The sequence below is a fragment of the Shewanella sp. cp20 genome (genome assembly GCF_000832025.1).
In the GTDB taxonomy this organism is placed as follows: Bacteria; Pseudomonadota; Gammaproteobacteria; order Enterobacterales; family Shewanellaceae; genus Shewanella.
This window is the reverse complement of sequence record NZ_JPII01000026.1, coordinates 1-57082: the sequence shown is the minus strand read 5'-3', so window position 1 is coordinate 57082 and position 57082 is coordinate 1. Positions and strand designations below refer to the sequence as shown.

General features: G+C 54.4%; 59 protein-coding genes (1 of these 59 cut by a window edge). 26 read left to right on the top strand and 33 right to left on the bottom strand.

Going from position 1 to position 57082, the window contains the following annotated elements; translation table 11 throughout:
- Together DB48_RS09095 and DB48_RS09090 are read right to left on the bottom strand one after the other, a co-directional pair.
- Positions 1–572 carry the 5' portion of a thiopurine S-methyltransferase gene (locus DB48_RS09095; protein WP_041509982.1) on the bottom strand. 85 nt of this gene lie to the left of the window's left edge, so 572 of the gene's 657 nt are visible here — the first part of the coding sequence; the start codon lies at positions 570–572; its stop codon lies off the left edge, out of view.
- A 119-nt stretch (positions 573–691) separates the two neighbouring features.
- Positions 692–1036, bottom strand: a complete 345-nt coding sequence (locus tag DB48_RS09090) for a hypothetical protein (protein WP_041509981.1) — start codon at positions 1034–1036, stop codon at positions 692–694.
- A 211-nt stretch (positions 1037–1247) separates the two neighbouring features.
- Here DB48_RS09090 and DB48_RS09085 point away from each other — a divergent pair, with 211 nt between their 5' ends.
- Positions 1248–3083: a protein kinase domain-containing protein gene (locus DB48_RS09085; protein WP_041509980.1), complete on the top strand. Its 1836-nt coding sequence runs from the start codon at positions 1248–1250 to the stop codon at positions 3081–3083.
- Positions 3084–3116: 33 nt separating this feature from the next.
- Here DB48_RS09085 and DB48_RS09080 read toward each other — a convergent pair whose 3' ends face one another.
- Entirely contained in the window at positions 3117–3725 is a 609-nt protein-coding gene (locus DB48_RS09080) for an FxsA family protein (RefSeq protein WP_041509979.1), read from the bottom strand.
- Between the two features lie 261 nt (positions 3726–3986).
- Here DB48_RS09080 and cutA point away from each other — a divergent pair, with 261 nt between their 5' ends.
- From cutA to DB48_RS09055, 6 genes are all read left to right on the top strand, one after another.
- Complete coding sequence (gene cutA / locus DB48_RS09075; RefSeq protein WP_041509978.1) at positions 3987–4310, top strand: divalent-cation tolerance protein CutA; 324 nt, start codon at positions 3987–3989, stop codon at positions 4308–4310.
- A complete protein-coding gene (locus DB48_RS09070) occupies positions 4307–6115 on the top strand; it encodes a protein-disulfide reductase DsbD (protein ID WP_041509977.1) in 1809 nt (602 codons plus the stop codon). Before cutA ends, DB48_RS09070 begins: the two co-directional genes overlap by 4 nt.
- A 152-nt stretch (positions 6116–6267) precedes the next feature.
- Positions 6268–7896 (top strand): cation:proton antiporter family protein, encoded by a 1629-nt coding sequence (locus tag DB48_RS09065; RefSeq protein ID WP_041509976.1) that lies wholly within the window; start codon positions 6268–6270, stop codon positions 7894–7896.
- 94 nt (positions 7897–7990) lie between these two features.
- Positions 7991–8233, top strand: a complete 243-nt coding sequence (locus tag DB48_RS20085) for a hypothetical protein (RefSeq protein WP_152619126.1) — start codon at positions 7991–7993, stop codon at positions 8231–8233.
- A gap of 316 nt (positions 8234–8549) precedes the next feature.
- Positions 8550–9716, top strand: coding sequence for a galactokinase (gene galK, locus DB48_RS09060; RefSeq protein ID WP_041509975.1), 1167 nt, complete (start codon positions 8550–8552; stop codon positions 9714–9716).
- A gap of 151 nt (positions 9717–9867) precedes the next feature.
- On the top strand, positions 9868–10908 hold the full coding sequence (locus tag DB48_RS09055) for an aldose epimerase family protein (RefSeq protein WP_041509974.1): 1041 nt from the start codon (positions 9868–9870) through the stop codon (positions 10906–10908).
- Between the two features lie 105 nt (positions 10909–11013).
- Here DB48_RS09055 and DB48_RS09050 read toward each other — a convergent pair whose 3' ends face one another.
- Together DB48_RS09050 and DB48_RS09045 are read right to left on the bottom strand one after the other, a co-directional pair.
- Positions 11014–11448: a hypothetical protein gene (locus DB48_RS09050; RefSeq protein WP_041509973.1), complete on the bottom strand. Its 435-nt coding sequence runs from the start codon at positions 11446–11448 to the stop codon at positions 11014–11016.
- Between the two features lie 308 nt (positions 11449–11756).
- Complete coding sequence (locus DB48_RS09045; protein ID WP_041509972.1) at positions 11757–12782, bottom strand: NAD(P)H-quinone oxidoreductase; 1026 nt, start codon at positions 12780–12782, stop codon at positions 11757–11759.
- A 281-nt stretch (positions 12783–13063) separates the two neighbouring features.
- On the opposite strand from DB48_RS09045, the gene DB48_RS09040 reads away from it, so the two are divergent.
- The gene (locus tag DB48_RS09040; protein WP_041509971.1) at positions 13064–13528 is read left to right on the top strand and encodes a chemotaxis protein CheX; all 465 of its coding nucleotides are present in this window, start codon (positions 13064–13066) and stop codon (positions 13526–13528) included.
- A 15-nt stretch (positions 13529–13543) separates the two neighbouring features.
- On the opposite strand, the gene DB48_RS09035 is transcribed toward DB48_RS09040, so the two are convergent.
- The 3 genes from DB48_RS09035 to dnaB form a co-directional block, all read right to left on the bottom strand.
- The gene (locus DB48_RS09035) at positions 13544–14773 is read right to left on the bottom strand and encodes a hypothetical protein (protein ID WP_235375371.1); all 1230 of its coding nucleotides are present in this window, start codon (positions 14771–14773) and stop codon (positions 13544–13546) included.
- 63 nt (positions 14774–14836) lie between these two features.
- A complete protein-coding gene (gene alr, locus DB48_RS09030; protein WP_041509969.1) occupies positions 14837–15913 on the bottom strand; it encodes an alanine racemase in 1077 nt (358 codons plus the stop codon).
- 153 nt (positions 15914–16066) lie between these two features.
- On the bottom strand, positions 16067–17473 hold the full coding sequence (dnaB, locus tag DB48_RS09025) for a replicative DNA helicase (protein WP_041509968.1): 1407 nt from the start codon (positions 17471–17473) through the stop codon (positions 16067–16069).
- A 116-nt stretch (positions 17474–17589) separates the two neighbouring features.
- Here dnaB and DB48_RS09020 point away from each other — a divergent pair, with 116 nt between their 5' ends.
- Positions 17590–19794, top strand: a complete 2205-nt coding sequence (locus tag DB48_RS09020; protein ID WP_041509967.1) for a S46 family peptidase — start codon at positions 17590–17592, stop codon at positions 19792–19794.
- A 277-nt stretch (positions 19795–20071) separates the two neighbouring features.
- Here the strand turns inward: DB48_RS09020 and rplI are convergent, their stop codons facing one another.
- Genes rplI through rpsF form a run of 4 tightly spaced genes read right to left on the bottom strand, consistent with a single transcriptional unit; the run spans position 20072 to position 21519 of the window.
- On the bottom strand, positions 20072–20524 hold the full coding sequence (gene rplI / locus DB48_RS09015; protein WP_041509966.1) for a 50S ribosomal protein L9: 453 nt from the start codon (positions 20522–20524) through the stop codon (positions 20072–20074).
- 27 nt (positions 20525–20551) lie between these two features.
- The gene (gene rpsR, locus DB48_RS09010; protein WP_011867078.1) at positions 20552–20779 is read right to left on the bottom strand and encodes a 30S ribosomal protein S18; all 228 of its coding nucleotides are present in this window, start codon (positions 20777–20779) and stop codon (positions 20552–20554) included.
- 12 nt (positions 20780–20791) lie between these two features.
- A complete protein-coding gene (gene priB, locus DB48_RS09005; protein WP_041509965.1) occupies positions 20792–21097 on the bottom strand; it encodes a primosomal replication protein N in 306 nt (101 codons plus the stop codon).
- A gap of 8 nt (positions 21098–21105) precedes the next feature.
- Positions 21106–21519 (bottom strand): 30S ribosomal protein S6, encoded by a 414-nt coding sequence (gene rpsF, locus DB48_RS09000; protein ID WP_041509964.1) that lies wholly within the window; start codon positions 21517–21519, stop codon positions 21106–21108.
- 222 nt (positions 21520–21741) lie between these two features.
- Here rpsF and DB48_RS08995 point away from each other — a divergent pair, with 222 nt between their 5' ends.
- The gene (locus tag DB48_RS08995; protein WP_041509963.1) at positions 21742–22485 is read left to right on the top strand and encodes a DUF481 domain-containing protein; all 744 of its coding nucleotides are present in this window, start codon (positions 21742–21744) and stop codon (positions 22483–22485) included.
- 152 nt (positions 22486–22637) lie between these two features.
- On the opposite strand, the gene DB48_RS08990 is transcribed toward DB48_RS08995, so the two are convergent.
- The 10 genes from DB48_RS08990 to zapE form a co-directional block, all read right to left on the bottom strand.
- A complete protein-coding gene (locus tag DB48_RS08990; RefSeq protein WP_041509962.1) occupies positions 22638–23063 on the bottom strand; it encodes a hypothetical protein in 426 nt (141 codons plus the stop codon).
- Between the two features lie 555 nt (positions 23064–23618).
- Positions 23619–24110 (bottom strand): hypothetical protein, encoded by a 492-nt coding sequence (locus DB48_RS08985; RefSeq protein ID WP_152619125.1) that lies wholly within the window; start codon positions 24108–24110, stop codon positions 23619–23621.
- Positions 24111–24986: 876 nt separating this feature from the next.
- A complete protein-coding gene (gene rlmB, locus DB48_RS08980) occupies positions 24987–25727 on the bottom strand; it encodes a 23S rRNA (guanosine(2251)-2'-O)-methyltransferase RlmB (RefSeq protein WP_041509960.1) in 741 nt (246 codons plus the stop codon).
- Between the two features lie 14 nt (positions 25728–25741).
- On the bottom strand, positions 25742–28201 hold the full coding sequence (rnr, locus tag DB48_RS08975) for a ribonuclease R (RefSeq protein WP_041509959.1): 2460 nt from the start codon (positions 28199–28201) through the stop codon (positions 25742–25744).
- 57 nt (positions 28202–28258) lie between these two features.
- The gene (locus DB48_RS08970) at positions 28259–28933 is read right to left on the bottom strand and encodes a tetratricopeptide repeat protein (RefSeq protein WP_041509958.1); all 675 of its coding nucleotides are present in this window, start codon (positions 28931–28933) and stop codon (positions 28259–28261) included.
- Positions 28934–29180: 247 nt separating this feature from the next.
- Entirely contained in the window at positions 29181–30476 is a 1296-nt protein-coding gene (locus DB48_RS08965) for an adenylosuccinate synthase (RefSeq protein ID WP_041509957.1), read from the bottom strand.
- 66 nt (positions 30477–30542) lie between these two features.
- Positions 30543–30731, bottom strand: coding sequence for a DUF2065 domain-containing protein (locus tag DB48_RS08960; protein ID WP_011867088.1), 189 nt, complete (start codon positions 30729–30731; stop codon positions 30543–30545).
- A gap of 106 nt (positions 30732–30837) precedes the next feature.
- Positions 30838–31230: a 30S ribosomal protein S9 gene (gene rpsI / locus DB48_RS08955; protein WP_011867089.1), complete on the bottom strand. Its 393-nt coding sequence runs from the start codon at positions 31228–31230 to the stop codon at positions 30838–30840.
- A 15-nt stretch (positions 31231–31245) separates the two neighbouring features.
- On the bottom strand, positions 31246–31677 hold the full coding sequence (gene rplM, locus DB48_RS08950; RefSeq protein ID WP_011867090.1) for a 50S ribosomal protein L13: 432 nt from the start codon (positions 31675–31677) through the stop codon (positions 31246–31248).
- A gap of 272 nt (positions 31678–31949) precedes the next feature.
- Positions 31950–33056, bottom strand: a complete 1107-nt coding sequence (gene zapE / locus DB48_RS08945) for a cell division protein ZapE (protein WP_041509956.1) — start codon at positions 33054–33056, stop codon at positions 31950–31952.
- A gap of 308 nt (positions 33057–33364) precedes the next feature.
- On the opposite strand from zapE, the gene degQ reads away from it, so the two are divergent.
- A complete protein-coding gene (degQ, locus tag DB48_RS08940; protein ID WP_041509955.1) occupies positions 33365–34717 on the top strand; it encodes a Do family serine endopeptidase DegQ in 1353 nt (450 codons plus the stop codon).
- Between the two features lie 138 nt (positions 34718–34855).
- Positions 34856–35935: an outer membrane-stress sensor serine endopeptidase DegS gene (gene degS, locus DB48_RS08935; RefSeq protein WP_041509954.1), complete on the top strand. Its 1080-nt coding sequence runs from the start codon at positions 34856–34858 to the stop codon at positions 35933–35935.
- 222 nt (positions 35936–36157) lie between these two features.
- Here degS and DB48_RS20225 read toward each other — a convergent pair whose 3' ends face one another.
- The 11 genes from DB48_RS20225 to DB48_RS08885 form a co-directional block, all read right to left on the bottom strand.
- Positions 36158–36319: a hypothetical protein gene (locus DB48_RS20225; protein WP_160290146.1), complete on the bottom strand. Its 162-nt coding sequence runs from the start codon at positions 36317–36319 to the stop codon at positions 36158–36160.
- 420 nt (positions 36320–36739) lie between these two features.
- Positions 36740–38407 (bottom strand): Ig-like domain-containing protein, encoded by a 1668-nt coding sequence (locus DB48_RS08930; RefSeq protein ID WP_041509953.1) that lies wholly within the window; start codon positions 38405–38407, stop codon positions 36740–36742.
- A gap of 194 nt (positions 38408–38601) precedes the next feature.
- Complete coding sequence (locus tag DB48_RS08925; RefSeq protein ID WP_041509952.1) at positions 38602–39234, bottom strand: response regulator; 633 nt, start codon at positions 39232–39234, stop codon at positions 38602–38604.
- Positions 39234–40622, bottom strand: coding sequence for a sensor histidine kinase (locus DB48_RS08920; RefSeq protein WP_041509951.1), 1389 nt, complete (start codon positions 40620–40622; stop codon positions 39234–39236). The genes DB48_RS08925 and DB48_RS08920 overlap by 1 nt, the downstream gene beginning before the upstream one ends.
- A gap of 120 nt (positions 40623–40742) precedes the next feature.
- Positions 40743–42002, bottom strand: coding sequence for a UDP-N-acetylglucosamine 1-carboxyvinyltransferase (gene murA, locus DB48_RS08915; protein ID WP_041509950.1), 1260 nt, complete (start codon positions 42000–42002; stop codon positions 40743–40745).
- 9 nt (positions 42003–42011) lie between these two features.
- Entirely contained in the window at positions 42012–42269 is a 258-nt protein-coding gene (locus DB48_RS08910; protein ID WP_041509949.1) for a BolA family protein, read from the bottom strand.
- Positions 42270–42284: 15 nt separating this feature from the next.
- Positions 42285–42578, bottom strand: a complete 294-nt coding sequence (locus tag DB48_RS08905; RefSeq protein WP_041509948.1) for an STAS domain-containing protein — start codon at positions 42576–42578, stop codon at positions 42285–42287.
- A complete protein-coding gene (locus DB48_RS08900) occupies positions 42578–43231 on the bottom strand; it encodes an MlaC/ttg2D family ABC transporter substrate-binding protein (protein WP_041509947.1) in 654 nt (217 codons plus the stop codon). Before DB48_RS08900 ends, DB48_RS08905 begins: the two co-directional genes overlap by 1 nt.
- Positions 43232–43242: 11 nt before the next feature.
- On the bottom strand, positions 43243–43716 hold the full coding sequence (gene mlaD, locus DB48_RS08895; RefSeq protein WP_041509946.1) for an outer membrane lipid asymmetry maintenance protein MlaD: 474 nt from the start codon (positions 43714–43716) through the stop codon (positions 43243–43245).
- 71 nt (positions 43717–43787) lie between these two features.
- Entirely contained in the window at positions 43788–44573 is a 786-nt protein-coding gene (mlaE, locus tag DB48_RS08890; RefSeq protein ID WP_041509945.1) for a lipid asymmetry maintenance ABC transporter permease subunit MlaE, read from the bottom strand.
- Entirely contained in the window at positions 44560–45369 is an 810-nt protein-coding gene (locus tag DB48_RS08885) for an ATP-binding cassette domain-containing protein (protein ID WP_443018632.1), read from the bottom strand. Before DB48_RS08885 ends, mlaE begins: the two co-directional genes overlap by 14 nt.
- A 234-nt stretch (positions 45370–45603) precedes the next feature.
- On the opposite strand from DB48_RS08885, the gene DB48_RS20285 reads away from it, so the two are divergent.
- The 14 genes from DB48_RS20285 (at position 45604) to DB48_RS08815 (ending at position 56966) form a co-directional block, all read left to right on the top strand.
- Positions 45604–46563, top strand: coding sequence for a calcium/sodium antiporter (locus DB48_RS20285; RefSeq protein ID WP_041509944.1), 960 nt, complete (start codon positions 45604–45606; stop codon positions 46561–46563).
- Between the two features lie 33 nt (positions 46564–46596).
- Positions 46597–47574: a KpsF/GutQ family sugar-phosphate isomerase gene (locus tag DB48_RS20280; RefSeq protein WP_041509943.1), complete on the top strand. Its 978-nt coding sequence runs from the start codon at positions 46597–46599 to the stop codon at positions 47572–47574.
- Between the two features lies 1 nt (position 47575).
- Positions 47576–48127 (top strand): 3-deoxy-manno-octulosonate-8-phosphatase KdsC, encoded by a 552-nt coding sequence (kdsC, locus tag DB48_RS08870; RefSeq protein ID WP_041509942.1) that lies wholly within the window; start codon positions 47576–47578, stop codon positions 48125–48127.
- Positions 48124–48681 carry an LPS export ABC transporter periplasmic protein LptC gene (gene lptC, locus DB48_RS08865; protein WP_041509941.1) on the top strand — a complete coding sequence of 186 codons (558 nt, stop codon included), beginning with the start codon at positions 48124–48126 and terminating at the stop codon, positions 48679–48681. The genes kdsC and lptC overlap by 4 nt, the downstream gene beginning before the upstream one ends.
- Entirely contained in the window at positions 48668–49210 is a 543-nt protein-coding gene (lptA, locus tag DB48_RS08860; protein ID WP_041509940.1) for a lipopolysaccharide transport periplasmic protein LptA, read from the top strand. The genes lptC and lptA overlap by 14 nt, the downstream gene beginning before the upstream one ends.
- On the top strand, positions 49207–49938 hold the full coding sequence (lptB, locus tag DB48_RS08855) for an LPS export ABC transporter ATP-binding protein (protein WP_041509939.1): 732 nt from the start codon (positions 49207–49209) through the stop codon (positions 49936–49938). Before lptA ends, lptB begins: the two co-directional genes overlap by 4 nt.
- A 133-nt stretch (positions 49939–50071) precedes the next feature.
- Positions 50072–51559, top strand: a complete 1488-nt coding sequence (locus DB48_RS08850; RefSeq protein ID WP_041509938.1) for an RNA polymerase factor sigma-54 — start codon at positions 50072–50074, stop codon at positions 51557–51559.
- Positions 51560–51589: 30 nt separating this feature from the next.
- A complete protein-coding gene (gene hpf / locus DB48_RS08845; protein ID WP_011867108.1) occupies positions 51590–51877 on the top strand; it encodes a ribosome hibernation promoting factor in 288 nt (95 codons plus the stop codon).
- Positions 51878–51879: 2 nt separating this feature from the next.
- Positions 51880–52323 (top strand): PTS IIA-like nitrogen regulatory protein PtsN, encoded by a 444-nt coding sequence (gene ptsN, locus DB48_RS08840; protein ID WP_041509937.1) that lies wholly within the window; start codon positions 51880–51882, stop codon positions 52321–52323.
- A complete protein-coding gene (gene rapZ / locus DB48_RS08835) occupies positions 52320–53168 on the top strand; it encodes an RNase adapter RapZ (protein ID WP_041509936.1) in 849 nt (282 codons plus the stop codon). The genes ptsN and rapZ overlap by 4 nt, the downstream gene beginning before the upstream one ends.
- Positions 53161–53436: an HPr family phosphocarrier protein gene (locus DB48_RS08830; protein WP_041509935.1), complete on the top strand. Its 276-nt coding sequence runs from the start codon at positions 53161–53163 to the stop codon at positions 53434–53436. Before rapZ ends, DB48_RS08830 begins: the two co-directional genes overlap by 8 nt.
- 100 nt (positions 53437–53536) lie before the next feature.
- Positions 53537–54904, top strand: coding sequence for a magnesium transporter (gene mgtE / locus DB48_RS08825; protein WP_041509934.1), 1368 nt, complete (start codon positions 53537–53539; stop codon positions 54902–54904).
- Positions 54905–55008: 104 nt separating this feature from the next.
- A complete protein-coding gene (locus DB48_RS08820; protein ID WP_041509933.1) occupies positions 55009–55692 on the top strand; it encodes a response regulator transcription factor in 684 nt (227 codons plus the stop codon).
- 11 nt (positions 55693–55703) lie between these two features.
- Positions 55704–56966, top strand: a complete 1263-nt coding sequence (locus DB48_RS08815) for a sensor histidine kinase (RefSeq protein WP_041509932.1) — start codon at positions 55704–55706, stop codon at positions 56964–56966.
- Positions 56967–57082 lie beyond the last annotated feature (116 nt).

Below are 57082 nucleotides of genomic sequence, written 5' to 3'. Positions count from 1 at the left end.
AGGCAACTCAGCTGCTCTATCTCGAAATAGGGGCTCATGTGCGCCTGAATCCAGGCATCGGATACCGCAAACGGCGGGCCGTTAAGGGCCTCCTGGGGATAATCCAGGGTGATGAGCAAGCCTATGCTCTTAGGGGGCAATAACTCGGCCAGACGCTCCACATATTGCTGGCGCATCTCGGGAGGCCAGGCGATCAGCGCCGCCCTGTCATAAAACCCGCTCACCGCCTCGAGAGGCTCTTTCGGCAGCCTAAACAGATCTCCCTGGTAGATGCTCACCTGCTCGGTGCGATAACACTCATGCTCGCCTTGCGTCTGACGCTCGACGGGCAACTCATTGTCACTAAAAAACTGCTCGACCGCACTCTGGTTGAGCTCGCAGCCGATCACCTCTAGCCCCTGCTCGGCCAGGTAACAGATATCTAGCGTCTTACCGCATAGGGGAACAAAGACCTGACTACCGGCAGCCAGCTTGAGCTGTGGCCAATAGTCGATAAGTAGGGCGTTGACCTCATCGAGATGGAAACCTATCTGCTGTGAGGCCCATTTGTCATGCCAAAAACTGGGTTGCATCGGTAGCTCCGCATAAGCAAGTGTTTCATTATGCAGGCTACTCTAATCTGTCGCCGCCTAAGATGCCAGTTTACCTGGTAATTTAGACGGCCGGTTTATCTCTGGATACAGGCGAGAGCCTATTGGATATCCAGAACCTTCTGAACCCGCCTTAACCAGACACAGTTTTCACATTCGCAGTTACGGCGCGATAGGTGATGGGGGGTGAGGCTGGAGTCGATAAAGTCGACGGCGATCAGCAGTTGCTGTTTCAGCTCTGCCACCGACTTACGCTCGACGGCCACCAGCTCGTCGTTATGATTCATCCAGACGCACTCCATGCCTTGATGGCAATGGATACACTGGGGATCTGTACTATTGAAAAAACCCGCGTGAGGACAAAATTTTAGCTCCATCGACTGTACGATGCGCTTCCTCGGGTATTCTAATAACTCTATCAACAGGGCTTTGTTTAGTTCCGTCATTTCGCCCTCCTCACTCTTCAATGTCGCTCAAAAATGAAGCTTAGTTTTATATTAGCTTCAGGTTACCTGTATGTGTATGTAACAGATTTGATGTAGGTCAACATCTCATCCGAAAATATCGGTTAGGTATCGCACTGCTGAAAAATCTAGCTATTGTGCCTTACGGTCGCTTCTTGCTATAAAAACATATCGATATTCAGTGAAGTGCCCCATGCCCGACAACCAAGCCCCCAGCCCAGAACTGCAACACTTTTACATCTCCGAAGAGCAGTCTATCTACCTGCTCAAGGCCGATGACGCCCGCAAACACAGGGCCTGGATAAGACTCTGTAAACAGCAGCTCAGCAAGCTAGGCTACTCAGACATAGAACTGGTGGGCAAGGGGGCCTATGGCTTCGTCTTCGCCGGCATCAATCGTCATGGCAAGGCCCATGTGTTCAAGTTTTCCCGCATCACCCTACCCCAGCAGATCCAAGACAGGCTGGAAGAGGAAGCCTATATGCTGTCACAGGTGATCCACCCCAATGTGCCGCCTGTGATCAAGTTTGAGCATGTGGGTAAGCAGGGGATCCTTGTGATGGCCAGGGCACCGGGGGAAGATCTCGACAAGCTCTGCCTCAGGCATGGCGCCCTGCCGGTACGTATCATAGTCAGCATCGCCCGCCAGCTGGCGCAGATCCTCAACTATCTGCACAATGGCCGCCCGCTGGTACATGGCGACATCAAGCCCTCTAACCTGGTGTACGACATGGAGCGGGATCATCTGTCGCTCATCGACTGGGGCTCGGCGGTATTTGCCCAGCGCGATGGCGAGGGGAATCCGGTCAATGGCAATGTGATGGATCTGCTCTCCAGCGATCAGCAGCACACCAATGCTCGGATGGGGGATGTCTACTTCATCGGCGAGGAGCAGCTCAACGGCGCCCTCTCCAGCCCCAGGTTTGACGAGCAAGGGGTGGCCGCCACCCTCTACGCCTTGGCCTCGGGCCAGGCCAGCCGCTTCGGCAGCAAGGTGATTCCCGCCAGCAGCATAGGCCTGCCCATCGAGCTGGCCCGCACCTTAGATGGTATGCTCAGCGACGATCCAATTACCCGCAACCGAGCCGGAGACTATTTCCTCAGGAGCATGGCCCACAGCCACCGTCTGCACCTGCCGGATCTGCCCGCGGCACCGCTGCAACCCGAGATCCCGGTATGGACACTCAAGCAGGCGAAAGATGTGGAGACGGTCACCTACAGCTCGCGTAAATCCTTCCTGAGAGAACACAACGAGGATGAGCCGATAGAGAAGATGGACGATCTCCAACTGGAGAAGTACTACCGCAACTTCATGGCAGGCATGGGAGATACCGAGAAGGGCTTTATCGCCGCGGTCAGCCGGGTGGGACAATACCCTCTGGTGGGCGGCCTGGCGATCCACTGGCAGGAGACCGGCGTGTTTATCGACTCCAACCTGGCCACCTATAACGAACAGGAGAAGGTGGCATTAACCTTAGCAGTCAACAACATGGTGACCCTGGCACGGGGCATTCGCCGCATCGGGGTGTTTAAGGCCTGCTTCTTCAACGCCCGCGACACACTGCACCTGGAGCGCGACGACACCAGTCAGCCCTTCAGGCCGAGTCCAGACCAGCAGCTGCCCTTCGAGGTGGGCGATGTGCCCTCGCTGGAGGATAAGTCCAGGCTGCACTCCTACTTCGAGGATGGTCGCGATCCGGATGAAAACCTGGAGCTGCCCAAGGAGATCATGACCGAGCTGGGCTGGATCAACCAGATCCACCACACCGGCTGCATCATCTTCGAGGTGCTACCTAACCATATGAAGATCCATAGCTATCTTAGGCTGTTAAATCCCCGCAAGCAGGCCGCCTTCAGGGCCAGCCTCGACAGGATCCTCAGCCATGTGGATAAGATTCAGGGGAAAGGCGTCTCGGGCTTCATGAAACTTCCCTATAAGAATACCCGTCGCTTTCAGCATATCGACAGGAAGGCGGACCACTTCTATCCCAGAAACCCCAAGGAAGTCATGGCCCAACAGGAAGAGTAATGGCTCAGCTGAAAGAGGAATGAGTGAACCGAATTACTTCGGCTCGCGCTTGTCATCATCACTCGCCTTATCATCCTCGGGCTTGTCACCCAGCTGACGCTCTTCGTCCAGCTTGTCGGAAGGATCCGGCTTGCGCTCATAGTCGCCGTCGAAGGTGTTACCCTGCTCATCGAAGGGAGAGCGATCGAAGGGTGAACGGTTAGCATCGAATGGACCCTGACCAAAAGGCCCCTGCCTAGACTGGCCGTGACCAAATTGACCATGAAAGCCCCCCTGCTGACTCACCTTGACCTGCATCCGCTTATAGAGAAAGGCGGCAATGGGGGCACGCGTGAGCGGGGTTAACAACAAGAGGCCGATAAAATCGGTCACGAAACCCGGGATCAACAGCAGCAGACCGGCCATGGCCAGCATCATGCCCTCGACTATCTCCTGGCCTGGCGCCTCGCCACGCGCCAGCTTCTGCTGAACAGACATCAGGGTATGTATCCCCTGACTACGCACCAGTGAGACCCCCACCACGGCGGTGAAGATCACCAGGCCCACAGTGGTCCAGCTGCCTAAGGTTTCGCCAACGCGGATCAGCACATTGAGCTCAATAACGGGAATGAGTACAAAGATAATCAATAGGATGAAAAACACGCTGACCTCACAATTCGATCGAAATTTCTAATGCATTGAAAACTAAATGGGGGCGCACCGGTCTACTTTCAAGTCGGGACGCACTTTTGCTGCATTTCCCCCTAGGAACAAACTTGGAATAAGCTCACTATTTTAGCAATAGCTTAATGCAAGTCGTCGACAAAACACGTAAAGTAGCTATCGCTCACAATACCCTTGTGAGCCAGTATAACCCGGTTACCTTAACGCCCAATTAATGACCATACAGGGTAAAAGCAACAGATGCAGGAAAAATGTCTACTCGTCACCACCAGCTGCCCGGACAATGACACGGCCAGCACCCTGGCCCGCGCCCTAGTGGAGGCCAAACTGGCGGCCTGTATTCAGATCTCTTCCCCTGTCACCTCACTCTACACCTGGGAAGGTGAAGTGTGCCAGGAGACAGAGGTGAGCCTGCAGATAAAATGTCTCGCCCGTCATTACGACAAGCTGGAGCAGACCCTATTGTCGCTGCACCCCTACCAAGTTCCCGAGCTGATCGCCACAGAGATCCACACAGGTTCGGCGGCTTATTTAGCATGGATAAAAGAAACCTCACTATCATGAAGAAAATACTGTTCCTCTTCCTCTCGACCTTGCTGTTGATCGCCCCCGGGGCGCAAAGTGAAAGCCTGTTCAGCAAGAGTAAGTTTGATTTTCTGAAAGACGAACCTCAGCTGATGCCTGTGGATCAGGCCTTCGTCTTCGATGCCCAGCAAGAGGGCAACCTGGTCAAGATTAGCTATGTGATCGCCGACGGCTACTACCTGTATCGCGACAAACTCAAGTTCGCCGCCGACGGCGCCACCTTGGGTGAGATCCAACTGCCCAAGGGCAAGGCCCATAGCGACGAGTATTTCGGCGAGCAGCAGGTCTATTACTCCTATGTCGAGATCCCTGTGGCACTCAAGGAGGCCGGCAAGGATTCCAGCATCGAGGTGACCTTCATGGGCTGCGCCGAGGGTAAACTCTGCTTCCCGCCCACCACGCGCAGCGCGCCCCTCACTCAGGTGAGCGCCAACGCAGGCCTGCTCCCCGAGGTTTTGAAAGAGGCTTCTGCGGCCAGTGAAACCGCCGACCAGCAGGCGCCCATTACCCAGCAGGACTCTCTGAGCCAGATGCTCTCGGGCGACAACCTGCTGTGGACCTTAGTGATCTTCTTCGGCCTGGGTATCGGCCTGGCGCTAACCCCCTGCGTCTTCCCCATGTACCCTATCCTATCAGGCATCATCGTGGGGCAGGGTGAGAAGCTCTCAACCGGTAAGGCGTTTAGTCTCTCCATGGTCTATGTACAGGGGATGGCGATCACCTACTCGCTGTTGGGACTCATCGTCGCCTCGGCGGGCATGAAGTATCAGGCCGCGCTGCAACACCCGGCGGTTTTGGTGGTGCTGGCGATCCTCTTCTTCGTGCTCAGCCTCTCCATGTTCGGCCTGTACGATCTCAAGCTGCCATCGAGCTGGCAGGAGAAGATGAATCGTTTCTCTAACAACCAGAAAGGCGGCAATGTCGCCGGTGTGTTTGTCATGGGGATCATCTCGGGTCTGGTGGCATCTCCCTGCACCACGGCGCCGCTGTCGGGCGCGCTGGTCTATGTGGCACAAACCGGCGATCTGCTGCAAGGCTTCCTGGCACTCTATGTGCTCAGCATGGGCATGGGGCTGCCGCTACTCATCATAGGCTCGTCGGGCGGTAAACTGCTGCCACGTGCCGGCGCCTGGATGGATGTGATCAAGACAGTGTTCGGCTTCCTGCTGATCGCCGTCTCTATCCTGATGATAGGCCGTATCTGGACAGGTCTAGTATCTGATCTCCTCTGGGCCCTTTGGGGTATCAGCCTGACCGCCTACCTGATGCATCAGAACAAGCTCACCGAGTTTAACTGGAAGCAGACGGTGCGCTCTGTGCTGCTGTTACTTACCCTGCTGGCTAGCTTCTCCTATGGCTTCCAGGCCGTCATGACCAGCCTGGGCTATGAGACCCAAACCGGTGCGGTAAGCCACAAGGTGAGCCATAAGACCATCAAGGGCCTGGAAGATCTGCAGGCCGAGGTGGCCGCCGCCAGTGCCCAGGGCAAGCCTGTGATGCTGGATCTCTACGCCGACTGGTGTGTCGCCTGTAAGGAGTTCGAGAAGATCACCTTCGTCGACCCGGCCGTGCAGTCTCGTCTGTCGCAGATGGTATTCCTCCAGGCCGATGTGACCCGAAACGACACCCTAGACATAGAGCTGCTGGAACACTATGACGTACTGGGCTTGCCCACACTCTTGATGTTCGATGCCAATGGCGAGATCCGCGACGACCTGAGAGTCACAGGCTTCATGAAGCCTGCCGAATTTGCCGCCCATCTGGATCACCTGCTAGCTAAATAAGCTCAGGCGGCCTCGCATAAGCTACCTAAAAACCTCCTGCGGGAGGTTTTTTATTATCGGCTAAAAGATGAGTCACTAAACAAAGTTTTCATTTATAGTTAACCCAATTCCTATACAATCAGGGGTATATCTCACGGAACACAAGGAGCAACATGGAACCCGCCATTCTCATCATCACCTTAGCCTGTGGCATGCTTGTCAGTCGTATCGGCCTACCGCCACTCATAGGTTATCTGGTCGCGGGCTTTGTGTTATTCCTCTTCGGCATAGACGAGAGCAGCCTGCCGTTGCTTGAGCAGCTGGCCGAGCTTGGTGTCACCCTGCTGCTGTTCGCCATCGGCCTCAAACTGGATATTCGCAGCCTGTTTAAGGCCGAAGTCTGGGCTGGCTCCAGCCTGCATCTGCTGGGCTCCATCATCTTCCTGGTGCCCCTGCTCAAGCTCCTCGGCCTAATGGGGCTGGAGCAACTGAGCGGCCTCGCCTTCAACCAGCTGACACTGCTAGCCTTCGCGCTGAGCTTCTCCAGCACCATCTTCGCCGTTAAGGTGCTCGAGGATAAGGGCGACATGCAGTCCCTCTATGGCCGCGTCGCCATAGGTATCCTGATCATGCAGGATATCTTCGCCGTCGCCTTCCTCACCATCTCCAAGGGGGATATTCCCTCGGTCTGGGCCCTGGGACTACTGCTGCTGCCCTTCGCCAGGCCACTTATCTACAAGGCCTTCGATAAGGTCGGTCACGGTGAGCTGCTGGTCCTCTTCGGCCTGGTGATGGCCTTGGTCGTCGGTGCCGGCCTGTTCGAATTGGTCGGCCTCAAGCCGGATCTCGGCGCCTTGATCATCGGCATACTGCTGGCGGGACACGCCAAGTCTTCCGAGCTGGCCAAGTCGCTCTTCTACTTCAAAGAACTGTTCCTGGTGGCCTTCTTCCTCACGGTTGGTCTCAACGGCCTACCGAGTTTCGGCGACATCGGTCTGGCGGCCCTCTTGGTGCTTATCGTACCGGTGAAAATAGTGCTCTTCCTCTACCTGCTGACCCACTTCAGGCTGCGTTCACGCACCTCGCTGATGACCTCACTTAACCTGGGCAACTACAGCGAATTTGGCCTGATCGTCGCCGCCGTGGCCACCAGCAAGGGCTGGCTACCGGGACAATGGATGGTGATCCTGGCCGTGGCCCTCAGCCTCAGCTTCCTGTTTGCCGCGCCGCTTAACGCCGCCTCGGCCCGTCTGTATCAGAAATTTCAGAGCCGCCTACAGAAGCTGGAGAAACACCCGCTACATCCCGAAGACAGGCAGATCCCCGTGGGCAATCCTCGCTTCCTCATCCTGGGGATGGGCCGCATCGGTAGCGGCGCCTACGACGAGCTGGCCAATCAGTTCGACGGCGAGATCCTGGGGATAGAACACAAGCAAGAGTTGGTGGACTTTCACCGTCAGCAGGGGCGTAACGTGGTACAGGGCGACGCCTCGGATACCGACTTCTGGGAGAAGCTGGACAGGGCGCCGAATCTTGAGTTGGTGCTGCTGGCCATGCCCCACCACGCGGGAAATCAGTTTGCGGTGGAGCAGCTAAAACGCCTGGATTACCAGGGTAAGCTCAGCGCGATCGTGCAATACAGTGAGGATGCCCAGTCACTCAAGGCATCCGGAGTGCACAGCGTCTTTAACCTCTACGAGGCCGCCGGTGCCGGTTTTGTCGAGCATGTGATTTGCGAGCTGAAGTCCGGTAAACAGCACGAGGCCGATATCGCCGTCGAGCCCCAGGAGGCCACAGGCTAACCCTGTTTCATCTCAAAACCATAGATTGTATACATTATTCTAAATATCTTGTATTGTACTTGCCATCCTGCGATAAGATGGGAAGTACAATACTGTGCCGACAAAAAAACGAAAATCTAATCAATACCATTATTTCGGAAACATACTCAGGGCGGGTGTCTGGCTCTTAGTCGGCATGACCACACAGGTCGGCGCCGCAGGTTACGACATCTGGCTCTACTTCATTCATCTGATGGCCATCACCCTGCTGGCGACGATTCTGGTTACCCTGGCATTGAGCCGCCTGCTGTCTGCCCGGCCCGCCCTCGCGCCAGCCCCCGAGCCAATCCTGGACTAGGCTAAGCCGCTTTTGACCAGACAGGCTTAATCACAAACGAAGCCCAAACGAATCCCAATCGGCCTCAGCCTACCCCATGACGGCTCGGCAGAGGCCAAAGCGATATAGGGACTGCAGCGACAGGCGATTTGTCGATAGTCAGTTGGTCGAAAGGCGGTCGGCAATATTTTCCCGATCCAAGCGGTCAAATCCCAGTTACATCAATGACTGAGACGTGATATAAAAATGACAAGGATGACTCATGGTTGTTGCCACCATGAACAAGACTGCCCACCGGGGCAGAGAACGCTAACATTTTCTGAGAAGTTCAACACCAATGTCGAATACCGCACAGCGCGCCAATAAACTATTTGTGCAGACCTTTGGCACCACGGCCGACGACCTGTATCGGGCGCCGGGCAGGGTTAACCTGATTGGCGAGCATACCGACTATAACGATGGGTTCGTCCTGCCTGCCGCCATCAACTTTCATACTATCATCGCCGTCAAGCAGCGCGATGACGACAAGTTCCGCGCCGTATCCGACGCCTTTCCCGGCAAGATCCACACCTGGCATTTCGGTCATGAGGGAACAACCGATCCCGATGACACCTGGGTTAAGTACCTCAAGGGCTTTACCGCGGCGGTTTGCGCCAGCGGCCTCCCCGCCAAGGGGATGGATCTCGCCGTGGTGAGCAATGTCCCTCTGGGGGCAGGCCTCTCCTCATCGGCAGCCCTGGAGCTCGCCTTCGGGACGGCACTTAACGACGCTAGCCAGCTCAGACTCTCTCCGCTGGCGGTGGCCCAGATGGCCCAGCGAGGTGAAAACCAGTATGTCGGCTGTGCCTGCGGCATCATGGATCAGATGATCAGTGCCATGGGCGAGGAGGAACATGCCCTGCTGATCGATTGTGAAGATCTCGACAGCGAACCCGTGCCAATACCCGAAAGCCTGAGCCTGATCATAGTCAACTCCAACGTGCCCCGCGGCTTGGTAGACAACGAATATAACCTGCGCCGCGAGCAGTGCGAGCAGGTCGCCGAACATTTCGGCGTCGAGAGCCTGCGTCACCTGGACCTGCGCACCCTGGAGAATACCAAAGAGGAGCTGCCGGAAGTCTGTTACCGCAGGGCGCGCCACGTGCTTAGCGAGAATCGCCGCACTCAGAACGCCGCCCATGCCCTGGAGGCAGGCAACATCGCCAGGCTGAGCGAACTCATGGCTCAGTCACATCAGTCGATGCGCGATGACTTTGAGATAACCGTGCCCGAGATAGATAAGCTGGTCGAGATCATCGACGCCGTGGTGGGCGATCGCGGCGGCGTACGCATGACGGGGGGCGGCTTCGGCGGCTGTGTGGTGGCGCTCGTGGATCACGACCTCACCGACGCCGTGGTCGAGGCGGTCGAACGCCAATATCATACCGCCACAGGCCTGGAAGCCAGCGTCTACCTCTGCTCGGCAAGCCAGGGCGCCTCCAGGCTGGATGAAGAGCTCTACTAATAGAGCCTAGCGAGTAGAGCGTGACTCGTCCACGGGCCTGTAAAATGCTGTTTAGAATACGTATTCATGCCTTCGACCGAGAGCAAGGTTATACAATAGGCAACAACCGATTTAATACGATGTAAATTAACCGCTTAAGGAAAAGATTATCATGGTACGTTTTCGCCCGCTCGATGCCTGGGACGATCCCCGTGGTGGCCAGATAGAACGCATCATCATAGACAACGGCATACTGGCCATGGAGGTCCTCAGCCTGGGTGGCATCATCCGCTCCCTCTGGGTACCGGACAACAAGGGCGAGCGAGGTAACGTTGTGCTGGGCTGCGACAGCGCCCAGGACTACCTCACCCAGCAAGCCCACCTTGGCGCCATCGCCGGGCGCTACGCCAATCGCATCGCCGGTGCATGCCTGAACCGGGACGGTCAGCAATTCACCTTAGACAATAATCATCAGGCCAACTGCCTGCACGGTGGCCGCGAGGGCTTCAACCGTAAGCAGTGGCATATTGGCCAACTCAACGATGGCGTACGCCTCAGCCTGTTTAGCCCGGATGGCGACATGGGCTTTCCCGGCAACGCCAATATCCAACTCGATTACCGCCTGGTGGGCAATAACCTCTATGTAGAGATCCTCGCCAGCACAGATGCCCCCTGCCCTATCAGCCTGACCCAGCACAGCTATTTCAATCTCGACGGGGCCAGCGAGGCCAGCAGCCTGGGCCACCTGATTCAGAGCGACTGCCAAGACTACCTGAGCACAGATGAGCAGGGGATCCCGACCCAGGTGAGTCAGGTGGCCGATACGCCGCTGGGCCTTAGACAAGGCAAGTCACTCGACAGCCTCAAGGCGGCACTGGCAAATAGTCCGACGCAAGGCATAGATCACTGCTATCTGATGCCGAGCCATGACGGTAAGGCCCTGAGCCGCTTCGGCGCCATCAGCGCGCCGAATTCGGGACGCCGTCTGACTCTGTACACCAACCAACCTGGGGTACAGGTTTACGGCAGCAACTTCCTCGAAGGCACCATAGGCAAACAGGGGCAGGCACTGGAATCTTATCAGGCGGTCTGTATCGAGCCGCAGCAGCTTCCCGACGCCCCCAATCAGCCAGACTTACCGGGCACGCCATGGCTCATGCCGGGCGAGGTGTATCACCACATGAGTCGCTATCAGTTCGATCTGCTTAAATAATAGGTTTAACGGGGAAGAGAGATAGAGTAGGAAAAGGGTTTAGGTAGGGGTTCCAGATAAACCGGAACCTCATACCTAAAGATGGCGGCTAACTAAACTGGGTTTCTAGTTGCGATCGTCATCGTCAGACCAATCATCATAACCGTCGTCCAGGCTATCGACTTCGAGTTCGACATCGTCGTCATCATCGTCGCTGGCGACTTCTTCGGCTTCCACCTTCACCTTCTTAGGGGCCGGGGCAGGTTTAGCATGAATCGCTTCAACCCAGCCTGCGTGCTGTTGCATGAAGGCGGATCGGGTAGCTAACCAGTTCGCGTCATATTCGGCTTTGGCAGCCTTAAGTTCCTCTTCCGTAAGGTCATGCAAGTTCACCTTAACGATGTCCTCGGCATATTCAATCACGGCATCTCTTACCGTGTTATAGAGATAAACTCGTCCCGCACTGGCTTCGGGAAAATCTTTGTCGTGAATGAGGATAGTATTGCCTCGAGCCGTACGAAGTTCACCATACCAAACAGGTTCTTTAGACGTGTCATACATATATGCTAATACCCTTAAATCAACACATACCAATATAAAATTATAAAGCTGACAACAGTTAGCTTAGTCGCTGCCATCGTCAGAAACGCCTCTGGACAATAGCCCACACATTTTTAATAAATACCGCCAGAAATCAATAGCCAAATAGATCTATTTTATTCAATTGCTATCAAAATGCTCACTCGGTAGTTACTAGTAACGAATTTAGCCGATCAAATCAGTTATTCAAGTTTTTTCTAACCGACTTTATACCAAAGTTAAAAAAGCCCTCTACCCCTTTAGAGCAGTAGCTGGCGCCATACTTAGCCCTATGCTTTAGGCGAGTTACCGGCCACCTTGAGCACCAGCTTTCCCCTGTGCTGACCCGACTCCATCAAGGCGTGAGCCCTGGCCGCATCACCCAGGGCAAACTCGGCAAAAAGATGGGGCAGCAACTGACTCCCCTCAGGGCTCGCAAATCTTGGCCACACCTGCTCACGCAGGCCATCGGCAATCGCCTGCTTGGCCTCAACCGATTGCGGCCTCAATGTTGCCCCCGTCCACCAGATACGCTTAGCCATCAGCAGCGCCACATCCACCTCGGCGCGCCTGCCTCGCTGTAGCGCTATGGTCACCAGTCGCCCCTCTAGCGCCAGTGCCTTGAGGTTGAGATCGATAAGATCGCCAGAGGCCATATCCAGCACCAGATCCACCCCTTGAGGCACCACCGCCTTTATCTGAGCCAATAGATCCTCGTCATAATAGTTAAAGCCGTGATCGGCCCCTAAACCGAGACAGTAATCTATCTTCTCCTGATTGCCGCAGGTGACCAGCACCTTAACAGCGAATTGTTTCGCTAAGGTGACCGCCGCCGAGCCTATTCCCCCCGAGCCACCATGGATCAATACCGTCTCCCCCGCCTTGAGGCCGCCGCGCATAAACATATGGCCCCAAACGGTGAAGAAGGTCTCGGGCAGGGCCGCCGCCTGAGCCATGCTGAGCCCTTGTGGAATAGGCAAACAGTGTACGCCCCAGGTCACCACATATTCGCCATAACCGCCACCGGGCACCAGGGCGCAGACCTTATCTCCCAGCTGCCAGCCTGTCACCTGCTCACCCAAGGCGACCACAGTGCCTGACACCTCCAGCCCCAGGATCTCGCTGGCGCCAGCTGGCGGGGGATAGAGACCACGACGCTGGGCGACGTCCGGGCCATTCACCCCGGCATACGCCACCTTGATCAGCAGCTGATCTGGCGCGATGGCGGGCAAGGGGCTCTGGCCTAGGGTGAGCACCTCTGGCGCGCCCGGGGCGTTAAATTGCACATGGGTATAGCTTGTGGGAAGCGAAGACATATTGGCTCCTGGCTTAGAGGGGGTTGTTGATGCCGAGGCTAGCGCGAAAATGGTTAGCGGGGCAAGCCTTAGCCACAATCCTTGCGCTCAGCGGATGGGTAAAACAAACAATAGCTCACAAATATCTTTACCATTAGGGAGTTAGCCGTAAAAGATTTGTCGCACCCCTTAGGCTTTATGTTATGGTGTTTCTGAGCAAGCAGGCTTTAAGCCCAATTATCACCTAAGCTTAAAGACCTATTTGCTGCGATCTGTTATTACCAGAAGGGGCTGCACCTGCGATGAATGTTGACTTTATCAATCCTTTTCTCGACTCCCTACTCAATGTGCTCAAGACCATGGCCAACATGGAGCTTAAACCCGGCAAACCCAACCTGAAAAAAGATAATCTGGCCAAGGGCGATGTGTCGGGTCTCATCGGCATGGTCGGCCCCCAGACCAAGGGATCTTTATCGATCACCTTCGAAGAGTCGCTGATCTTAGAGATCATGAACAAGATGTTGGGCGAGAAGCCCGAGAGTATAGATGAAGAGGTGACAGACTTGGTGGGCGAACTCACCAACATGGTAACCGGTGGCGCCAAGAATCTCCTCAGTGACAAGGGCTACGAATTCGACATGGCCACCCCTATCGTGGTGTCGGGTAAGAATCACACCATAGCCCACAAGTCAGACGGACAGAAGATCATCATGCCCTTCAGCAGCATCTACGGCACCGCCTATATCGAGATCTGTTTCGAGAGCTAACCGATACCTAACTCATCAGAAAGGCTGGTTCACCATGATCCAGAACTGGCCTTCCTCCTCGCCCACGGCACAGTCCGTGCGCACCACCACACCCTCCACCTCAAAGCGAATCCCCCCGCCCACAGTGGTCTTCATCTGGCTGTGAAGGCTATCTAGACTGAACTCGCCGCTGACCTTGCCCGCCTCGGCAAATGCCGTCCACTGCCACCAGGGAATGTCAAACCAGCGAAATACGGGTAGTGTCTGCAATGGATTCCACTTGGGGGTCAGACGATATTCGGCGGCGTACAACACGGCACTGCGGCCGGTAAATTGATTGCCGCTGTAGCCGCGAAGACGCTTGAAGCCCCCCAGGCTCACCCCGGCAAAGCTCGGCGGGCGCTGATAGGCTTGGCTGGCCTCATCATAGCTATTCCAGGTGGGGGTATCGGCCAGATAAACATCGAATGCCAGCACCCGACTGTCGAACCAATCGCTCTGCCCCTGGGACAGATAGAGGCTCTGCTCAAACTCCCAGGTGGTCCAGCTCTGACGCTGACTGCTACCCCAGTCTCGGGTAAGGGTAAGGCTGGTGCGCCCGCCCTGCTGACTGTTTTCGCGGTTATCGCGATTGTCCCAGGCCAGCTCCAGCTCGAGCCCGCGTGCCGACTGTGGCAGCGACTCGAATCCGATGAGGGTTTGCTGGGTATAGAAAGGAGTCAGCTCGATACTGCTCACCCCTGAGGTGATTGGGTTCCATTCAAGGCTCGCCGATGGCGCCCCTTTGAGACTGGCGACCGCCCCCTTGGCACCCCGCCCCCAGGGCAGCACGTATTTAAGATGCAGCCGGGCAAAGGACTCATCCCCCTGGGTCACCACCCGCGTAGGCTGGCCAGTCATACTCGCAGGCGCCTGCCCGGGCACATAGAAGATCCCTTCGGTATAGCGGGCGCGGTAATACTCGCCGGAAAACAGCCAGCTATCGACGCCTAGGATCTGATAGTCATAGGCCCCAAGATAGCTCACCCAGGAATCGTTGGCCGAGCCTAGTCCCAAGGCAAACAAGGAGGCCTGACGCTGCCCGGCGTGTTTCACCACACCGGCGGCGCCCATAGAGGTGCTCAGGGTCTCGGTGGCGAAGATAAAGGGCACGGCGACAAACTCGGCGCGCGCTCCATCACCGCTATTGATCTGTACCTGAGGCGCCAGATCGTCACTGGCCAGCGCCAGACCAGCCGGTAGGGCGAGCGTTGCGGCAAAAAACAAACGGCTAGCCTGAGAAGCTAGCCGCGTGAGCGATGCTTTAGGGGGGAACAGATCTGGCATCGATTACTCGAGACAGACGGCGACGCGCGGGGTCAGCTTAGTCACCAGCTCATAGGCGATGGTGCCTATATGCTCGGCCACCTCTTCGACCGGCAGCGCCTTGCCCCAGAGCACGGCGGTATCACCCACCTTGTCTGTGGCGTCTATGCCCAGATCCACGGTCAGCATGTCCATGGAGACCCGGCCCACCACAGGCACCAGGCGGCCATTGACCCAGACCGGCGTGCCCTCTGGCGCATTGCGGGGATAGCCATCACCGTAGCCGATAGCCACCACACCCAGCTGAGTGTCTTGCTTGGCCTGCCAATAGCTGCCGTAACCCACGGGATCGCCCGCCTTATGGTCGCGCACGGCGATCAGCTGGGAAACCAGCTCCATGGCAGGCTCCAGGCCATGATTGCGGCCAAGATCGCCAACAACCGGCGACACGCCGTACAGGGCGATCCCCGGACGGATCCAGTCGGCCTGGGTCGCGGGCCAGTAGAGGGTGGCGGCCGAATTAGCCAGGGTGCGATCGCCCGGTAGCTTGGCGGTCATCTGCTCGAAGCGCCTCGCCTGCTCTGCGGTAGCGGGATTCTCCGGCTCGTCGGCGCAGGCAAAATGGGTCATCAGATGGATCGGTTTAGCCACCTGTGGGCAAGCCTGCAGACGCTGATAGATGGCCTCAAACTGATCTAAGGTGAACCCCAGACGGTGCATGCCTGTGTCTACCTTCATCCACACCGTCACCGGCTTGGCAAGGCTTGCCGTCTCGAGCATCTCAACCTGCGACTCATGGTGCACCACGGTATCGATGTCGTGCGCCACCAGGGTGGGCAGATCGCTCTGACGGAAGAAGCCTTCGAGTAATAGCAGCTTGGAAGAGACGCCACCGGCTCTCAGTTCCAGCGCCTCTTCCAGACGCGCCAGGCCGAAACCGTCGGCGGTGGCCAAACAATGGGCCACATTCAGCAGGCCATGGCCATAGCCGTTGGCCTTGACCACGGCCATCACTTTACTCTGGGGCGCCAGCTGGCGTAATCGCTGTAAATTCGACTTCAGCGCATCGCCGCTGATCTCTGCACGGGGAAAGGGTTTCAAACAATAACCTTAATGTTAATGGCGTCGAGACTCGATGAGGGTAACGCAAAATAGCGAGCCATAGGGCTAATTAAACCAAGTTTAATCTCACCCTACGAGCTTATACCAATCGGAATAAAAAACTGCTACCTACTGTGATCGGTATTAGCCGGCTTAATCTTCTTCGAACTGCGGACCGGCGTAGTTATCGAAACGGGAGAACTGGCCCTGGAAGGTCAGACGCACACGCCCGATGGGGCCGTTACGCTGCTTACCTATGATGATCTCCGCGGTACCCTTATCTTCGGAGTCGTCGTTATACACCTCATCACGATAAATAAACATGATCAGATCCGCATCCTGCTCAATAGAGCCAGATTCACGCAAGTCCGAGTTCACCGGGCGCTTGTCGGCGCGTTGCTCCAATGAGCGGTTAAGCTGCGACAGTGCGATAACCGGGATCTCCAGTTCCTTCGCCAGCGCCTTGAGTGAGCGCGAGATCTCGGCGATCTCCAGCGTACGGTTGTCGGCCAAGGCAGGCACCTGCATCAGCTGAAGGTAATCGATCATGATCATCGACAGGCCACCGTATTCGCGGGCGATACGTCTGGCGCGGCTGCGCACCTCGGTCGGTGTCAGGCCCGAGCCATCGTCGATATACATCTTGCCCTGTTCGAGCATGATCCCCATGGTCGAGGAGACGCGAGCCCAATCGTCATCGTCGAGCTGACCCGTACGTATCTTGGTCTGATCCACCCGGCCCAGTGAGGCCAGCATACGCATCATGATCTGCTCCGAGGGCATCTCGAGACTGAAGATAAGCACTGGCTTGTCTTCATGCAGCGCCGCCTGTTCACACAGGTTCATGGCGAAGGTGGTCTTACCCATAGAGGGACGCGCAGCGACGATGATAAGGTCGCCCGACTGGAAACCCGCCGTCATGCGGTCGAGATCGTTGAAGCCACTGGACACCCCGGTCACACCGTTGTGCGGGTTGTTGTACAGCTCCTCGATCTTATCCACCGTCTTCTCGAGGATGGTCTTGATCCCCTCTGGGCCCTCGTTGGCGTTGGCGCGCTGCTCGGCAATCTTAAATACCTTGCTCTCGGCCAGATCCAGCAGCTCACCGGAATTGCGCCCCTCGGGGTTAAAACCGGCGTCGGCGATCTCGTTAGCCACCTTGATCATCTCGCGCACCACGGCGCGCTCACGCACGATGGCGGCATAGGAGAGAATGTTGCCCGCGCTCGGGGTGTTCTTGGCGATCTCGCCCAGATAGGCGAAGCCACCGGCATCTTCTAAGTGATCTTCAAGCTCCAGCTGTTCGGAGACGGTGATCAGATCGATAGGCTGACCCGCGGCCACCAGTGACTCCATGGCGGTAAAGATCATCTTGTGGGAGCGGGAATAGAAGTCATCCTTCACCACGGCCTCGGCCACCTTATCCCAGGCATCTGAATCCAACATCAAGCCACCGAGCACAGACTGCTCGGCCTCAATCGAGTGGGGCGGCATCTTCAATGCGTCGATCTGTATATCTCTAGGCTTTTTCTTAGCCTGAAATCCACCTTGCTGTGACATTAACTCTCCAAATTTCCAACGATTAGGCAAAATATGATATAAAACCCGGGTCAAGCAGAAACAGGCCTCTGACCTGTTCGTCCTACAAACTTACACATAATAATTAAGGAATAAACATGCGCAAAGCATTGGTTGCAGCCTTAATGCTGTCATCTGGCGTTGTCATTGCCGATGAAGGGCAATGGCAACCGTATCAAATGCCATCGATCGCCGACAAGCTGAGCGAACGCGGTATCCAAATTCCAGCAAAACAACTCGCCGATCTGACCCAATATCCGATGAATGCAGTTGTCGGACTGGGGTATTGTACCGCCAGTTTCGTGTCCCCCCAAGGGTTAGTTGTGACGAATCATCACTGCGCCTACCGCGCGATTCAATACAACAGCAAGAAAGAGCACAACTACATCGCCGATGGCTTCCTGGCGCGCAAACAAGCGGACGAACCTTCTGCCGGCCCTAACGAACGTCTCTATATCACCGAAGCCGTCACCAATGTCAGCGACCAGGTCACCAAAGATCTCAGCGACGACCCGCTGAAACGCTACGAAGAGATCCAGGCTAACCGCAAGGCCCTGATAAAAGAATGTGAGGCAGACGACAACTACCGCTGCTCGGTGCGCAGCTTCCACAACGGCCTAGAATACTACCTGATCAAGCAGCTCATCATTCGCGACGTGCGTCTGGTATACGCGCCACCTAAGAGCGTCGGCTCCTTCGGCGGTGACATAGACAACTATGAATACCCACGCCACTCGGGCGACTTCACCTTTCTGCGTGCCTATGTAGGCAAAGACGGTAAGCCGGCCGCCTACTCGCCAGACAACGTTCCCTTCAAGCCTAAGAGCTACCTGAAGATCAACGCCGATGGCGTCAAGGCGGGCGACGGCGTATTCGTAGCCGGTTACCCAGGCTCGACCAGCCGCTACCGCCTCACCAGCGAGCTAAAATTTGCCAGCGACTGGCTCTACCCAACACTGGCTACACGCTACCAGCAGCGTATCGACACCATAGAAGCCATGGGCGCCCAGGACGCCGGGGTTAAGATCAAATATGCCGGTACCCTGGCCTCGATGGCCAACCGCATGAAGAAGTACAACGGCCTGCTCGATGGCTTTAAGGCCACCGACATCGCCGGTATCAAGCAGGCCCGCGAAGACGATTTCCGTCAGTGGCTAACCACAGACAGCCAGTACCAGAGCTATCAGGCCAAGTTTGACCAGCTTGAGACCCTGCTGGTTGAGCAGCGCCAGGCGCTGCAGACCCGCTACTTCTTCGAAAACGCTCAGTCCAGCGATCTGTTGGCCACCGCCAATCGCCTCTATCGTCTGGCCAAGGAGAAGACCAAGCCGGACGCCGAGCGTGAGGAAGGCTATCAAGAGCGCGACATGAAGATGTTTAAGGCGCGCCTCAAGCGTATCGATTCGAGCTTCGCCATCAGCGTCGACAAGACGCTGTGGATGCAAGATCTGAACGCCTACCTGGCCCAGGACAACCGCGTACCTGAGCTCGACGCCATGCTCAAATCAGACGACCCTGAGGTAAGCCTGAGCGACAAGCTCGACGGCCTCTACTCGCTGACCGGCCTGACCAATCAGGCAGAGCGTCTGGCCTGGATGGACGCCGATGTGAAGGCGTTTGAGACCAGCGCCGATCCTTTCATCCGCATCGCCGTTGCCCTGTACGACACCAACCTGGCCCAGGAAAAAGCCCAGAAGACCCTGGCGGGTAAGCTATCTAAGGCGCGTCCTGGTTACATGGAAGCCGTTATCGCCTACTACAAGGCCAACAACTGGCCCGTGTACCCAGATGCCAACGGCACCCTGCGTATCACCTACGGCATGGTAGACGGTTATCAGTCGAAAGACGCCCTCTACAAGCAGCCCTTCACCCGCCTGGAGGGCATAGTCGCCAAGCACACTGGCGTCGAGCCGTTTGATGCGCCCAAGAAGGTACTGGATGCCATCAAGGCCAAGCGCTATGGCAGCCACAAGGTGGAGTCTGTTTATCAAGACCCAGCCTCTTGGTTATGCCGCCTGTTCTCTTGCCTGGACAAGCCTGAAAGCTTTGGCTCAGTGCCGGTGAACTTCCTCTCCAGCGTCGATACCACAGGCGGCAACTCTGGCTCGCCTGTGTTTAACGGCAAGGGCGAACTGGTTGGCCTGAACTTCGACTCTACCTATGAGGCGATCACCAAAGACTGGTTCTTCAACCCAACCATCACCCGCGCCGTGCACGTGGATTTCCGCTACATTCTGTGGATGATGGATGAGGTGGATCACGCCGACAACCTGATCGGCGAGCTGGACTTAGTCAGAAACTAGTCAGAAACTAGTCTTACGGCAGTCCGTTTACACCATAGACAAATACCCGGCATTGCCGGGTATTTTTTACTTGTCGCTAACTCGTCAGAGACATAGCCTAGTAGCGGGCAGCACTCACTATCGGCTCACCTTACTGGCGACACAGATAGAACCCGGCGAATCGTGCTAGGCAAAATAGCATTAAAAATACGCCGTTTCTTCGTCTATTTCGGGCATAAAAAAACACCGCACTAATCAGATTAGCGCGGTGTTTCTTTTAATCGTTTAAAACTGTGTATTAGTCTTCTGCAACAACAGAAAGCTTAACAACAGCCTTAACTTCAGCGTGAAGCTGAACGTCGATTTCGAATTCACCAGTAGTGCGGATAGCACCTAGTGGCAGACGAACTTCGCTCTTAGCCAGTTCAACGCCAGCAGCAGTTACTGCATCAGCGATGTCACGGTTACCGATTGAACCGAACAGCTTGCCTTCGTCGCCCGCTTTAGAAGCGATAACAACAGCTTCAAGAGCAGCTAGCTTCTCAGCGCGCTCAGTAGCAGTTGCTAGTTCAGCAGCTAGCTTAGCTTCTAGTTCAGCACGACGTGCTTCGAATACTTCAGTGTTAGCAGCGTTAGCAACTACCGCTTTACCTTGAGGTAAAAGGAAGTTACGAGCATAACCAGCTTTAACTGACACTTGGTCACCCAGGTTGCCCAGGTTAGCGATTTTATCAAGTAGAATAACGTTCATTATTAATTCCTCTAAATTGATGCGCTATTACTGATGTAGATCAGTGTAAGGCAGTAGAGAAAGATAACGAGCACGCTTGATAGCGCGAGCCAGTTGACGTTGGTATTTAGCGTTTGTACCAGTGATACGGCTAGGAACAATTTTACCACTTTCAGTGATGTAGTTCTTTAGAGTAGCGATATCTTTGTAATCGATCTCAGTAACGCCTTCTGCAGTGAAACGGCAGAACTTGCGACGACGGAAATAACGTGCCATTTTGACAGTCTCCTAAGTTTTCAATTCGACATTTTCAGCGTGTAATACCAGGCGGTTTTGACCATTGCGTCCTCTCTGGAGGGCGATGAAACCTTTGACCTCGATATCCACACCGGTTTTCAGTTTGTCTGTGATGCTGTTAAAGCGTTCGCCACTGAATATCACTTGCATCTGGCAGTATACGTTTCTCAGCATCTCTGCTTCATAAACCTGCGATTTGTGTTCCAGCATGATCACACAATGTGGGATGCCTGCCGGGCTACTAAAGCTTCTGGACCGAGTGATGGTTCCAGATAACACCAAGTGATTGGTGGCCACAAATAAACTTACTCTGCTGCGTTTTCAGCGGCTTCTTCAGATGCTTCAGCTTCGGCAGCTGGAGCTGAACGCTCTTCGCTAGAACGACGCGCTTCGCGCTCGTCTTTCGCTTTAGCCATTGGAGAAGCTTCGGTGATGGCACCCTTGGTACGCATAACCATGCTACGAAGAACAGCGTCGTTGAAACGGAAAGCTGTTTCTAGCTCTTCAACCGATTCTGCAGTCGCTTCTACGTTCATCAGAACATAGTGAGCCTTATGCAGTTCGATGATTGGGTAAGCCAGTTGACGACGGCCCCAGTCTTCTAAACGGTGGATTTGACCGCCAGCTTGGGTAAGGATACCCGTGTAACGTTCGATCATACCTGGCACTTGTTCACTCTGATCAGGGTGAACTAAAAATACGATTTCATAATGACGCATTTTTTGCTCCTTACGGTTATCTAGCCTCGTTGTTGGCTCAGTCAGACCAAATGGAGGCAAGGAACTAAATAAAGTGACTGAATTAAGCCGCGGAATAGTACATGGTCACACCTCAAAACTCAAGCAATATCTTTCCTTAATCACTTTGCCCATCGCCCGGTGAAACGGTATGATAGTCCGCTGTCATTTTTGTGTTCCAGACGCGTGCAAAAAATAAAAATAATGTTAAGAGCAACAAGTTTATTTATCACACTCGGCCTCAGCCACAGCGCCTGGGCCTTGGTGCCTCCGGACTATCAGGAACCCCCTAGCGACTTCTCTGCCGAGATAGAAGCCGGCCTGCAGATCAACACGGGTAACACAGAGTCCAGCAGCTTCAATGGCCGTACCAAACTGGTCTACGACACAGACAACTTTCGTCAGGAAGGGGTATTCAAGGCCTACTTCGCCTCCGACTCGGAAAAGACCACCTCGGAGAAGTACGACGTCCAGCTCCAGTCAAGCTACAAGATCTACTCGGGTTATATCTTCGCCCGCGGCGACTTCACCGAAGACAGATTCGGTAGTTATACCCGCATCTCAATCGTATCGACCGGTTATGGTTTCGACGCCATCAGCGACAGCAGCACTAAGCTGAGTCTCGAAATCGGTCCTGGTTATCGTTACAACCTGCCCCAGGTGAGCGAGTCGGTGCCCGACCCCGAGGCCGATCGCGAGGCGATTCTGCGTACCGCCGCCAAGTTCGAACAGAAGATCCACGAATACACCAGCTTCAACGCCGACCTCACCGCCGAAACCGGCGAGTCCAACAGCACGGTCACCCTGGACATGAGTTACAAGAACACCCTGTTCCAGGACTGGGCGTTTAAGATCGGCATGAACGTCAAGTACACAGAAGTGGTACCCGAGGGGTCGAAGCAGACGGATACCGTCACTACCTTTAATCTGCTCTATACCTTCAAATAAAGATTTGCGAACCTTGATGAGCACAAGGATTCAATGCTGCTCTGGTAGATGAAGCACTGCTTCAATTGCTTATACATCAAGCCGGTGTAGATATTTAAAAGGGTGCTTTGAACAATAGCAGCATGGTTGGGATAACCTCCCGCTGACTAGGCTTATAACCTGCTTTGCTCAATCGCCTTTATTAAATTTTCGGGATCGTTTGTACCCAAACACACTGCTGTACCATCTTTTAATGTTAACTCAACAGCAGTTAGGCCAGAGACGTTATATAACCATCCAGTTGAAATTAATCGAATTCCAAGTCCATAGTACCATTTCGTTCTTATCTTTTTGATCGACTCGATTTCAGATGTTTTTATCGATTTACTCCAAAACTTTGGACCAAAAAACCACTTTACTTCTCCATCTTCAACTTTGATCGTTAATGATGAAAAAAGAATTGAAAGCACACCTACAATTAAATATGCAAATCCAATAGGTTCAGTAGGCTTCGTTATCGAAGCAAAGATCAGCACTAATGTTACAATTGCCATAATTGAAAGCATCGCGATACCAGGCTGAGTGTTTTTATACTGCATTATGATCTCCTTTCTACAGCTAGTGGCTTTTTATCCTGTCTAACGGATAAATCCATGCCGATAATTAATTTACGCTCCAAATACCGATGTAACTTACCGATGAAGAGACATTCCATCACTTTTTAGCCTATATACAGTTAAAGCATTCCTCAAAATTAATCAATATCACCTCCCTATGCCAAATGAAGGCCAAATCGAAGAGACGTTTAGATACGGGTGTAAGCACGCTTTTGGCTCTCGGCGGCATGGCCAAAAATGTTCCCTACATTTTTTGGCATTCCCTACATCCATGTAGGTCAGTACCGCCGTGAAGCATATAGGGATATATCCAAACAACATCCCTGTTTAACAGCCAGTTCGGCATCCATGCCTCTCGTTCGTGAACACAAAGCTGCGCTTCACTCACCGTGCCAAAAGAGTGCTTGCACATCCCCCGCCGGGCAGGCGATAGATATCAAAGAAGGTGCGTTGCTCAAACTTAACTAACAAATGAATGAATCATCAATTGCTACAATGCAAACGTGATTGAATGGCATAGAAAGAATTGGCTCCCACCTATAGCAAACTCTTTAAATCTCTAATTTTATGAGACAAGTCCATGTTCTCTTGCCTAATTTGTTGTTCTGTTTTCCGAATAGACTTCTCGATTTCTCTAACTTCGGCATCCGAAGTACTCGCAGTGCTCAGCTTTCGATGTTCAATGGACCTTTGCTCATACAAAGACTTTAATCTTTCATTGTGAGCCTTGGTCATCTTTTCAACTTGCGACTCAACAAAATCAGTGGATAGGGGAGAACGGTTTTGTGCAGAAATAATCATAGCTTCCATCAGGGGATTAGGCTCATGTTCCAAAAGCTTGGGAATGTGTGGTGCTGTAAAAGCTAGTACTCCTAACGCCAATGAAAAGGCCATATAAAAATAGATAGCCTTAAAATACTCCTTACTCTCTTCTCTTACTTGTTTATTTAACAGGAGTCGATAAGCCATAAAAGCTAACAAAAAGGCTAGACCGCCAAACCCTAAATTTAGTATTTCAACTATGTTCATTCCTTTGCCCACTGTTTCAGCCTAAAAACCTTATCATCCATAGATACCTATATTACAAATCCTACGTAAGTATTTAAATACTGATTAGAATTTAGCTGTGCTAAAGGTCTCTTTTTCATGTCCTTACGCTTTAAAACAAATGAATAAAATCTTGATCTGAATAAATCCAATATTGCTCAATCGAAGAAACGTTTAGATACGGGTGTAAGCACGTTTTGGCTCTCGGCGGTATGGCCCAAAATGTTCCCTACATTTTTTGGCATTCCCAACATCCATGTAGGTCAGTACCGCCGTGAAGCATATAGGGACATATCCAAACAACATCCCTGTTTAACAGCCAGTTCGGCATCCATGCCTCTCGTTCGTGAGCGCCAAGCTTCGCTTCACTCACCATGCCAAAAGAGTGCTTGCACATCCCCGCCGGGCAGGCGATTGATAACAGCGGTGGTTAACGCTGCACGATCCAAGCAAGAACAAATGCACTTTAACCGGACACATAGAAAATTCCGATACCGTTCAATCGAAGAGATGAAAGTACTGGGTGTAGATGCATCTGCGGACGTCGATGGCAGGGATGCCATCGTCGAGCCTCCATGGATGGATTCACGGCGTGTAGCAGATGTATCTGCACATAAGCGAGCCGCAGGCTATTAACAACAGCGATGGTTAACGCTGCACAACCCACCCCAAGCAAATATCCCCCGCCGGGCAGGCGTTAGATAACAATGAAGGTTAACGCTACAATCCCCTCACTAAACGACCACGTCGTCAAACGACAGATACAAAAATGCCGATGAAGCCTAAACCTCATCGGCATTCCTACCACCTATGGAAACCCAATAGGCTAAATCAAAAATTCAAAGATCGAATTTCCGATCACCCCAAGCGTTGGCGAACCGCCTCGAACAAACAGATCCCTGTGGCTACTGAGACGTTGAGGCTAGATACACTGCCCGCCATCGGGATAGAGGCCAGCGAATCACAGCTCTCGCGGGTCAGGCGACGTAAGCCTTTGTCTTCGGCGCCCATGGCGATGGCAATAGGGCCTTTAAGGTCTGCCTTATAGAGGTCGTGCTCGGCTTCACCGGCGGCGCCGACGATCCAAACGCCCTTCTCTTGCAGGCTCTTCATGGTGCGCGCCAAGTTAGTCACCTGGAACAGGGGCACCACTTCGGCGGCGCCACAGGCAACCTTGCTAACGGTAGGCGTGAGGCCGACCGAATTGTCGCGCGGCACGATCACCCCGTGCACCCCGGCGGCGTCGGCGTTACGCAGACAGGCGCCCAGGTTGTGGGGATCGGTGACGCCATCGAGGATCAGCAGAAACGGCGTGTCTGTCTTATCCAGCAGTGCCAGCAGATCATTGTCATTGAGCTGCTTGGCAGGCTTGGCGCGTACCAGCACCCCCTGGTGCTGACTGCTGCCGGCCTTGTCGTCCAACGCCTTGCGTGACGCCTGCTGTACCGAGACGCCATACTCGGCGGCCATGGCCAGCAGCGGCATCAGACGTTGATCGTCGCGCCCCTGCAATACCCACATCTCGATCACCCGCTCAGGGCTGTTCTTTAGCAAGGCCTCGACGGCATGGATGCCGAAGGTGAAATCTTGTTTCTTCATCTGGTTTGAGTCTCTTATTTCTTACTGCTGCGTTTCTTCACGCTCTTACGTTTCTTGGCACCCGGCTTGGCAGATGACTTCTTGGCCCCTGCCTTCGACTTACTCGCGCCTGACTTGCCGGCTGCGGGCTTGCCTGCTCCAGATTTGCCGTCGCTGCGTCGGGCAGAGCGGCGCTTACCGCTGGGCTTATCATCCTCTTTACCCTTGCGGGACATCTTGGCCCCTTCCAGGTTGACCCGCTCGCGGGCGGTCAGCGGCTTCTTGGCGCGGCGCGGACGTGACGTCTTACCATCGTCGCCCACCATCATGAGATCGATCTGGCGATCGTCCAGGTTAACCGCGGCCACCTTGACGGTAACGGCATCGCCTATCTGATACACCTGACCCGAGGCCTCGCCCACCAGGCGCTGACGCATATTATCATAGTGATAATAGTCACCGCCCAGGGTGGAGATATGCACCAGGCCGTCGATGAAGAGGTCGCTCAGGCGGACGAACATGCCGAAGTGGGTCACAGAGGCCACCACAGCCTCGAAGGTGTCACCCACATGGTCACGCATAAACTCACACTTGAGCCAGTCGCTGACGTCGCGGGTCGCCTCGTCGGCGCGCCGCTCTGTGTTGGAACACTCTTCGCCCAGCAGATCCAGCTCTTCGATCTGATAGTGATAGCCACCATCAGGCGTCCACTTGTCACTGGCCTCGCCACGCTCCTTGGCCAGCAGGTAACGGATCACCCTGTGCAGGATCAGGTCCGGATAGCGACGAATCGGCGAGGTAAAGTGGGAATACTCCTCCAGCGCCAGGCCGAAGTGGCCCTCGTTGTCCGGGTTATAGGTTGCCTGACGCATGGAGCGCAGCAACATCACCTGAATCAGCTCGGCATCGGGGCGGTCGATCACCTGCTCCATCAGGGCCTGATAATCGGCAGGCTCCGGCTCCAGGCCACCGCCCATGGCAAGGCCACGCTCCTTGAGGAAGTCTTTGAAGTTGGTCAGCTTCTGCTCCGACGGCGCCTCATGCACCCGGTAGAGCACCTCGCCCTTATGCTTCTTCACAAACTTTGCCGCCGCGACGTTAGCCAGGATCATGCACTCTTCGATGATCTTATGGGCCTGGTTACGGGTACGCGGCTCGATGCGCTCGATCTTACGCTCGGCATTGAAGATAAACTGGGTTTCCGTGGTCTCGAATGCTATGGCACCACGCTGGGCACGGGTCTCATCCAGAGTCAGGTACAGAGACTGCAGGGTCTCTAGATGCGGGAAGAGCGGCTTGAGCTCATCGCTCACCTCGCCACCTTCGAGCATATCCGCCACCTGAGTATAGGTGAGACGGGCATGAGAGTGCATCACCGCCGGATAGAACTTGTATCCCGACAGCTTACCCGCCGCCGAAATGGTCATCTCAGCCACCATACAGAGGCGATCGACCCCCGGGTTGAGGGAGCAGAGGCCGTTAGACAGCTTCTCCGGCAACATGGGGATCACCTGAGACGGGAAGTAGACTGAGTTACCGCGAGCACGGGCTTCTTTATCCAGCGCCGATTCGGTGCGCACATAGTGACTCACGTCGGCGATGGCTACCCACAGGCGCCAGCCGCCACTCTTCTTGGTCTCGGCATACACGGCATCGTCGAAGTCGCGGGCATCTTCACCGTCTATGGTGACCAGCGGCAGCTTACGCAGATCGACTCTGCCCAACTTGTCCTCTTCGGTCACTTCGTCGGGGATCTTGCGCAGCTTCTTCTCGATCAGGCTCGACCAGGTATGGGGCAGATCATAGTTACGCAGGGCGATCTCTATCTCCATGCCCGGCGCCATCTCTTTGCCCAGCACTTCGGTGACCTTACCTGCCGCCTTCATGTAGCGGCCGGGACGGCGGGTCAGCTCGACCACCACCACGTCACCCTGACGGGCACCGTTGCGATCGCCATCGGGGATCAGGATCTCCTGGGTGATGCGCTTGTCATCGGCGATCACGAAGGCCATGCCTGAATCTAAGTGAAAACGCCCCACTAGTGGCGCGGTGCGCTCATGGGTGAGACGGACGATGCGTGCCTCGCGGCGTCCCTTACGGTCGACACCGGCCTTCTGGGCCAGCACCTTGTCGCCGTGGAAATACATCAACATGTCACGGTTATTGATGAAGAGGTCGTCGCCGCCTTCATCGAGTTTAAGGAAGCCGAAGCCATCCTTATGCCCCAGAACAGTACCGCTAAGCAGATCCATGCGCTCTGGCAGGCCATAGGCCTGGCCACGGGTAAAGACCAGCTCGCCGTCACGCTCCATGGCCCGTAGGCGACGGCGCAGGGCTTCGAGCTGCTCTTCGTCGGTTATCTTGAGCGCCTGAGCGATCTTCTCGCGATTGAGGGGTGATTGCTGTGAGCGTAAGTAATCTAAAATATACTCACGACTAGGAATGGGGTTGTCGTACTTCTCTTGTTCACGCTTTAAATGCGGATCTTTGATCATTCATTATCCATAAATTTTGCCCAGGCTCTCCTTTTCTTGTTAAGGGGCTTAGGGCGATTACCGGGATCTCAGGTGCGCCTGCTTAGCCCTCTCAACTGCACTTGCGGGCATCTTCGCTTCCAGCACCATCAATAATTTTAGGGCTTCCTGTTTGGTCGCCTCATCACTAAATACATCGTTATACAGCCAGTGGTAACCCATCTCATAATCTCTGGGGCTACCATAGCCTTCGCCAAACAATCTGACCAGCATCATACGCGCTGGCAGATCGCCACCGGCGGCAGCGGGCAGTGTGTATTGCACCGCACGCTCCTTATCTTGGATCACGAACTTTCCGTCATGGTAATACTCGGCGATCCTGACCATGGCCTCGGCGCTCCCCTGCTCTGCGGCGTCGCGTAGCATAGAGATCCCCCGTGGCGGGTTGGCCTTGACGCAGATGCCATAGTTAAGCATCTCCGCCCATAAATATTGGTACAGCGGCTGCTTCAATACCTCGGCACGCGCCTCGATATCTTGCACCAGCTGACAGTCGTCTCCCGTGACGCGGGTCAGGTAAGACTTGTCGCGGATCATCTCGATAAGCTGCTCTTGGCTGTAGATATTGACCGCCTTCAACCCTTCCGACCTGTTTTCGGTGGGCTTATTATCAACCGCCTTAGCGGTTTGGGGCTCGGCATGGGCCAGGGTTGATAGCCAGGCCAGCAACATAACACATACTAATCTTGCCATAAGAAAGCTCTCTTGGTTGATCTCACGCCTTATCTCTCAAACAGACTCAGGCAGTATACCTTATCTTATCGGCCGCTGCGGCATTAGCTTAAAAAGTGATCGCATGCTTATCGCTAATAGATCTCAATTTACCCACAGATATTCGAGCCTGGTGCGCTCAAAGTATCTGCGACAAAGTCATTTGCGGTAAAAGCATTTGCAATAAAATCGCTTGCAATAAAAAGGCCGCTTAACGCGGCCCTTATGATTAACTGAACGGATTCACTAGAATCATGGTCTCGTTTCTGTCGGGACCCGTTGAGATAATATCGACTGGCGTTTCCAGTAGCTCTTCTACACGCTTGATGTAGTTGATCGCTGCCTGTGGCAGTTGATCGATAGAGGTCGCACCAAAGGTGTTCTCGCTCCAACCAGGCATAGTCTCGAGCACAGGAGTAACCTGCTCGTAGCCTTCGGCTGCCAATGGCGTAACCGTTGCGATGCTGCCATCTGGGTACTGGTAACCCACACAGATCTTAACTTCTTCAAGGCCGTCGAGTACGTCAAGCTTCGTCAGACAGAAACCGCTGATGCTGTTGATCTGTACCGCGCGCTTCATGGCAACGATATCTAACCAACCTGGACGACGCTTACGACCAGTGGTCGCACCGAATTCGTGACCCTTAGTACCTAAGTGATCGCCGATCTCGTCTTGCAGCTCAGTTGGGAAAGGACCCGCACCCACACGTGTGGTGTATGCCTTCATGATACCGAGCACATAATCCAGGTGACGTGGACCGAAACCTGAACCCGTCGCCACACCACCTGCAGTAGTGTTTGAAGAGGTTACGAATGGATAAGTACCGTGGTCGATATCCAGTAGGGTACCCTGTGCGCCTTCAAACAAGATAGGCTCACCGGCCTTACGTGCTTGATCCAGCAGCTCAGTCACATCGGTACACATGCTCTTCAGATAGTCGGCGATGGCCAACGCATCTTTTAGTGTGGTCTCGTAATCAACCGCTTCGCAATCATAGTATTCGGTCAGCATGAAGTTGTGATATGCCATCACTTCCTTCAGCTTCTCGGCGAATAGTTCTGCATTAAACAGATCGCCAACGCGAAGACCGCGACGAGAGATCTTATCTTCATAAGCAGGACCGATACCACGACCCGTTGTACCAATAGCTTTATTACCGCGTGCTTTTTCACGTGCGATATCTAAGGCACAGTGGAAGGGAAGGATCAACGGACACGCTTCGGAGATAAGCAGACGCTCCTCTACAGGGACGCCACGCTCTTTAAGCATGTTGATCTCTTTCATCAGGGCGTCGGGCGCAAGCACAACACCATTACCGATAATGCATTTTACATTATCGCGTAAAATTCCTGATGGAATAAGATGAAGAACGGTTTTGTCACCATCGATAACAAGAGTATGACCAGCATTGTGGCCACCTTGATAACGAACGACATATTTGGCCTGTTCGGTAAGTAGATCGACTATCTTACCCTTTCCTTCGTCACCCCATTGGGTGCCGAGAACTACAACGTTTTTGCCCATTATTTGCTGCAAGGTAGTGGTTAAAACGGGATTTTAGCAGATCTTGGGGGGGAAGTGGCAAGTAATTTATGAAAAAATAATCAATATGACCACGCCCGCGGTCACTAAAGCACCACCCAACCTTTGCAAAACTCGTTGATTTTGGCTGGAAATTTCTTGCAAATATGCCCGCCAACGATTCGGAAATAAAAGCGGACCTATCCCCTCGATAATCAGCACTATCGCTAAAACCAGCATCAGGAGTTGGAATGTCATCTAGGTGTGTTTCCTATAGCGAACAATTGAGCCTTAAAAATAGCAGAAAACGGCCATAAAAAAACCCAGCACAAGGCTGGGTTTTTCCAATCTTCGCGGCGTAATATTAACGCTTTGAGAATTGTGGCTTACGACGTGCTTTACGTAGACCGACTTTCTTACGCTCAACTTTACGAGCATCACGGGTAACGAAACCAGCGGCACGTAGAGAAGGACGTAGAGCTTCATCAAGCTCCATCAGGGCACGAGTGATACCGTGACGGATTGCACCTGCCTGGCCAGTGATACCACCGCCCTTAACAGTTACATAGATGTCTAGCTTTTCAGTCATTTCAACTAGCTCTAGAGGTTGACGAACAACCATACGAGCAGTTTCACGACCAAAATATTCGTCAAGTGGACGTTGGTTCACGACGATGTTACCACTACCTACTTTAGCGAATACGCGAGCAGTAGATGTTTTGCGACGGCCAGTGCCGTAGTACTGAGTTGCAGACATTAGCTTACTCCCGGATTAGATATCAAGAACTTGTGGTTGTTGTGCAGCATGGTTGTGCTCTGCGCCAGCGTAAACTTTCAGTTTACGGTACATGGCACGTCCCAGAGGACCTTTTGGCAACATACCTTTTACTGCTTTCTCGATAATCATTTCTGGCTTATGATCTTGCAGCTTATCAAAAGTAATCTGCTTGATACCACCTGGGAAACCAGAATGAGAGTAGTAAGTCTTAGCTGCTGCTTTGTTACCAGTTACAGTTACTTTCTCAGCATTGATAACGATGATGTAATCGCCAGTATCAACGTGAGGAGTGTATTCTGCCTTATGCTTGCCACGTAGACGACGAGCGATCTCAGTAGCGATACGACCTAAAGTTTTACCTTCAGCGTCAACAACGAACCATTCGCGCGTCACTGTTTCTGGTGTAGCAGTATATGTAGTCTTCATTTACAAAAACCCAATGTTTAAATTCTGTCTCAAATGCCATTATTTTTAATAAATAACAACACAAAAAATGCCATTCTCCGCCCCTTCGAGCAAAGAATAAGGCTTTACAACTTCCGCCTTTTTGACGGAGTAACGAGGGCAGGTCGCGAATTATAGACAAAGCTGAGTTAAAAATCACCTAATTTTTTCAGCTAATTTAAATGATTTACTCAGCTTTGGATCGATTTGGCGCCGAAACGGTAAAAAGCGCCATTTATCGGTTGAATCTCGCCCTATGGCAGGTGTTCCAGCGCGAGATAGTCGTGCGATTGCATCTCGGTCAGGCGCGAACGACAGCGTCTGAATTCGAAACTCAGCAGCCCCTGGGTATAGATCTCCTCCAGTGCTACCTCGGCCGAGATGATCAGCTTAACATGGCGCTCATAGAACTCGTCCACCATGGCCAGGAAGCGTCTGGCGATATCATCGCCCGTGCTCTGACTGCCCATCTGCTCGACACCGCTGAGCAATACTGTGTGGTAGAGACAGGCCAGCTCCATATAGTCGCGCTGGCTACGGGGACCGTCGCACAGATCGCGAAAATCGATCAACAGCACCCCTTGGGCCTGCTGGCGGATGGCGATCTCACGGCCATCGATATCAATCGCCTCGCGGGAGACTTCCGACTCGGGCGCCAGCTGCTGGAAATACCCCAGCAGGTTCTTATCGGCCTGAGGGTCTAATGGATAATGGTAGATTTCGGCCTGCTCCAGGGTGCGCAGGCGATAGTCGATGCCGCTGTCCACATTCAACACCTGACAGTGCTTGTTAATCAGCGCAATCGCCGGCAGGAAACGCGCCCTTTGCAGGCCGTTGCGATAGAGCTCATCGGGAATGATGTTCGAGGTGGCCACCAGCGCCACCCCTTCGGCAAACAGCGCCTGAAATAGTGTGCCCAGCAGCATGGCATCTGTAATGTCTGAGACGAAGAACTCGTCGAAACAGATCACCTGATAGCGCTCGGCCATCCGCTTGGCAATCACCAACAGGGGATCACGCTGCCCCTTGAGGTTGTCGAGATCCAGATGGATCTGATGCATGAAGCGATGAAAGTGCGCCCTGAGTTTACGCTCGCCCGGCAGTGCATCATAGAAGGTATCCATCAGATAGGTCTTGCCGCGCCCGACGCCGCCCCAGAGGTAGAGGCCTTGCACCGAAGGCGCCGGCTTAGCCAGGAAACCCAGCAATTTCGCCATCCCCTTCGGCTTTTGCTGCGCCGCAATCAACTCATCATAGACACGCTGCAGGGCCTTGACCGCCTGCTCCTGAGCGGAGTCATAGGAAAAGTCATCACGTTGTAGATCGGCTTGATAATGCTGCCAAGGGGTGAGATGCGACACTGAAATTATTCTCTTCTATCCTTAATCCAATCGCTAAATGGTATCACGACACGCAATCTCAGGGTATATGTGCACCAAGCTTAAACCTGAGCAGACACAGACAAACGTTAATGGGACGACCAGGGTTTTACCGCTCGCTAGTCGATGAAGACTAACGAAAAATTAACCTTTGTTAATCACCTGAACTTTATCGAGAAGGCGATAGTCGGATTGAGTAACACAGTCTTTTAATCACTTGATTTACGTCCGAGTAGCCTTATATCTACAAAGTCATAAGTTCATAATTGCAACATTGGAGTCATGAATAGATGAAAACGAAATTATCACTACTTTCCGCCGCACTGCTCGGCGCGAGCCTGATGGTTATGCCTGCCGTTTCTCAAGCCGCCATTCCACTGGCCGTCGACGGACAGGAGCTACCTAGCCTGGCGCCCATGCTGGAGAAAACCACCCCAGCCGTGGTGGCCGTCGCCGTATCTGGCACCCATGTCTCTAAGCAGCGTCTGCCCGACGCCTTCCGCTACTTCTTCGGCCCTAACGCCCCGAGAGAGCAGGTGCAGGAGCGTCCCTTCAAGGGGCTAGGTTCTGGGGTCATCATAGATGCGAAAAAAGGCTATATCGTCACCAACAATCATGTGATCGACGGTGCCGACGAGATCTTGATTGGCCTGCATGATGGCCGTGAGATAGAGGCCAAGCTTATCGGCACAGATGCCGAGTCCGACGTGGCCCTGTTACAGATCGAAGCCAAGAACCTGGTGGCCCTCAAGCGCGCCGACTCAGATGAGCTCAAGGTGGGTGACTTCGCCGTGGCCATTGGTAACCCCTTCGGTCTTGGCCAGACAGTTACCTCGGGCATCGTCAGCGCCATGGGCCGCAGCGGCCTAGGTATCGAGATGCTGGAGAACTTCATTCAGACAGACGCCGCCATCAACAGCGGTAACTCGGGCGGCGCCCTGGTAAACCTCAACGGTGAGCTGATCGGCATCAACACCGCCATCGTCGCCCCGGGCGGCGGTAACGTAGGCATCGGCTTTGCCATTCCGGCCAACATGGTCAACAACCTGGTGGATCAGCTGATCGAACACGGCGAGGTACGCCGCGGCGTGCTGGGTGTCAGCGGTCGAGACCTAGATAGCGAGCTGGCCCAAGGCTTTGGCCTGGATTCGCAGCACGGCGGCTTCGTCAATGAGGTAATGCCAGACAGCGCGGCGGATAAGGCGGGCATCAAGGCTGGCGACATCATAATCAGCGTCAACGGCAAGCCTATCAAGTCCTTCCAGGAGCTGAGAGCCAAGATAGGTACCATGGGTGCCGGTGCCAAGGTGAAGCTCGGTCTGATCCGCGACGGCGATGAGAAGACGGTCACCGCTGTGCTAGGCGAGGCTAACCAGCAGACAGAAACCGCGGCCGGTGCCGTACATCCTATGCTGGCGGGTGCAACGCTAGAGAACAATAAGAAAGGGGTCGAGATCACAGAGATCGCCCAGGGTTCTCCGGCGGCGGCTAGCGGCCTGCTCAAGGGCGATATCATAGTCGGGGTCAACCGCACCCGTATCGAAGATCTTAAAGAGCTTAAGGCGGAACTTAAGGAGCAACACGGCGCCGTAGCCCTGAAACTGTTGCGCGGTAACAACAGTCTCTATCTGGTACTCAGATAGGACGACTTGGGGGCCATGGCCAGGCTTAACCGCCTGCGCCATGGCCTCTTTTAATTCTCGCTTTATGCACTTAGGCCAATAGTGCCCTATAAATAAACATGTTAATCTAACGCTACTTTCCCCATAACACCTTAAATCATGACGCTTAAAGACACGGTAATTTACATCGCGAAAGCTGTTTTTTTCGGCCTCATCATGGCCGCCGTCTTTCTGGTCATCACCCCATGGATCACAGGCACGGCTAACCACGGCAACTTCTTCCAGAGCCGCGGACAGAACGGAATAGAACTCTCCTTCTCCCAGGCAGTACGCCGCGCCGCACCGGCGGTAGTCAACATCTACAGCCTGAGCATAGATCAGAGCCGTCCGCTCAATTCGGGCTCGCTGCAGGGGCTGGGATCGGGCGTGATCATGAGTAAAGAGGGCTACATACTCACCAACTATCACGTGGTCAAGAAGGCCGACGAGATAGTGGTCGCCCTGCAAGATGGTCGCAAGTTTACCTCTGAGGTCGTGGGTTCTGATTCTGTCACCGACTTGGCGGTGCTCAAGATAGAGGGCGATGCCCTGCCCGTCGTCCCCATCAACTTAGATGTGCCGGCCCAGGTCGGCGACGTGGTACTGGCCATAGGCAACCCCTATAACCTGGGGCAAACCATCACCCAGGGGATCATCAGCGCCACGGGTCGTAACGGCCTGAGTTCGGGCTATCTGGACTTCCTGCAGACAGACGCCGCCATCAACGCGGGTAACTCGGGCGGCGCGCTCATCGACACCAGCGGCCGACTGATCGGCATCAACACCGCCGCCTTCCAGATTGGCGGCGAGGGTGGTGGCCATGGCATTAACTTCGCCATCCCCATCAAGCTGGCTCACAGCATCATGGGCAAGCTGATTAAAGATGGCCGAGTGATCCGTGGTGCACTGGGCATCACAGGCGAGGCAATCAACCCTGTGATGGCGCAGATCCTCAACCTGCCGGATCTGACCGGTGTCATGGTGACGGGAGTCGATCATCAAGGGCCAGCCGCCCAGGCCAAGCTCAGACCCAGAGACGTGATCACTAAGTTTAACGACGAAACCGTTCCCGGTGTCGAGATGCTGATGGACAGAATTGCCGAGACGCCACCTGGCACTCAGGTCACCATGACCATCATACGCAGCGGCAAATACTATGAGGTGCCCGTCACCATAGGGGAAAATCTAGGCAGTGAGTAAAAGCCTGTGAATAAGGGCCACTGAGTAAGAGCCAGTGAACAGCCCGCATAAAAAAGCCAGCAATCGCTGGCTTTTCTTTTATCTGTTCTATGGCTGATAGCCCAACCTAAGTGTAACGGCTCAACCTAAGTGTAACGGCCCAACCTAAGTGTAACGGTCCAACCTAAGTGTAACGGCCTAACCTAAGCCTAACCGCCAACCAGAGTTGTGGCAGGCCAGTCGCTATCGACTCGGACGCTTAAATAGCCGGAGCCAGAAACCACATTCGAGCAGCGCGCCGACGACCAGCAGGCTCAAGGCCCCCAGGTGCATCCCCACGCCGTAACAGATAAGGGCGCCGATAAGCAGCGCGACTAACAACGCCATCCTTTTGCTGTGTGCCATATACTCTCCTTAGCATAATTAAATTGGCCGACCTTTTTATACTACAAGTATAAGCAGATCTGTACCGCCCAGATGAGATTAAATATGTTTCATCCCTGCAGAGGAAGTTCTTGCGAAGGACTAGGGCCATTCGCTGCAAACTGTGCCTTGCATCTATCCACTTTTAGCACACGCAGAGCAAGCACGGGACTTATTCGCACCTTCCCTAAGCCTTACTAAACCTGGCATGGCGCTTATCGCCAACTTGACCGCCTAGGCCTGCGGTGAGTCTTGATCTGCATAGCGGTGACTCATCTCCCCCCCAAAAAAAAAGACCACCTTAGCGCAGTGGCTGAGATGGTCTTCACCTATGGGGAAGGGCAATGAATCACTTTTTAACTTCATTATCGTGGGCACAACCCACACTTATTATCTAACCTGTTATTTATGGATCTTAGTCAGGGCCGCCGCCTTCTCTGTGTAGTCGCCATGACAGTTACCACAGGTAAACTTGGCCGTACCCCAAGGCATTTGATACTTACCATCGTCGGTAAACTGTTTTGCATCGGGTGACAGGTCTAGGGTGAACAGGTGAGACTTGATATCACCAAACACCACATCGGCACTGCCTAACTTAGGTCCAGTGGTTACCGCACTCTTAGCAAGTTTCGGCATATGACAGTCGGTACATTCGGCAATGGAGCTATGACCGTAAGATCCGCCACCATCGGCAAACGCCATAGTATGACAGTCGCTACAGGCCTTCACCGCGCCCGCATGTAGACCATCGCTGCTTTCCTGATTCTTGGTTGACTTGTGCGCATCATGACAGCTGGTACAGCTCATGCCTTTCTTGGCACCAATCTCCTCGCCGGCTTTGTAGGCACCATGATCTTGCGGTACGACACCCAGGAGTTCGTCGGCGGTTTGGTGATGCTGAGCCAGGCCTCCCTTAGCAATGATACGTCCCCCTACCTGACTGCCCGCAGGGAAAGCACCGTTGTACTTGCTGACGAAGCTTGGATAGTCCTTCTCACCGTCACGGGTATGACATTCGGCGCAGGTAACGGCTTTGCCATATGCCATATCCTCGGCAAGGAAATCATCCGTGGTGCGCGCCGTCGCTATCTTGGTGATGTTGTCTTTCGAAGGTGCCTTCACGTGTAGACTACCGGCACCGTGGCACGATTCACACTGAATCCCCTGCTCGGCAAAAGTTCCGTTCATGCCGGGTAGATCGCCTTGACGATCCGGATTACGGCTGTCGCCACCGGCCACGTCTGTGGTGCGCTTCCAGCCCGTGGTGTGACAGTTACCACAGCTGTACTGCACATCAAATTCGGTATCTTTGTAGTTACCCATGACGTCCGGGTCGGCGGGGTGATTGTCGGGAATGTTCAACTCGCCTTTACTGTTATGTATGTTGTACTGGACATTCTTACCCGTCACTATGTAACCGTCTTTATCCAACCAACGCATCTTCCAGTGATAACCGCCCACCACATAGCTCACCTCATCATAGCTAGTCGGCGCCCCCAGGGTATTGTTTGGCGTCGAGTCGACCAACAGATCTATGGCTCCGGTGATGGTGCTCTCTGGCGTATAAGGAAAACTCGGCTGCTCGCCAGCGGTGATCTTCTGAATCTTGAAGTTATGGCCCGTCTTGGCGAATGAGGCATGCTGATCCCCATGACAGCCAGCACAGGCGGCAGAGCCGACATAGGCTAAGGCTTCAGGCTCAGGCAGCGCCTCGACGGTCACGGTAACCTCACCAACCGCCTCATCTGTGCCATCTGTGATGGTATAGTTAAACTTAACCTCTCCCGCCGCGTCACCCGCGGTATATTCAACCTTACCCTCCTTGATGACCGCACTATCGGAGCTGACAGAGACGATTGACAGGGTATCGCCATCGGCGTCGGTATCGTTTGCCAGCACATCTATGCTGACCATTTCTGACACGGTAACGGTTGCGCTATCGGCAACGGCAACGGGCGGGGTGTTGCTTTCAACTGGTGGAGGGGTGTCGTCATTATCACTACCACACGCCACCAACATAGAGATCATGCTAGCAAGCAATAGCTTTTTACATGGAATTTGGCTGCTCATATATTCATCCTCTCGTGGCTTATGACAATCACCAACTTGCAGGAAGGGTGACTGATATGTCTCTTCGGACATGGTCACAGTATTTGCGACTTACCACTTAAGGGATAGATTAGGCGATTTCACAATAGCCTGACTATTGTGAAGTTTCCTTATCAGAACAAGATTAACCTACTGATTATTAGGATTTTATGACGTCATGAAAGATTGTGATTTTGTAAAACAAATTGCCCAGTTGTTGTCAAAATATAGACCTTACTCTCATTTTGTTGCACCAGGCCGGCCTTCTTTAATTGGCGCAGATGAAAATTAAACCTGGTGTGATCCTCGACGCCCACCAAGCGGCAAAGATCCATAAATTTAAGTTGTTTATGAGTCCCCAGCTGTTTCAGGGTCGAGCGCCGCAACGGATTGGCCAGGGCGGCATAGACACTATCGGCGTCGATATTGACGGCCGACTTCAACAACTGCTTCTCGGCGATACTGCGTTTAATCCCCATCAATAGCTCACCGGCATTGAAGGGTTTGGTCATCACGCTGTCGGCGCCCTTCTTCATGGCATCGACGGCGGTATCGACCGTGGCGTAGGCGGTGACTATGATAATGGCGATAAAAGGATTCAATTGGCGTAGGTTAGAGATCGCCTCGACCCCTGTCATACCCGGCATGAGCAAATCCATCAGCGCGATGTCGAAGGTGTGCTGCTGGCAGGCCGAGATCGCCGCCTCGGCGCAATCGACCGCGACAACCTGATGGCCTTCCAACTCTAAGATATCCACCATATTGGTGCGTAAGTCGGCGTCATCTTCGGCAATTAAAATGCTGGCCATCAGACCTCCTCAAATAGAATCGACACCTGGGTTCCCTGCCCCAGCTGGCTGTGAATATCCATGCTTCCCCTATGAGCCCTGACTATCGACTCGCAGATAGCCAGCCCAAGTCCGGTGCCCTTACCTATCGCCTTGGTGGAGTAAAAAGGCTCTAGCGCCCTGGCAAGACTCGCATCGTCCATCCCCTGCCCCTGATCCGTGACCGACAGCCGAATGCCACCCGCTTCGCTTGCCACATCGACGCAGATGATGCCGCCCTGTTCACTGGCATCCATGGCATTGTTGAGCAGGTTGATCAGCAGCTCTTCAAGCTTAATCTTCTGTCCCAACATCGACAGAGATTCGGGACAATTGACACGGATCTCGAAGTTACGTTGCTTATGTGACAGCAGCTTAATCGACGAGCGAATCACCTCAGCCAGGCACACCGGCATTGCCTCCTCCGAGGTCGGTCTGGCATAGGCCAGTAACTCCTTGCTGATCTCGGCGGCGCGGCTGATCCCGAGTCGAATACGGTTGATGTACTCTTTGTATGCGTCATCTTGTGGCGGATGCTTTCGCTCTAACAGATCCAGCGCCAGGGTCGAGGATGCCAGCGGGTTATTGATCTCATGGGCCACCCCCATGGCCAGCTGACCGATCGCCTTATACTTATCGGCCTCAATTGCGCGCTTTAACTTCACCTCAGTTTGCTGCTCCCGCTCGATGTCGAAGATCTTGAGCGCCTTAAACAGGGTGATCAACACCAGGCCACTGGCCAGGGTACGCAGCACGGGAATGGTCATATGCAAGTCGGTCGGCACCAGACCCGCAAGCACGCCGTAAATCCACAGGCCCACGCCGGTTGCTACAAAATACTGGCCATAGTCATGCCGCGCCTGTAGCAAGCCATGGCCATAGATAGCCATGCCGGAGCCGGCCAGAAACGCGCTGCCAAACCCCAGCAACAGACGCGTACAGTGAGCCGCCTGTGAAAACATCTCATCGGAGAGATCCAATGAGCCAGATAGACTCACCACTGAGATGCAGTAGGCCAGCAGAACCAGCAGGATCGCCCCATGACCTATGCGGGCTATGCGTCGCGACAAGATAGCGAAGAGCAGCCAGGCAAACACCATCAGGCTGGCAAAGGAGAGTGCCAGTTTAAGTAGCCTAAGCCACTGCACCAGCACCTGATATTGCTGACTGATGTCGTCGGCAAAGAGGATGACGTATAACTCAGACCACTCGTGGAAGGCATGGGTAAAGCCAAACAGGGCCAGGGCCCAGAGCGTGGGCGAGATGGAGAGCTGACTGTACTTAAAATTGCGAAAAACGACTACGCAGCCAATGGAAAAAAACACTAGGCCATAGAAGAGGTAGATGTTAAACACGATAAAAGTCAGCATAGGAAGACTTTAACACTGGCTCAACATAGGCCGCCGTGACAATCTCGACAATATCGATGCAAATTTATCTCGACCACAAAAAAGCCACCCTAAGGTGGCTTTTTCATGATAAAGAAAAGGTTAGCTGACCCGCACGACTTCGCCGCCTAGGCCCTTAAACTTCTCTTCGATATGCTCATAGCCTCTGTCGAGGTGGTAGATACGATCCACCGTAGTCACACCATCGGCCACCAGACCGGCAATCACCAGGCTCGCCGAGGCGCGTAAGTCTGTCGCCATCACCTGAGCGCCGTTGAGCCGCTCACAACCCTTGATGATACAGGTATTGCCTTCCAGCTCCATGTTGGCGCCCATACGGATAAGCTCAGGCACATGCATGAAACGGTTCTCGAAGATGGTCTCGGTAATGGTCGCCATACCTTCCGCCAGGACGTTTAGTACACAGAACTGCGCCTGCATGTCTGTTGGGAACCCAGGATAAGGCATGGTCTTGATATTGACCGCCTTAGGGCGTTTGCCCTGCATATCCAGTTCGATCCAATCTTCACCGGTTGTGATGCTGGCGCCGGCGTCTTCGAGCTTAGCGAGTACGGCCTCCAGGGTCTTAGGATCGGCATCGACACAGCGTATCTTGCCTCGGGTTACCGCAGCGGCCACCAGGAAGCTACCCGTCTCGATGCGATCTGGCATCACGCGATATTCACAGCCACTGAGAGACTCGACACCCTGGATACGAATGGTGTCACTACCTGCGCCTGTGATCTTAGCGCCCATGGCGTTGAGGCAATTAGCCAGATCGATCACCTCAGGTTCGCGGGCAGCGTTTTCGATGACGGTCTCACCATCGGCCAGGGCCGCCGCCATCAGCAGGTTCTCTGTGGCACCGACGCTGATCATATCCATGAAGATATGGGCGCCCTTGAGGCGACCATCGACACGTGCCTTGATATAACCCTCTTTCACCTCAATCTTGGCGCCCATCTGCTCCAAGCCATGCAGGTGCAGGTTAACCGGACGGGCGCCGATGGCGCAGCCACCAGGCAGGGATACGTCGGCGGTGCCGTAACGGGCCAGCAAGGGGCCCAGGATCAGAATAGAGGCGCGCATGGTCTTCACCAGTTCATAGGGCGCGCAAAACTCGTTTAGGTGAGTCGTCGAGATGGTGATCTTGCCGTCATCGCCACGGCTCACGTCGGCACCGAGGCAACGCAACAGCTCACAGCTGGTGTTGACATCGCGCAGGTTCGGCACATTGCTGACCACAAAATCTGTCTCGGCGAGCACACCGGCCATCAGAATCGGCAGGGCAGCATTCTTGGCGCCTGAAATCACCACGTCACCGGCCAATGCACCACTGGCCTGAATTGTTAATTTATCCACTGTGAGTCTCTAACCTGGCATGTTGAAGATTTTTTCACGCTTCCACTGCGTCGGGGTAAAGGCATTGATAGTGATGGCATGTAGCGCCCCACTGGTCACATGTTCCATCAAGGGGGCATAGATCATCTGCTGCTGCTTGACGCGGCTTACACCGTCGAAACACTCGCCGACAGCGACAATCTTATAGTGTGTCCCATCCTGGCTCACGTGTACTTCATCTAGTGCCAGCGCTTGAGTAAGCAGCTGTTCAATCTCATTACATTCCATAAACGGATAACCCTTTTATTTGGCTTCTTCGGTGAAGAAGTCTTGTAAATCATATAAATCTATTAGCTTTTGCAGTTGCAATGGTGGATTGCAAAGCGCCAGTGGCTTTCCCTTCGCCTGCTGCTCTGCCACCAGATGCAACAAGAGGGCGACACCTGCGCTGTCGCTATAGGCGACCCCAGAGAGATCCAATCGCTCACATGGCCCGCTCAGCAGCGTCTCCAGTTTAGGCCAGAGCTGTACCACGGCCGCCTGTGACAGCTGGCCGCTCACCTTACACAGGCCAGCATCCTGCTCAAAGGCCAGCATTATAACTTAGTCTCCTTGCTCGCCAAGCTGATACGGTCTGCCGTGTGCGTCTCTAGCTCCTTGATCACCGCATCTATGCCATTCTGGCGGATGAGGTTAGTGATCTCGGCGCTCTTTGAGGAGAGCAGGCTGACCCCTTCGGCCACCAAGTCGAACGCCTTCCAGGTGTCGTCTTTGAGGCGGCGAACCCTGAAGATCAGCTTGATAGGCGGACGTCCCTGCTCGATGATCTGCACGTTAACATCCACCATCTTCTCATCGTCGAAACGCTTGGCCGGCGCAAACTCTACCTGCTGATCCGTATACTCGGTAAAGGCCTGAGCATAGGTGGCAATCAGATAGGCCCTAAACGCCTCGGCGAAACGCTCACGCTGATCCGGCGTACTCTGGCGTAGGTAAGGCCCCATCACCTTGTAAGAGGCATACTTGTAATCGATATAAGGCATCAGCTCGTCAGAGACTATCACCTTAAGATGGTCAGGATTGGCCTGAATTGTGGCAATATCCTGATGAAATCGGGCGAAAGTCTTGTTGGCGACCGATTCCACCATGGCGTAGGGGTCTTTAGTATTGACCGAGATCTCCTCGGCGCTTACCAGATTGCTAACTAGCAACACCAAGGAAGAGAAGAGCACTTGCAACAACTGTTTCATATTCGTCCCTATTAATTTTCTTTAGACTTCATACTGTATAAGAACTGGCCGATAAGGTCTTCGAGCACTAAGGCCGAATGGGTATCGTCGATACGATCGCCATCTTTCAACATGCCGATATCGTCCATCACGAAACCCGGCGTCAGGCCCAGGAACTGCTCACCCAAGAGACCAGAGGTCAAGATAGACAGGCTACTGGTCTCGGGGAACTGATCGTACTCTTTGTCCATCGCCAGCTCGACCACGGCCACCAGTTCATCGGGATCCAGGCCAATCTTGGTCACCCGGCCAACCACCACACCACCCACTTTGACCGGCGAGCGCACCTTGAGGCCACCCACATTGGTAAACTTGGCATACAAGGTGTAATGGCTCTGCCCAGGCTTCACCTCGACGTTGGCGACATTGAACACCAAGACCAGGAAGGCCATCAGGCCCGACAGAATAAACAAACCAACTAAAAGTTCAATTTTGCGAGTCAACATACCCAATTACCACTCAGTTCTATACATACCACGAAGGCAGGCATATAGGTTTATCCATAAACAAAAATTCATCAGCGGCCAAACATCATGGCCGTCAACAGGAAGTCCAGCGCCAACACAGCCAGGCTGGACTGCACCACTGTCTGTGTGGTCGCCCTGCTAATCCCCTCGGGATTAGGGATCACATGATAGCCACGATACAGGGCTATCCAGGTGACCACTACGGCGAACACCAGGCTCTTAATCAAACAGTTCACTATGTCCTGACGCCACTCTACCGAGGCCTGCAGTATCGACCAGAAGCTGCCGCTGTCGATCCCCTTCCACTCGACCCCCACCAGATGACCGCCATAGATGCCCACGGCGGTAAACATCAGCGCCAGCAGCGGCAGGCTGATCACCCCGGCCCAGAAGCGCGGCGCGATCACCTGACGCAGGGGATCGATAGCCATCATCTCCAGGCTGGAGAGCTGTTCGGTACTCTTCATCAAGCCGATCTCTGCGGTGAGCGCCGAGCCCGCTCGTCCGGCAAACAGCAGCGCGGTCACCACGGGGCCAAGTTCACGCAGCAGACTGAGCGCCACCATGGGCCCCAGGCTGTCTTCGGTACCAAAACCCACCAAAATATTATAGCCCTGCAGCGCCAGCACCATGCCGATGAAGAGACCTGAGACCAGGATGATCACCATGGACTGCACGCCGATCACATACAGCTGCTTGATCAGTAGCGGCGTGCCCTTACGTACCCTGGGCACCTTGGCGATGGCGCCCCACAGCATGAGTCCGGCACGTCCCAGGCCAGTGACACTGTCGATCGCACCACGACCTAAGCGGGCGATTTGATCAATCACGCTCACCTAACATCTCCTTCTGGTAATCCTGGGCAGGAAAATGAAACGGCACGGGCCCGTCGGGCTCGCCGCCGATAAACTGTTTCAATTTCGGATTGTCTGCGGCCCTTAATTCGCTAGGCGTGCCGTGGGCGATCACCTTCTTATCGGCCAGCACATAGACGTAGTCGGCGATCCCCAGCACCTCCTGTACGTCATGAGACACCACCACAGAGGTGAGGCTCAGCGCGTCGCTCAGCTCGCGGATCAGCTTAACCAGCACACCCATGGAGATAGGGTCCTGACCGGCGAATGGCTCATCGTAGAGCACTAGCTCGGGTTCCAGGGCGATGGCTCGGGCCAGGGCCGCACGCCTTTGCATGCCGCCAGAGAGTTCGCTCGGCATCATCTGCGCCGCGCCGCGAAGACCGACCGCCTCGAGCTTCATCAACACGATGCGGCGAATGATCGCCTCGGGCAGCTCGGAGTGTTCCCTAAGGGCAAAGGCCACGTTGTCGAACACATTCATGTCGGTAAACAGGGCGCCGCTCTGAAACAGCATGCTCATGCGCTTACGTAGGGCAAACAGCTCGCCGCGATTGCATTGATGCACGTCTATGCCATCGATCTTGATGACCCCTTTGTCTGGGCGCAGCTGGCCACCGATCAGCTTGAGCAGTGTGGTCTTGCCTATGCCGCTGGGTCCCATGATGGCGGTCACCTTCCCCCTGGGGATGGTGAGGCTGACATCGTCATAGATAACATGGGTGCCACGACTGAAGCCCAGATGACTGATCTCGACCAATGGCTTCGCTTGTTCCATCGGCGCTTGTTCCATCGGCTTAGTCTCACCCTTTGCTTGGTTGTCATGACTTAACGATTGATGACTCATAACGGGACCTAGTGCGTTCCATGGTTAGGCGGCAGGAAAAGAGGCAAATTGTACGAAATTGACGGATTGTGCACAACTGAATCGACACTATCTTTGCGCAATACTTTCAATTTTGTTCAAATCCAGCGAAAATGCGCGGCAGACTCTTAAATAAAAAGATTTTCAATGCTATTTAATATTTTCTTACTGATTGCTGGTTTGGGTGCACTGGTTTGGAGTGCCGACAAATTTGTCTTCGGCGCCGCGGCATTCGCCCGTAATCTCGGCCTGCCGCCTATGTTGATTGGCCTCACTATCGTCGCTATGGGCAGCTCGGCCCCGGAAATGTTTGTGGCAGCCACCGCCTCCCTCGAGGGTATGACAGACACGGCCATAGGTAATGTGCTGGGCTCCAACGTCGCCAACATCACGTTGATCTTAGGGATCACCGCGCTGTTAGGCGCAATCTCGGTAAGCTCACAGACACTCAAGCGGGAAATCCCTATGATGCTTGGCGCCACGGCGCTGGCAGGATACTTTCTCTATGATGGTCAGCTGACCCGCATCGAGGGGCTGGTGCTGTTGGCACTCTTCTTCGCCCTCATGGGATACCTGATCTGGCATGCGATCGCCAATAAGGAAAAGGATCCACTCATCGATGAGGCAGAGAGCGAGGTGCCTAAAGATGTCCCCACGCCCAAGGCGATCCTCTGGCTCGTCATCGGCCTAGTGCTGCTGCCCCTGTCTGCCGACTGGATGGTGCAAGGCGCCGTGGGTATCGCCAAGGCCTTCCATATGTCAGACTTAGTCATAGGCCTGACCATTATCGCCGTCGGCACCAGCCTGCCGGAACTGGCGGCCTGTGTGGCAGGCGTGCTGAAGAAGGAAGACGATCTGGCCATAGGTAACGTGGTTGGCTCGAACCTGTTTAATATTCTCGCGGTATTGGCGCTGCCCGCCCTTATCGCCCCTGGCGCGGTAGATGCCGCCGCCAGCAGTCGCGACTTTTACATGGTGATGGCAACCAGCGTTGCCCTGGCCATACTGATTTTATTAACCGGCAAAGCCCGCCAACTTCGCCCTTGGCATGGCGGCGTGTTATTAGCGACTTTTATCGCGTACCAAGTCACGCTTTTCCTATCCTAATAACGTTTAGGCCGACAAAATAGAGAGAACAAGATGGTAGATGCAGATCAATTACGTCATTGGGGACGCAAGGTTATCGATATCGAGCGCAACGCGCTGGACAACCTGTATCAATATGTCGACTCAAGTGAATTTGCCAAGGCCTGCCAGCTGATCCTCGCCTGCACCGGCAAGGTAATTGTGATGGGCATGGGCAAATCCGGCCACATAGGTAACAAGATCTCGGCCACCCTGGCCAGCACCGGCACCCCCGCCTTCTTCGTCCATCCCGGCGAGGCCAGCCACGGAGACCTGGGCGTACTGAGCGAGAACGATATCGTGCTCGCCATCTCCAACTCGGGTGAGGCCAGCGAAATTTTAACCCTGATGCCGGTGATCAAGCGCATGGGACTGCCGGTCATCGCGGTAACGGGCAAACCCGAATCCAACATGGCCAAACACGCCATAGTCCACCTGTGTATCGAGGTGCCGGAAGAGGCCTGTCCGCTAGGACTGGCACCGACATCCAGCACCACGGCCACCCTGGTTATGGGCGATGCCCTGGCGGTGGCCCTGCTTCAGGCTCGTGGCTTTACCAAAGATGATTTCGCCCTCTCCCATCCAGGCGGTAGCCTGGGCCGCAAGCTGTTGCTCAAGGTGAGCGATGTGATGCACAAGGGCGACGAGCTGCCACTGGTTAGCGAAGATATCTGCATCACAGAGGCCCTGTATGAGATCTCCAAGAAGGGGCTGGGCATGACTGCTGTGGTCAATAACCAGGGGCTGCTGGTCGGCATCTTCACCGATGGCGATCTGCGCCGGGTGATCGACGCTGAGATCAACCTGCGCAAGACCTCGATCTCAGAGGTGATGACCCATGGCTGCGTCACCGTCAGCGACGGCATCTTAGCCGCCCAGGCACTCAAGGTGATGGACGAGAAAGAGATCAACGGCCTGATCGTCACCGACGATCAACAAAGACCGATTGGCGCACTCAACATGCTGGACATGGTTAAGGCGGGGGTGATCTAACATGGCACATCAAGGTTTCTACGGTCCCATCAGCGACGAAGTCTGGCTGAAGGCGAAACAGATCAAGCTGTTGATCTGCGACGTCGACGGCGTCTTCTCCGACGGCCTGGTCTATATGAGTAACTCGGGCGACGAACTCAAGACCTTCCATACCCGCGACGGCTATGGCGTCCGCTCTCTGCTGACCAGCGACATTCCCGTGGCCATCATCACGGGGCGCAAGTCACAGATAGTAGAAGATCGTATGACGGCACTGGGCATCACCCACATCTACCAGGGTGTCGACAACAAGCTAGAGCCCTACCAGGAGCTGCTAAGCCTCTATAAGGTCACGCCAGAGGAAGTTGCCTACATAGGTGATGACATGGTGGACCTTCCTGTGATGGAGAAGGTGGGCCTGTCTGTCTGCGTGGCCGACGGTCACCCCTATGTGCGCCAACACGCCGACATGGTCACCCATATCAAGGGCGGTCATGGCGCCCTGCGTGAACTGACTGATCTTATTCTGCTGAGTCAGGATAAGTTTGCCTCGGCCCACGGAATGAGCATATGAACAGAGTCACCCTGGCGATCATCGCCTTCTTCGGCACCGCACTGCTGCTCTATTGGCAGGTGCAGTCGAAAAAGGGCAACGAAGATCTGGCCCTCAATAACGTCGATCGTCCCGACTATATCGTCCGGGATCTCAAGAGCGTGCAGTACAATGATGAGGGTGGCATCAACAGTCGGGTATCGGCCAGCCACATGGAACACTATGCCGAGCGCAACCTGACCTATTTTACCCAGCCCATCTATCTGGTCTATCCCGACAACGGCGATGCCCAGTGGCGCCTGAGGTCCACCAAGGGTACGCTGGACAAAAATAGCGGACGGGTCACCCTGGAAAATAATGTTATCATTGATGCCATTAGCCCAGAAGAACCGATTCAGACCATAGAGACCACCTATCTGGAGCTGGATCTCAATACTATGATTATGACATCCGACAGAAGCATTCGAGTCACAGGGCAAGATTTCCTCATTACCGGGGAAGGCTTATATGCCGATCTCAACGCACAAAATATACGACTGACGAGTCAGGTAGAAGGAACATATGAAACTAAATAGCCTTATTCTTGCGGGCCTGCTGTCCCTGGTCAGTATTGGCGCCCACGCCAAGGTAAACGACCTGCTGCAAGAGGTTAAGATCTCTGCCGCCAGCCAGGAGGCCGACATCAAGAACAACCAGATCATCTTCCACGGTCCGGTAGAAGTCACACAAGGCTCAATCAAGATTTTGGCCAGTGAGCTGCGCGCCTTCAGCAAAGAGAAGAATAGCGGCAAGATCCTCATCGCCACCGGCAACCCAGCCACCTACACTCAGGTGATGGAAGATGGCCGCCCAGCATCTGCAAGCGCCAAGGAGATACGCTACGAGCTGTCCAGCCGCACCCTGACACTGATCGGCGACGCCACCCTGGAACAGGAAGGCAGCCAGGTCACAGGCTCGCAGATCCGCTACAACATAGAGCAGCAACAGCTGATCGCCGAGAGCAGCGGCAAAGACAGAGTGATCACCATCATTCAGCCTGAGAACTATCAGGAGCAGATCCAGCCAGAACAGAAACCCGAACAGCCCAAACAGGAAAAACAATGACACACCTAACCTTGAAGGCGGAGAACCTCGCCAAGAGCTATAAGAGTCGTGCCGTTGTCCAAGACGTGAGCCTCACGGTCAAGACCGGGCAGATCGTCGGCCTGCTGGGGCCAAACGGCGCCGGCAAGACCACCACCTTCTACATGGTCGTCGGATTGGTGCAGAGCGACAAGGGCCGCATCTTTATTGACGATGACGACCTGACGCTGGATCCCATGCATCTGCGCGCCCGCAAGGGCATAGGTTATCTGCCTCAGGAAGCCAGCATCTTTCGTAAGCTCTCGGTACGCGACAACATCATGGCCGTGCTGCAGACCCGCAGCGACCTGAACAACGACGGCCGCGAAGAGGAACTGGAACACCTGCTGGAAGAGTTCCATATCACCCACATCCGTGACAGCCACGGCATGGCACTCTCTGGCGGTGAACGTCGCCGAGTAGAGATCGCCAGGGCGCTGGCCGCCAACCCTAAATTTATTCTTCTCGACGAGCCTTTCGCCGGGGTCGATCCCATCTCGGTCATCGACATCAAGAAGATCATCGAACAGCTCAAGAATCGTGGCCTGGGGGTGTTGATCACCGACCATAATGTGCGCGAAACACTAGATGTCTGTGAGAAAGCCTATATCGTCAGCCATGGTAATCTGATCGCCGAAGGCACACCCGCCGAAATCTTAGACAACCAGCAAGTACGAGCAGTGTACTTAGGTGAACAATTCAAGCTATAGTTAATCTTATAACGGGGCCACACAGAAAAACCTATCTTAGATTGTGGCCTTAGCGACTATTCGATATATTTGTCCGGCACATATAGCCAGAGCTTTCTCATTTTATAATTAGAAACAAGGGAATAGCAGTACGATGAAAGCGTCACTTCAGCTCAAAATGGGTCAGCATCTCACCATGACGCCCCAGCTACAACAGGCCATTCGTCTGTTGCAGTTGTCGTCATTAGAGTTGCAGCAGGAGATCCAGCAGGCATTAGAATCTAACCCGCTACTGGAGTTGGACGAAGAGCAGGAGAGCGCCAACGTCGAGCTGCAAGATGATGCCGTCAGCGACAACTTCGACACCAAGTACGACGACAAGATAGAGCTGGATTCGAGCCAGGATAATTCAGGTGTCGAGACCTCTGACGCCCTGACCCAGGACTCCATGCCAGACGAGCTACCGGTCGATACCACCTGGGACGAGGTCTATACCGCCTCGCCCAACTCCAGCTCGGGCGCCATGCGTGACGACGACATGCCTTTTCAGGGTGAAACCAGCGAAGGCCTGTATGAACACCTTGAATGGCAGAAGAACCTGACCCCCTTTTCCGATAACGATCTGGCCATCGCCACCGCCATCATAGATGCCATCGACGAGCGTGGTTACCTGACCCAGACCTGTGAAGATATTCTCGAGGCCATGGGCGATCCTGAGATCGAACTCGACGAGGTCGAGGCTGTTCTCAAGCGGGTACAACACTTCGATCCCATCGGCGTGGCGGCAAGGGATCTCAGCGAATGCCTGACGATTCAGCTCGCCCAATACAGCGACGACACGCCGCATATCGCCAATGCCCGCATGCTGATCAAGGAACATCTGGATCTCATCGCCGGCCGCGACTTCCGTCTGCTGATGCGCAAGACCAAACTCAAAGAAGATGACCTAAGAGATGCCATCGCCCTGATCCAGACACTCAACCCCCGTCCCGGCCTCGCCATCACCGCCAGCCGCGACGAGTATGTGATCCCGGATGTGACTGTCACCAAGAAGAAGGGACGCTGGGTGGTCGAGCTCAATCCCGACAGCATGCCCAAGATCAACGTCAATCAGCAGTATGCCGCCATGGCGCGCAGCACCAAGAGCCAGGCTGATGGCCAGTTTATTCGTGGCCACCTGCAGGAAGCCAAATGGTTCCTCAAGAGCCTGGAGAGCCGCAACGAGACCCTGCTCAAGGTGACCAACTGTATCGTCGACTTCCAACAAGGCTTCTTCGAATTTGGCGAAGAGGCGATGAAGCCCATGGTACTGAACGACATTGCCGAGGCGGTGGAGATGCACGAGTCCACCATCTCGCGTGTGACCACACAAAAATATATGCATACCCCGAGAGGGATCTTCGAACTCAAATACTTCTTCTCCAGTCACGTCGGTACCGACGATGGCGGAGAGTGCTCTTCAACAGCAATACGCGCCTTCATCAAGAAGCTGGTTGCTGCGGAAAACCAGAAAAAGCCATTGAGCGACAGCAAGATGGCTCAACTCTTGGCCGAACAGGGTATCAAGGTAGCTAGACGCACCATTGCCAAGTATCGCGAAGCGATGCTGATACCGCCGTCGAATCAGCGCAAGAGCTTATAAAACAAACCTGGAAACTGGAGGACTATCTTTATGCAAATAAACCTGACTGGGCACCATATCGAGATCACCCAATCTCTACGAAGCTACATCGAAGAGAAATTCACAAAGCTTGAACGTCATTTCGATCAGATCAATAATGTGCACGTTGTATTAAATGTCGAAAAGTTGCAACAGAAGGTTGAGGCAAAGTTACATCTCCGCGGCGGAGAAGTGTTCGCAACATCCGAACATGCGGACATGTATGCCGCGATAGACTCCCTGATTGACAAACTCGATCGTCAGGTCATTAAACACAAAGAGAAGCTTACTAAACATTAACGATGGAACTGAGTACCATCCTGCGGCCGGAGTGCACCACCTGCGCCACTCCGGGCAGTAAGAAAAAGGTACTGGAGCTTATCAGCGACTTAGCCGCTGTCCAGTACCCTACCCTCTCCTCTCAAGAAATTTTTGAAAGCCTTCTGGCTCGAGAGAAAATGGGCAGCACAGGTATAGGCAATGGTATCGCGATTCCTCACGGGCGGCTGACCAACATAGATCAACCCGTGGCCGTACTGGTTAAATGTGCTGAACCAATCGCATTCGATGCCATTGACAATCAGCCCGTCGATATCCTTTTTGCATTATTAGTGCCCGCAGATCAATGCGAGCAACATCTTAGCACCCTGGCCGCCATGGCCGAGAAGCTCAATGATAAGGCGATCATTAAGCAGCTAAGAAAGACCCAAGATGAATCCGAACTCTATCAGGTGATCACCCAATGAAATTGGTTTTGGTATCAGGACGCTCAGGATCGGGAAAATCCGTCGCGCTTAGGGTCTTAGAAGATCTAGGCTATTACTGTGTCGATAATCTGCCATTGCAGATGATGGAATCCCTGCTAGAGCAGCTCAAGGGACGCAACGATCTCGTGGCCATCAGTGTCGACGTGCGTAATATGCCGAGCGAAGAGATCCAGCTGGAAAAGCAGCTGGCCAAGCTTCCCAAAGATACCGAAATCTTAAGTTTCTTCCTCAACTCCAGCGACAGTGTGCTGCTCAAGCGCTATAGCGAGACCCGCAGACTACACCCGCTGTCACGCTCTAAGGTCTCCCTCAAGGAGGCGATACAGCTCGAAGGTAAGTTACTGGATCCCATCGCTAAACTGGTGGATCACTACATAGATACCTCCAACCTCAACATCTATGAGCTAAGCGACAAGGTTCGCGAGATCCTGCTAGGCACTGTGGATAAAGAGTTGGTGATCAACTTCGAATCTTTCGGCTTTAAATATGGCATGCCAAGCGAAGCCGACTTCATGTTCGACGTACGCTTCCTGCCAAACCCCCACTGGGAGCCAGAGCTGAGGCCCTTAACCGGCCTGGACGAGCCTGTGCAGCAGTTTCTCAGTCAGCAGCCACTGGTCAACAAGTTCATCTGGCAGATCGAAAACCTGCTGGAGACCTGGTTGCCTCACCTCGAGCGCAACAACCGCAGTTACCTCACCATCGCCATCGGCTGCACCGGCGGTCAGCACAGGTCTGTCTATGTGACCGACCAGCTCGCCAAGCTGTTTAACAAGGGCCAGCATAAGGTGCAGGCTCGCCACAGAGAGCTAAAGCATGACTAAGTTGGCTCGCCAGCTGACCATCTGCAACAAACTGGGGCTACACGCCAGGGCGGCGACCAAGCTGGCGGTACTCGCCGCCAAGTTCGACGCCGAGGTCACCCTAATTCAGGGCGATAAACAGGCCTCCGCCGCCAGCGTACTCGGCCTCCTGATGCTCGAGACCGGCATGGGTAAAACCATCACCATCACCAGCGAAGGCAAAGATGCCCAAGCGGCCCTAGATGCCATCAGCGCCCTTATTGACGCCAAATTCGATGAGGCCGTATAATCGGCTCGCTTTCCGGTACCAGCTTAATTTCGTCCTATACTTATCATAGACTTACAAGCCTACCACCCATGCCGTTCAACCAACAGCCAAAGGAGGAGCTATGCCGATCGAAGTGTTAGATAGTGAGACCACAGATCAACGCCTTAATCAGCTGACTCAAGCCTTAGGCAGCGGCATGTTTGTCCATGTGCGCAGCATGCTGCACGACATGGCCGCCTCCGATATCGCCTTCATCCTGGAATCTTCGCCGCCGCGCACCCGTCAGGTGCTCTGGCAGCTGATCGACCAGCAGCACACGGGGGAGATCCTCGACGAGCTGGGTGAAGAGCTCAAAGATACCCTGATCACCCAGATGAGTCCCGAGCGGGTCGCCAAGGCGGCCAAAGGCATGGATACCGACGATCTGGCCTACATACTGCGTAGCCTGCCCGACAGCGTCTTCAACCAGGTGTTGCAGTCGATGACGGCGCAAGACAGGGCCAGGGTGGAGCAGGCGCTCTCCTATCCGGAAGATACCGCCGGCAGTATCATGAACACAGATACTGTGACAGTGCGGCCCGATGTCACCATAGATGTGATTCTGCGTTATCTGAGGATCCGCGGCGAATTGCCCGACGCCACAGATACCCTGTATGTGGTGGACAAGCGCGACAGCCTGCTGGGCGGCGTACGCATTACCGACCTGCTCACCTGCGATCCTAATGCCTCGGTGCGAGAGATCATGAACGACGATCTTGAGGGGATCCCCGTGGCCATGGACGACGGCGAAGTCGCCCAGCTGTTCGAACGCCATGACTGGGTCTCGGCGCCCGTGGTGGAAGAGGAGACCAATCGTCTGCTGGGCCGTATCACCATCGACGATATCGTCGACGTGATCCGTGAGGACGCCGAACACTCCATGATGGGGATGGCGGGTATGGATGACGATACCGACACCTTCGGCCCTGTGGTCAAGAGCACCCTGAGGCGCTCCCTCTGGCTGACCATCAACCTGTTTGCCGCGCTGCTGGCCGCCTCGGTCAGCAACATGTTCGAGAACACCCTGGAGCAGTTTGCCACCATCGCCATCTTGATGACCATAGTACCCAGCATGGGCGGCGTGGCGGGTAACCAGACCCTGGCCCTGGTGATACGCGGTATCGCCCTGGGACAGATAGGTCAGAGTAACTCCCGCTGGCTGATCGGCAAGGAGCTAGCCATCGGCTTTCTCAACGGCCTGCTCTGGTCCTTGCTGGTGTTTGCGGCCATCTGGCTATGGAAGGGCGATATTGCCCTGGGCGGACTGATCGGCGGTGCCATGCTGATCAACATGACGGTGGCCGGTCTGGCTGGCGCCTGCATACCCCTGCTGCTGAAGAAGTTTAATATTGATCCCGCGCTGGCCGGCGGCATGGTGCTCACCACAGTCACAGATGTGATTGGCCTGTTCGCCTTCCTCGGCCTCGCCACCCTGTTCCTGCTGAATTGATTCTCGAGTGCATCCCAAAGCCCAATCGGATGCGCTTGAATTTCAATGTTAACGACATCTTTTTCACGCTAGGATAGGTAGAGTCACCCGGCGAGAGAAAAGCCATGCAAAATACTCAAATACTCATCATAGAAGATAATGCCGATGTCGCCGGCGTCTTGGGAGACTACCTGGAAGCCCAGGGGGCTCAGGTGGATTACGCCAGCAACGGCGAACTCGGCCTGCGCCTCGCGACCGAGGGACACTTCGACGCCATAGTACTGGATCTCATGCTGCCCAAGATGGACGGCTATGCCGTGGCCAAGGCCCTGAGAGAGCAAGGCTCCAGTGTCCCAATCCTGATGCTGACGGCGCTGGACGACAAACAGGATCTGCTGCAAGGCTTTCACAGCGGCGCCGACGATTACCTGACCAAGCCCTTCGATCTCGATGAACTGCATGTGCGCCTGCTGGCATTAATCAAACGCCAGCTGGGACGGGTCGCTCAAGGCTGCCAGCAGTGTGGGCCGCTCACCCTCAACATCGCCGAGCATACCGCCTACCGCGATGGCAAGAAACTGCAGCTGACTCCCAGTGGTTACCAGATCCTACATCTGCTGATCTCCCGCGCCCCCAATGTGGTGAAGCGAGAGGAGATAGTGCAGCACCTGTGGGGGGAGGAGCCCCCCAACAGCGATATCCTGCGCAGCCACATGTACCAGCTGAGAAACCAGGTGGATAAACCCTTCGACACCCCCATCATACTGACAGTGCCTAAGATAGGCTTTCGGTTAGACGTGAATCAATAGAGGCCCAACAGGTGCGAAAAACCGCCAAGAGTATGACTCGCAAACTCAGTTTCTACTTCGGGAGCATCGCCCTCCTGGTAGCCGCGATCCTCTATATCTTGAGTATCATCATCCTCTACTGGGTCGAAGATGAACTCAACCGCCGCACCCTGGAGCAGATCGCCCCCAGTGCCCAGACGGCGTTCGAACAGGGCGCCATGTCGCCGCTGGTCTTAAGCACCACGATCGTCGCCTACAATGACCCAGACACCTTACCCAAGGAATATCAAACCATTGCCGATCTCCCCATCGGCTTTCTCGATGAGCTACACGACACCTTCAAGGAAGATATCTTCATCTATCGCAGCCAATATGACGGCACCAAGGCAACCCATCCCCTGATTCTGGTAATGGATGCCGAGAAGGTAGAGCTGAGCCGTGACGAATGGAACAACATCAGCCTGGTGATCTTGGCGGTCACCCTGATGTTGTTTGCCCTGTTCGGCTTTGCCATCACCATGCTCACCCGCAGGCTTATCGCTCCTATCCGAGCCATCAGCGAGCAGCTCGAGGGCTCGGAGGGCAACCAGAGCTTTCAAGTCTCCAAGGACGCCACCCAGGAGTTTCATGCCCTCACCGCCAGCCTCAATCACTATCAGCAGCAGATCGCCCAGCTGATCCGCCGCGAACAGGCCTTCTCTCGCTATGCCAGTCATGAACTCAGGACGCCGCTGACCATTATTCAAGGCGCCAGCCGTCTGCTCGAGCAGGAAGGCAATCCGGAGTTTCAACAGCGACAACGCGGCCGCATTGCCAAGGCCGCCAGCAATATGCAGCAGATCATCGATGCACTGCTGAGCCTGGTAAAACAGGAAAAAGGGCTGAGTTCGCCCGAGCTCAGACCCCTACAGGAGAAGGAACTCAGGCAGATCCTGGCCGAGGTCGCCCCCCTGGCAAGCCAGAAACAGATCCAGCTAACGCTACAACTCGATGCCAGTCCGCAGATAGCCCCCAGCGAGCCTGTGCTGCGCATGTTGCTGATCAACTTGCTTAATAACGCCATCAACGCCAGCGATAGCGGCCACATCAGCATCAGCGTCGATGAAAAAGGGATCTCGGTACAAGATCAGGGCCATGGCATGAGCAGTAGCGACACCCGCCCCCATGGCCATGGTCTGGGGCTGGAGATCGTCGAGGCCCTGTGTCAGCGTTATCAATGGCGTTTTAGCCTCAACAATAGCGATACCGGTTGCATCGCCAGGTTGCACTTCCCTGCACCAACTGATGCACGCTAATGGTGCAACATAGGCGCTAAGCCAGGGTCTAGCACGCCCCAGTCCTGAGTTTCTGTCTGTCATCTAATTGGCATAAGTTTCGCTTATCCTAGGGCCTGTTTATCTTTCGCGTTCAC

Excerpts from the sequence above, each read along its gene's own strand:
- galK (WP_041509975.1), top strand. The coding sequence starts at position 8,550 with ATGTCGAATACCGCACAGCGCGCCAATAAACTATTTGTGCAGACCTTT.
- rlmB (WP_041509960.1), bottom strand. The coding sequence starts at position 25,727 with ATGAAGAAACAAGATTTCACCTTCGGCATCCATGCCGTCGAGGCCTTG.
- rpsF (WP_041509964.1), bottom strand. The coding sequence starts at position 21,519 with ATGCGTCATTATGAAATCGTATTTTTAGTTCACCCTGATCAGAGTGAA.
- rplM (WP_011867090.1), bottom strand. The coding sequence starts at position 31,677 with ATGAAGACTACATATACTGCTACACCAGAAACAGTGACGCGCGAATGG.
- cutA (WP_041509978.1), top strand. The coding sequence starts at position 3,987 with ATGCAGGAAAAATGTCTACTCGTCACCACCAGCTGCCCGGACAATGAC.
- mlaD (WP_041509946.1), bottom strand. The coding sequence starts at position 43,716 with ATGTTGACTCGCAAAATTGAACTTTTAGTTGGTTTGTTTATTCTGTCG.
- DB48_RS09055 (WP_041509974.1), top strand. The coding sequence starts at position 9,868 with ATGGTACGTTTTCGCCCGCTCGATGCCTGGGACGATCCCCGTGGTGGC.
- rplI (WP_041509966.1), bottom strand. The coding sequence starts at position 20,524 with ATGAACGTTATTCTACTTGATAAAATCGCTAACCTGGGCAACCTGGGT.
- DB48_RS08985 (WP_152619125.1), bottom strand. The coding sequence starts at position 24,110 with ATGAACATAGTTGAAATACTAAATTTAGGGTTTGGCGGTCTAGCCTTT.
- DB48_RS08960 (WP_011867088.1), bottom strand. The coding sequence starts at position 30,731 with ATGACATTCCAACTCCTGATGCTGGTTTTAGCGATAGTGCTGATTATC.
- DB48_RS09050 (WP_041509973.1), bottom strand. The coding sequence starts at position 11,448 with ATGTATGACACGTCTAAAGAACCTGTTTGGTATGGTGAACTTCGTACG.
- lptC (WP_041509941.1), top strand. The coding sequence starts at position 48,124 with ATGAACAGAGTCACCCTGGCGATCATCGCCTTCTTCGGCACCGCACTG.
- DB48_RS08965 (WP_041509957.1), bottom strand. The coding sequence starts at position 30,476 with ATGGGCAAAAACGTTGTAGTTCTCGGCACCCAATGGGGTGACGAAGGA.
- DB48_RS08995 (WP_041509963.1), top strand. The coding sequence starts at position 21,742 with ATGTTAAGAGCAACAAGTTTATTTATCACACTCGGCCTCAGCCACAGC.
- rnr (WP_041509959.1), bottom strand. The coding sequence starts at position 28,201 with ATGATCAAAGATCCGCATTTAAAGCGTGAACAAGAGAAGTACGACAAC.
- DB48_RS09020 (WP_041509967.1), top strand. The coding sequence starts at position 17,590 with ATGCGCAAAGCATTGGTTGCAGCCTTAATGCTGTCATCTGGCGTTGTC.
- DB48_RS09045 (WP_041509972.1), bottom strand. The coding sequence starts at position 12,782 with ATGTCTTCGCTTCCCACAAGCTATACCCATGTGCAATTTAACGCCCCG.
- DB48_RS08910 (WP_041509949.1), bottom strand. The coding sequence starts at position 42,269 with ATGGAATGTAATGAGATTGAACAGCTGCTTACTCAAGCGCTGGCACTA.
- DB48_RS08905 (WP_041509948.1), bottom strand. The coding sequence starts at position 42,578 with ATGCTGGCCTTTGAGCAGGATGCTGGCCTGTGTAAGGTGAGCGGCCAG.
- kdsC (WP_041509942.1), top strand. The coding sequence starts at position 47,576 with ATGGCACATCAAGGTTTCTACGGTCCCATCAGCGACGAAGTCTGGCTG.
- lptB (WP_041509939.1), top strand. The coding sequence starts at position 49,207 with ATGACACACCTAACCTTGAAGGCGGAGAACCTCGCCAAGAGCTATAAG.
- DB48_RS08850 (WP_041509938.1), top strand. The coding sequence starts at position 50,072 with ATGAAAGCGTCACTTCAGCTCAAAATGGGTCAGCATCTCACCATGACG.
- DB48_RS08830 (WP_041509935.1), top strand. The coding sequence starts at position 53,161 with ATGACTAAGTTGGCTCGCCAGCTGACCATCTGCAACAAACTGGGGCTA.
- DB48_RS08970 (WP_041509958.1), bottom strand. The coding sequence starts at position 28,933 with ATGGCAAGATTAGTATGTGTTATGTTGCTGGCCTGGCTATCAACCCTG.
- dnaB (WP_041509968.1), bottom strand. The coding sequence starts at position 17,473 with ATGTCACAGCAAGGTGGATTTCAGGCTAAGAAAAAGCCTAGAGATATA.
- degS (WP_041509954.1), top strand. The coding sequence starts at position 34,856 with ATGACGCTTAAAGACACGGTAATTTACATCGCGAAAGCTGTTTTTTTC.
- rapZ (WP_041509936.1), top strand. The coding sequence starts at position 52,320 with ATGAAATTGGTTTTGGTATCAGGACGCTCAGGATCGGGAAAATCCGTC.
- hpf (WP_011867108.1), top strand. The coding sequence starts at position 51,590 with ATGCAAATAAACCTGACTGGGCACCATATCGAGATCACCCAATCTCTA.
- DB48_RS09065 (WP_041509976.1), top strand. The coding sequence starts at position 6,268 with ATGGAACCCGCCATTCTCATCATCACCTTAGCCTGTGGCATGCTTGTC.
- ptsN (WP_041509937.1), top strand. The coding sequence starts at position 51,880 with ATGGAACTGAGTACCATCCTGCGGCCGGAGTGCACCACCTGCGCCACT.
- DB48_RS08930 (WP_041509953.1), bottom strand. The coding sequence starts at position 38,407 with ATGAGCAGCCAAATTCCATGTAAAAAGCTATTGCTTGCTAGCATGATC.
- DB48_RS20285 (WP_041509944.1), top strand. The coding sequence starts at position 45,604 with ATGCTATTTAATATTTTCTTACTGATTGCTGGTTTGGGTGCACTGGTT.
- DB48_RS09090 (WP_041509981.1), bottom strand. The coding sequence starts at position 1,036 with ATGACGGAACTAAACAAAGCCCTGTTGATAGAGTTATTAGAATACCCG.
- DB48_RS09085 (WP_041509980.1), top strand. The coding sequence starts at position 1,248 with ATGCCCGACAACCAAGCCCCCAGCCCAGAACTGCAACACTTTTACATC.
- DB48_RS08925 (WP_041509952.1), bottom strand. The coding sequence starts at position 39,234 with ATGGCCAGCATTTTAATTGCCGAAGATGACGCCGACTTACGCACCAAT.
- DB48_RS08920 (WP_041509951.1), bottom strand. The coding sequence starts at position 40,622 with ATGCTGACTTTTATCGTGTTTAACATCTACCTCTTCTATGGCCTAGTG.
- rpsR (WP_011867078.1), bottom strand. The coding sequence starts at position 20,779 with ATGGCACGTTATTTCCGTCGTCGCAAGTTCTGCCGTTTCACTGCAGAA.
- lptA (WP_041509940.1), top strand. The coding sequence starts at position 48,668 with ATGAAACTAAATAGCCTTATTCTTGCGGGCCTGCTGTCCCTGGTCAGT.
- DB48_RS09040 (WP_041509971.1), top strand. The coding sequence starts at position 13,064 with ATGAATGTTGACTTTATCAATCCTTTTCTCGACTCCCTACTCAATGTG.
- DB48_RS08820 (WP_041509933.1), top strand. The coding sequence starts at position 55,009 with ATGCAAAATACTCAAATACTCATCATAGAAGATAATGCCGATGTCGCC.
- DB48_RS20225 (WP_160290146.1), bottom strand. The coding sequence starts at position 36,319 with ATGGCACACAGCAAAAGGATGGCGTTGTTAGTCGCGCTGCTTATCGGC.
- rpsI (WP_011867089.1), bottom strand. The coding sequence starts at position 31,230 with ATGTCTGCAACTCAGTACTACGGCACTGGCCGTCGCAAAACATCTACT.
- DB48_RS08990 (WP_041509962.1), bottom strand. The coding sequence starts at position 23,063 with ATGCAGTATAAAAACACTCAGCCTGGTATCGCGATGCTTTCAATTATG.
- DB48_RS20280 (WP_041509943.1), top strand. The coding sequence starts at position 46,597 with ATGGTAGATGCAGATCAATTACGTCATTGGGGACGCAAGGTTATCGAT.
- degQ (WP_041509955.1), top strand. The coding sequence starts at position 33,365 with ATGAAAACGAAATTATCACTACTTTCCGCCGCACTGCTCGGCGCGAGC.
- DB48_RS08885 (WP_443018632.1), bottom strand. The coding sequence starts at position 45,369 with ATGGAACAAGCGAAGCCATTGGTCGAGATCAGTCATCTGGGCTTCAGT.
- DB48_RS08900 (WP_041509947.1), bottom strand. The coding sequence starts at position 43,231 with ATGAAACAGTTGTTGCAAGTGCTCTTCTCTTCCTTGGTGTTGCTAGTT.
- mgtE (WP_041509934.1), top strand. The coding sequence starts at position 53,537 with ATGCCGATCGAAGTGTTAGATAGTGAGACCACAGATCAACGCCTTAAT.
- DB48_RS09070 (WP_041509977.1), top strand. The coding sequence starts at position 4,307 with ATGAAGAAAATACTGTTCCTCTTCCTCTCGACCTTGCTGTTGATCGCC.